At 60.5% G+C, this 55,704-nt stretch carries 52 protein-coding genes and 6 pseudogenes; 27 read left to right on the forward strand and 31 right to left on the reverse strand.

Translation table 11 applies throughout. The features are described from left to right. Positions 1-53: 53 nt before the first annotated feature. Positions 54-539 carry a hypothetical protein gene (locus tag NKH23_RS18340; RefSeq protein ID WP_352912303.1) on the reverse strand — a complete coding sequence of 162 codons (486 nt, stop codon included), beginning with the start codon at positions 537-539 and terminating at the stop codon, positions 54-56. On the opposite strand from NKH23_RS18340, the gene NKH23_RS18345 reads away from it, so the two are divergent. Beyond that, positions 501-1,037: an ABC transporter permease family protein gene (locus NKH23_RS18345; protein ID WP_352912304.1), complete on the forward strand. Its 537-nt coding sequence runs from the start codon at positions 501-503 to the stop codon at positions 1,035-1,037. The genes NKH23_RS18340 and NKH23_RS18345 overlap by 39 nt on opposite strands. 73 nt (positions 1,038-1,110) lie before the next feature. Next, entirely contained in the window at positions 1,111-1,644 is a 534-nt protein-coding gene (locus tag NKH23_RS18350; RefSeq protein ID WP_352912457.1) for a Ros/MucR family transcriptional regulator, read from the forward strand. A 60-nt stretch (positions 1,645-1,704) separates the two neighbouring features. Here NKH23_RS18350 and NKH23_RS18355 read toward each other — a convergent pair. The 5 genes and pseudogenes from NKH23_RS18355 to NKH23_RS18375 form a co-directional block, all read right to left on the reverse strand. Continuing rightward, a pseudogene (locus NKH23_RS18355) lies at positions 1,705-1,932 on the reverse strand (ArdC-like ssDNA-binding domain-containing protein); the annotation flags it as partial. Between the two features lie 339 nt (positions 1,933-2,271). Continuing rightward, on the reverse strand, positions 2,272-2,868 hold the full coding sequence (locus NKH23_RS18360; protein ID WP_352912306.1) for a mobile mystery protein B: 597 nt from the start codon (positions 2,866-2,868) through the stop codon (positions 2,272-2,274). Next, entirely contained in the window at positions 2,865-3,326 is a 462-nt protein-coding gene (locus NKH23_RS18365) for a mobile mystery protein A (RefSeq protein ID WP_353035127.1), read from the reverse strand. Before NKH23_RS18365 ends, NKH23_RS18360 begins: the two co-directional genes overlap by 4 nt. 155 nt (positions 3,327-3,481) lie before the next feature. Then, the gene (locus NKH23_RS18370) at positions 3,482-3,691 is read right to left on the reverse strand and encodes a hypothetical protein (protein ID WP_352912310.1); all 210 of its coding nucleotides are present in this window, start codon (positions 3,689-3,691) and stop codon (positions 3,482-3,484) included. Then, positions 3,681-4,097: a hypothetical protein gene (locus NKH23_RS18375; protein WP_352912311.1), complete on the reverse strand. Its 417-nt coding sequence runs from the start codon at positions 4,095-4,097 to the stop codon at positions 3,681-3,683. The genes NKH23_RS18370 and NKH23_RS18375 overlap by 11 nt, the downstream gene beginning before the upstream one ends. A gap of 1,222 nt (positions 4,098-5,319) precedes the next feature. Between NKH23_RS18375 and NKH23_RS18380 the strand changes: the two genes are divergently transcribed. After that, positions 5,320-5,511 (forward strand): DUF3606 domain-containing protein, encoded by a 192-nt coding sequence (locus NKH23_RS18380; RefSeq protein ID WP_352912313.1) that lies wholly within the window; start codon positions 5,320-5,322, stop codon positions 5,509-5,511. A gap of 347 nt (positions 5,512-5,858) precedes the next feature. Then, a complete protein-coding gene (locus tag NKH23_RS18385) occupies positions 5,859-6,065 on the forward strand; it encodes a hypothetical protein (RefSeq protein ID WP_352912314.1) in 207 nt (68 codons plus the stop codon). Positions 6,066-6,681: 616 nt separating this feature from the next. On the opposite strand, the gene NKH23_RS18390 is transcribed toward NKH23_RS18385, so the two are convergent. Both NKH23_RS18390 and NKH23_RS18395 read right to left on the reverse strand, forming a co-directional pair. Continuing rightward, positions 6,682-7,440 (reverse strand): acyl-homoserine-lactone synthase, encoded by a 759-nt coding sequence (locus NKH23_RS18390; protein ID WP_352912316.1) that lies wholly within the window; start codon positions 7,438-7,440, stop codon positions 6,682-6,684. Further along, positions 7,388-8,137 (reverse strand): autoinducer binding domain-containing protein, encoded by a 750-nt coding sequence (locus NKH23_RS18395; RefSeq protein WP_353026704.1) that lies wholly within the window; start codon positions 8,135-8,137, stop codon positions 7,388-7,390. Before NKH23_RS18395 ends, NKH23_RS18390 begins: the two co-directional genes overlap by 53 nt. Before the next feature lie 127 nt (positions 8,138-8,264). On the opposite strand from NKH23_RS18395, the gene NKH23_RS18400 reads away from it, so the two are divergent. After that, positions 8,265-8,480, forward strand: coding sequence for a helix-turn-helix domain-containing protein (locus tag NKH23_RS18400; protein ID WP_292654544.1), 216 nt, complete (start codon positions 8,265-8,267; stop codon positions 8,478-8,480). Between the two features lie 27 nt (positions 8,481-8,507). On the opposite strand, the gene NKH23_RS18405 is transcribed toward NKH23_RS18400, so the two are convergent. Next, positions 8,508-8,768, reverse strand: coding sequence for a helix-turn-helix domain-containing protein (locus tag NKH23_RS18405; RefSeq protein WP_353026706.1), 261 nt, complete (start codon positions 8,766-8,768; stop codon positions 8,508-8,510). 146 nt (positions 8,769-8,914) lie between these two features. On the opposite strand from NKH23_RS18405, the gene NKH23_RS18410 reads away from it, so the two are divergent. The 6 genes from NKH23_RS18410 to NKH23_RS18435 all read left to right on the forward strand — a co-directional run bounded on the left by NKH23_RS18410 (position 8,915) and on the right by NKH23_RS18435 (position 14,551). Next, positions 8,915-9,688: an IclR family transcriptional regulator gene (locus NKH23_RS18410; protein WP_353026708.1), complete on the forward strand. Its 774-nt coding sequence runs from the start codon at positions 8,915-8,917 to the stop codon at positions 9,686-9,688. Further along, the gene (locus tag NKH23_RS18415; RefSeq protein WP_353035130.1) at positions 9,678-10,871 is read left to right on the forward strand and encodes a M24 family metallopeptidase; all 1,194 of its coding nucleotides are present in this window, start codon (positions 9,678-9,680) and stop codon (positions 10,869-10,871) included. Before NKH23_RS18410 ends, NKH23_RS18415 begins: the two co-directional genes overlap by 11 nt. A 185-nt stretch (positions 10,872-11,056) precedes the next feature. Beyond that, complete coding sequence (locus NKH23_RS18420) at positions 11,057-12,151, forward strand: threonine synthase (RefSeq protein ID WP_502912363.1); 1,095 nt, start codon at positions 11,057-11,059, stop codon at positions 12,149-12,151. 226 nt (positions 12,152-12,377) lie between these two features. Continuing rightward, complete coding sequence (locus NKH23_RS18425; RefSeq protein ID WP_353035166.1) at positions 12,378-13,061, forward strand: substrate-binding periplasmic protein; 684 nt, start codon at positions 12,378-12,380, stop codon at positions 13,059-13,061. A 105-nt stretch (positions 13,062-13,166) separates the two neighbouring features. Beyond that, positions 13,167-13,823: an amino acid ABC transporter permease gene (locus NKH23_RS18430; protein ID WP_353035132.1), complete on the forward strand. Its 657-nt coding sequence runs from the start codon at positions 13,167-13,169 to the stop codon at positions 13,821-13,823. Beyond that, positions 13,820-14,551: an amino acid ABC transporter ATP-binding protein gene (locus NKH23_RS18435; protein WP_353035134.1), complete on the forward strand. Its 732-nt coding sequence runs from the start codon at positions 13,820-13,822 to the stop codon at positions 14,549-14,551. Before NKH23_RS18430 ends, NKH23_RS18435 begins: the two co-directional genes overlap by 4 nt. A 45-nt stretch (positions 14,552-14,596) precedes the next feature. Here the strand turns inward: NKH23_RS18435 and NKH23_RS18440 are convergent, their stop codons facing one another. Together NKH23_RS18440 and NKH23_RS18445 are read right to left on the reverse strand one after the other, a co-directional pair. Further along, positions 14,597-15,643: a pyridoxal-phosphate dependent enzyme gene (locus tag NKH23_RS18440; protein ID WP_352912334.1), complete on the reverse strand. Its 1,047-nt coding sequence runs from the start codon at positions 15,641-15,643 to the stop codon at positions 14,597-14,599. Then, positions 15,640-16,623: a GHMP family kinase ATP-binding protein gene (locus NKH23_RS18445; protein ID WP_353035136.1), complete on the reverse strand. Its 984-nt coding sequence runs from the start codon at positions 16,621-16,623 to the stop codon at positions 15,640-15,642. The genes NKH23_RS18440 and NKH23_RS18445 overlap by 4 nt, the downstream gene beginning before the upstream one ends. A gap of 346 nt (positions 16,624-16,969) precedes the next feature. Here NKH23_RS18445 and NKH23_RS18450 point away from each other — a divergent pair, with 346 nt between their 5' ends. Then, a complete protein-coding gene (locus NKH23_RS18450; protein WP_352912338.1) occupies positions 16,970-17,857 on the forward strand; it encodes a LysR family transcriptional regulator in 888 nt (295 codons plus the stop codon). A gap of 227 nt (positions 17,858-18,084) precedes the next feature. Next, positions 18,085-19,251 carry an ATP-binding protein gene (locus NKH23_RS18455; RefSeq protein WP_352912340.1) on the forward strand — a complete coding sequence of 389 codons (1,167 nt, stop codon included), beginning with the start codon at positions 18,085-18,087 and terminating at the stop codon, positions 19,249-19,251. A gap of 290 nt (positions 19,252-19,541) precedes the next feature. Here NKH23_RS18455 and NKH23_RS18460 read toward each other — a convergent pair whose 3' ends face one another. The 11 genes from NKH23_RS18460 to trbB form a co-directional block, all read right to left on the reverse strand. Then, entirely contained in the window at positions 19,542-19,769 is a 228-nt protein-coding gene (locus tag NKH23_RS18460; protein WP_352912342.1) for a DUF2274 domain-containing protein, read from the reverse strand. Next, positions 19,766-20,977, reverse strand: a complete 1,212-nt coding sequence (locus tag NKH23_RS18465) for a TraB/TrbI/VirB10 family type IV secretion system protein (protein ID WP_352912344.1) — start codon at positions 20,975-20,977, stop codon at positions 19,766-19,768. The genes NKH23_RS18460 and NKH23_RS18465 overlap by 4 nt, the downstream gene beginning before the upstream one ends. Beyond that, entirely contained in the window at positions 20,974-22,038 is a 1,065-nt protein-coding gene (gene trbG / locus NKH23_RS18470) for a P-type conjugative transfer protein TrbG (protein ID WP_352912346.1), read from the reverse strand. Before trbG ends, NKH23_RS18465 begins: the two co-directional genes overlap by 4 nt. Further along, positions 22,035-22,721, reverse strand: a complete 687-nt coding sequence (trbF, locus tag NKH23_RS18475) for a conjugal transfer protein TrbF (protein WP_352912348.1) — start codon at positions 22,719-22,721, stop codon at positions 22,035-22,037. The genes trbG and trbF overlap by 4 nt, the downstream gene beginning before the upstream one ends. After that, positions 22,718-24,088 carry a P-type conjugative transfer protein TrbL gene (trbL, locus tag NKH23_RS18480; protein WP_353035138.1) on the reverse strand — a complete coding sequence of 457 codons (1,371 nt, stop codon included), beginning with the start codon at positions 24,086-24,088 and terminating at the stop codon, positions 22,718-22,720. Before trbL ends, trbF begins: the two co-directional genes overlap by 4 nt. Further along, positions 24,085-24,453, reverse strand: coding sequence for a putative entry exclusion protein TrbK-alt (gene trbK-alt / locus NKH23_RS18485; protein WP_352912352.1), 369 nt, complete (start codon positions 24,451-24,453; stop codon positions 24,085-24,087). Before trbK-alt ends, trbL begins: the two co-directional genes overlap by 4 nt. A gap of 12 nt (positions 24,454-24,465) precedes the next feature. Further along, positions 24,466-25,215, reverse strand: a complete 750-nt coding sequence (gene trbJ / locus NKH23_RS18490; protein WP_502908418.1) for a P-type conjugative transfer protein TrbJ — start codon at positions 25,213-25,215, stop codon at positions 24,466-24,468. After that, the gene (trbE, locus tag NKH23_RS18495) at positions 25,212-27,719 is read right to left on the reverse strand and encodes a conjugal transfer protein TrbE (protein ID WP_352979306.1); all 2,508 of its coding nucleotides are present in this window, start codon (positions 27,717-27,719) and stop codon (positions 25,212-25,214) included. Before trbE ends, trbJ begins: the two co-directional genes overlap by 4 nt. A gap of 10 nt (positions 27,720-27,729) precedes the next feature. Beyond that, positions 27,730-27,993, reverse strand: coding sequence for a VirB3 family type IV secretion system protein (locus NKH23_RS18500; protein ID WP_352912354.1), 264 nt, complete (start codon positions 27,991-27,993; stop codon positions 27,730-27,732). Next, a complete protein-coding gene (locus tag NKH23_RS18505; RefSeq protein ID WP_352474837.1) occupies positions 27,993-28,256 on the reverse strand; it encodes a TrbC/VirB2 family type IV secretion system protein in 264 nt (87 codons plus the stop codon). Before NKH23_RS18505 ends, NKH23_RS18500 begins: the two co-directional genes overlap by 1 nt. 74 nt (positions 28,257-28,330) lie before the next feature. Continuing rightward, positions 28,331-29,344, reverse strand: coding sequence for a P-type conjugative transfer ATPase TrbB (gene trbB, locus NKH23_RS18510; RefSeq protein WP_352912356.1), 1,014 nt, complete (start codon positions 29,342-29,344; stop codon positions 28,331-28,333). Between the two features lie 239 nt (positions 29,345-29,583). On the opposite strand from trbB, the pseudogene NKH23_RS18515 reads away from it, so the two are divergent. After that, positions 29,584-29,700: pseudogene (locus NKH23_RS18515) on the forward strand (IS110 family transposase); the annotation flags it as partial. Between the two features lie 181 nt (positions 29,701-29,881). On the opposite strand, the gene NKH23_RS18520 reads toward NKH23_RS18515, so the two are convergent. Further along, entirely contained in the window at positions 29,882-30,922 is a 1,041-nt protein-coding gene (locus NKH23_RS18520; protein WP_353035140.1) for a GSU2403 family nucleotidyltransferase fold protein, read from the reverse strand. 309 nt (positions 30,923-31,231) lie between these two features. Between NKH23_RS18520 and NKH23_RS18525 the strand changes: the two genes are divergently transcribed. Next, positions 31,232-31,450, forward strand: coding sequence for a DUF3072 domain-containing protein (locus NKH23_RS18525; RefSeq protein WP_352912459.1), 219 nt, complete (start codon positions 31,232-31,234; stop codon positions 31,448-31,450). A gap of 203 nt (positions 31,451-31,653) precedes the next feature. On the opposite strand, the gene NKH23_RS18530 is transcribed toward NKH23_RS18525, so the two are convergent. Together NKH23_RS18530 and NKH23_RS18535 are read right to left on the reverse strand one after the other, a co-directional pair. Beyond that, positions 31,654-31,779 (reverse strand): hypothetical protein, encoded by a 126-nt coding sequence (locus NKH23_RS18530; protein WP_352912360.1) that lies wholly within the window; start codon positions 31,777-31,779, stop codon positions 31,654-31,656. Positions 31,780-32,215: 436 nt separating this feature from the next. Then, on the reverse strand, positions 32,216-32,389 hold the full coding sequence (locus tag NKH23_RS18535; protein WP_352912362.1) for a DUF2905 domain-containing protein: 174 nt from the start codon (positions 32,387-32,389) through the stop codon (positions 32,216-32,218). A 780-nt stretch (positions 32,390-33,169) separates the two neighbouring features. Here NKH23_RS18535 and NKH23_RS18540 point away from each other — a divergent pair. Continuing rightward, a complete protein-coding gene (locus tag NKH23_RS18540; RefSeq protein WP_352912364.1) occupies positions 33,170-35,422 on the forward strand; it encodes an amylo-alpha-1,6-glucosidase in 2,253 nt (750 codons plus the stop codon). A gap of 218 nt (positions 35,423-35,640) precedes the next feature. Here the strand turns inward: NKH23_RS18540 and NKH23_RS18545 are convergent, their stop codons facing one another. Then, positions 35,641-35,763 carry a hypothetical protein gene (locus NKH23_RS18545; protein ID WP_352912366.1) on the reverse strand — a complete coding sequence of 41 codons (123 nt, stop codon included), beginning with the start codon at positions 35,761-35,763 and terminating at the stop codon, positions 35,641-35,643. Between the two features lie 272 nt (positions 35,764-36,035). On the opposite strand from NKH23_RS18545, the pseudogene NKH23_RS18550 reads away from it, so the two are divergent. Both NKH23_RS18550 and NKH23_RS18555 read left to right on the forward strand, forming a co-directional pair. Continuing rightward, positions 36,036-36,919: pseudogene (locus NKH23_RS18550) on the forward strand (hypothetical protein). Between the two features lie 686 nt (positions 36,920-37,605). Then, positions 37,606-38,037 carry a hypothetical protein gene (locus NKH23_RS18555; RefSeq protein ID WP_353035142.1) on the forward strand — a complete coding sequence of 144 codons (432 nt, stop codon included), beginning with the start codon at positions 37,606-37,608 and terminating at the stop codon, positions 38,035-38,037. Between the two features lie 641 nt (positions 38,038-38,678). Here NKH23_RS18555 and NKH23_RS18560 read toward each other — a convergent pair. Continuing rightward, positions 38,679-38,855, reverse strand: a complete 177-nt coding sequence (locus NKH23_RS18560) for a hypothetical protein (protein ID WP_352912370.1) — start codon at positions 38,853-38,855, stop codon at positions 38,679-38,681. A 105-nt stretch (positions 38,856-38,960) separates the two neighbouring features. On the opposite strand from NKH23_RS18560, the gene NKH23_RS18565 reads away from it, so the two are divergent. Next, complete coding sequence (locus NKH23_RS18565) at positions 38,961-39,191, forward strand: hypothetical protein (RefSeq protein ID WP_352912372.1); 231 nt, start codon at positions 38,961-38,963, stop codon at positions 39,189-39,191. A 79-nt stretch (positions 39,192-39,270) separates the two neighbouring features. Here NKH23_RS18565 and NKH23_RS18570 read toward each other — a convergent pair whose 3' ends face one another. Continuing rightward, the gene (locus NKH23_RS18570) at positions 39,271-39,726 is read right to left on the reverse strand and encodes a CopG family transcriptional regulator (RefSeq protein ID WP_352661268.1); all 456 of its coding nucleotides are present in this window, start codon (positions 39,724-39,726) and stop codon (positions 39,271-39,273) included. Further along, positions 39,710-41,706 (reverse strand): annotated as a pseudogene (locus NKH23_RS18575) (conjugal transfer protein TraG). Before NKH23_RS18575 ends, NKH23_RS18570 begins: the two are co-directional and overlap by 17 nt. A gap of 134 nt (positions 41,707-41,840) precedes the next feature. Between NKH23_RS18575 and NKH23_RS18580 the strand changes: the two are divergent. Beyond that, the gene (locus NKH23_RS18580; RefSeq protein WP_352912460.1) at positions 41,841-42,161 is read left to right on the forward strand and encodes a hypothetical protein; all 321 of its coding nucleotides are present in this window, start codon (positions 41,841-41,843) and stop codon (positions 42,159-42,161) included. A gap of 474 nt (positions 42,162-42,635) precedes the next feature. Here NKH23_RS18580 and NKH23_RS18585 read toward each other — a convergent pair whose 3' ends face one another. After that, a complete protein-coding gene (locus NKH23_RS18585; RefSeq protein ID WP_352912375.1) occupies positions 42,636-45,497 on the reverse strand; it encodes an ATP-binding protein in 2,862 nt (953 codons plus the stop codon). 401 nt (positions 45,498-45,898) lie between these two features. Here NKH23_RS18585 and NKH23_RS18590 point away from each other — a divergent pair, with 401 nt between their 5' ends. From NKH23_RS18590 to NKH23_RS18615, 6 genes and pseudogenes are all read left to right on the forward strand, one after another. After that, the gene (locus NKH23_RS18590) at positions 45,899-46,315 is read left to right on the forward strand and encodes an organic hydroperoxide resistance protein (protein WP_352912377.1); all 417 of its coding nucleotides are present in this window, start codon (positions 45,899-45,901) and stop codon (positions 46,313-46,315) included. Positions 46,316-46,387: 72 nt separating this feature from the next. Further along, a complete protein-coding gene (locus tag NKH23_RS18595) occupies positions 46,388-47,449 on the forward strand; it encodes an alpha/beta fold hydrolase (protein ID WP_352979336.1) in 1,062 nt (353 codons plus the stop codon). A 24-nt stretch (positions 47,450-47,473) separates the two neighbouring features. Further along, positions 47,474-47,987 (forward strand): annotated as a pseudogene (locus NKH23_RS18600) (cytochrome P460 family protein). 68 nt (positions 47,988-48,055) lie between these two features. Continuing rightward, positions 48,056-48,961 carry an oxidoreductase gene (locus tag NKH23_RS18605; RefSeq protein WP_352912380.1) on the forward strand — a complete coding sequence of 302 codons (906 nt, stop codon included), beginning with the start codon at positions 48,056-48,058 and terminating at the stop codon, positions 48,959-48,961. A 38-nt stretch (positions 48,962-48,999) separates the two neighbouring features. Beyond that, a complete protein-coding gene (locus NKH23_RS18610) occupies positions 49,000-49,782 on the forward strand; it encodes an alpha/beta fold hydrolase (protein WP_502908419.1) in 783 nt (260 codons plus the stop codon). Positions 49,783-49,862: 80 nt separating this feature from the next. Continuing rightward, positions 49,863-50,287: pseudogene (locus NKH23_RS18615) on the forward strand (alcohol dehydrogenase catalytic domain-containing protein); the annotation flags it as partial. Between the two features lie 209 nt (positions 50,288-50,496). Here NKH23_RS18615 and ligD read toward each other — a convergent pair. Beyond that, entirely contained in the window at positions 50,497-52,287 is a 1,791-nt protein-coding gene (gene ligD / locus NKH23_RS18620; protein WP_352912382.1) for a DNA ligase D, read from the reverse strand. Between the two features lie 1,275 nt (positions 52,288-53,562). Between ligD and NKH23_RS18625 the strand changes: the two genes are divergently transcribed. Continuing rightward, the gene (locus NKH23_RS18625; protein WP_352912462.1) at positions 53,563-53,691 is read left to right on the forward strand and encodes a recombinase family protein; all 129 of its coding nucleotides are present in this window, start codon (positions 53,563-53,565) and stop codon (positions 53,689-53,691) included. The last annotated feature ends 2,013 nt before the right edge of the window (positions 53,692-55,704 follow it).

Here is a 55,704-nt window from a genome sequence, read left to right on the forward strand (position 1 = left end):
TTCATGCGCACGGCTCGCAACCTTCTGGGCTGATTGGCTCCTGGGCTGGCCGCCTATTTGCGCAAAAGCTCGATCTCAGGCGGGATATTAACGACGTCGCCCGATTCGTCATCGGTTCCACCAGTGACATAGCCAGGTTCGTCCGAGTATGAGAAGACTTTCGTAATGATGCCTGATTTGAGCGCTTCAGCGCTCCAGACGTTATAGAGGCCCTCCGACGTTGCCAGGCCCATCATCACGAACACGTCGCCGCTGCGGACGCCCATTTCGTCGAAATGGTCGGAAAGCATCCGCTTCAGGGCCGGATCAGGCCTCGTAGAAATTTCATCGAGGTTTCTGCGTCCCGTCGGCGTAGGCGCTCTTTTCCTGCCGTCCGTTGTTTGATGGAGGGCGATCGTGGCATTGACAGCCGCGGCGCGGACCTGCCCCCCAGCCAAGGCGAAGGGGCAAGGGGTGAAGGTGGCCTCGGTCCAGTATGCTGCTGTGGTCTTCGGGGCGTGATGGCAGGCTTCGCTGGCGCGTTCCTGTCTGTCGGCCAAGCGGCGCGTTTCGTGCCGGACGTGACCAACGGACGCGGCTGGCTGGCGATCATCATCGTCATCGCCGGTCTGTGGCGGCCCTACCCGATTTTGGTAGCGGCACTAGTGTTTTCCTTCCTCGACGCGCTGCAATTGCAAATCCAAGGCATCGGCATCGCCATTCCTTACCAATATGTGTTGATGATGCCCTATGTTGCGGCGATCCTAGCGCTGATGATCCGCCGCTCGCGAGCCAGCGCCCCCGCCATGCTGGGCGTGCTCACACACGGGAATAGGACAGTGCTGTCGCCGCCGATTGCGTCCAGCTTGTCAGCCGCTCGCGTCAGCCGAACAGCTGCTGTTGCATTGCTTCATCGAGGTCCCGAAGCCGCTGCTCCCTTCAGTCTTCTCGACCAGCAGGCTGTCGACATCGAGCCCCTCCCAAGCTTGCCTGGAGCCGATAAAGCGAAGCTTGCCGGCTTGATATTTGCGGCGAATAACGTTTGTTGGCGGAAATAACGAATTGTTTGCGTGATTGGCAATAAACAGCTCATCCATTTCAACGCGCGCCATTAGACAAGAGGAAAACTCGATGACCGTTTCTCCAGACCAAAGCGACCTGGCTGATCTCGTATCGATTACTGCCGACATCGTTTCCGCCTACGTTTCGAACAATCCCCTGCCGGTCGGCGAGTTGGCGAAGCTGATCGGGGACACCTATGTCGCTTTGCAAGGGATCGGCACGCCTGTGGCTCCGGCCGCAGTCAAACTGGAACCGGCGGTGTCGATCAAGAAATCAGTGTCACCCGATTTCATCATCTGCCTGGAAGATGGGAAGAAGTTCAAATCCCTCAAGAGGCACATCGGAGTCCATTACAATCTGACGCCCGACGCGTACCGCGAGAAATGGAGCCTGCCGTCCGACTATCCGATGGTGGCGCCGAACTACGCGGCGACCCGCTCGGCCCTAGCGAAATCAATCGGGCTTGGGCGCAAGGCGGCAGCGCCAGCAACAGCTGCGGCGGAAGAACCAAAACGAGCTGCTCGCACGGCAGCGGCGACAACAACCGCAACGGCCGTCAAGTCGCCGATGAAGAGGGCGCGCAAGGCACCCGTCAAAGCATAGAGTGCTGCACCTGATAAGAGCGTCTATGCAGTGGCGTACCTGAACTTGGAGAAGCCCCGCCAGCGCCTGTTTGAAAGTCATCCAGATCGGCGCGGAATAGCCTTTGGCCACGGCCTCGCCCCACATCAGTACATTGATTCCCTAATAGGGCATGCCGTTGGAACGTAGGAGCCGGGTAATCCACCCGGCGGCATGTTTGGCATTCCAGGGCTTGAGCCAAGGCCGCACGCCCTGCTCCAGTTCAGCCACGATGCGGCTGGTGATGCGTTCATAAACATCGGTTTTCACTGGTCTTTCTCCTAGTCTTGCGGTTGCGCATGCAACCGACTAGGCCCGCGCCAATGAGCGGGAGATTGCGGTCAAGGCCGGAAAACGCCCGGGATGGTGCGGGCCGGAGCGCAGCGACAACACGGCCGGCGTTTTCCGCCTGCAGGGCCTAGCCTTGACGGCGGTCGGGCCGCAGGCCCCAAAACGAAAGGGGTCAGCCGGCACGGCTGTCCTGCTCACTAGGTCTTGCGCGAGAGATCGTCACCGGACCAAGACCGGCGGGGCTTGGTGAGCGCGGCGAGTAGAGCCCGATCCTGCGTAGCCCCAAGCGGAGCAGGACGCGCCATGAAATTGAAAGAACTACGACCGCGCAAAAACCAGCAACGGCGCTATGTCATGATTGTCCGCCGCCCGCAGTGCCGCCACATAGCTGGTGCGCAGTTCGCCGGTATCCGCGAGTCCGCCCCCTCCCCAGCTGAATGGCTCGCCGCCGAGCCGCTCGATTAGAAGGTCGACCATCAGCCGCGCATGACGCCCGTTCCCGTTCGGAAAAGGATGAATGGCAACCAGCCGGTGATGCAGCCGCAGGGCGATTTCATCCGGCGAATACGTCCCATTCTCCACCCAATAGCGCACGTCGTCGAACAGCGCCGCCATATCGGTCTGGATGCGGTACGCATCGACCCCGATATTCCGCGCCGTCGTGCGGCAAGTCCCCGCCCACTTCCACACATCGCCGAACATGCGCTTGTGCAACGTCATGGCGACGTCGATGCTGAGAATGTCCTGCAGCTTGCGCCCGCGCCGCCCGCGCGCCCACGCCACCCCTGCCAGGATATTCTCCTGCTCGGCCTCGTTGAGATCGCCGCGATGCGTAATCCAGCTTTGCAGGAGTCCTTCGCGCTCCTCCGGCTCCAGCGGCGTCGCGTCGTCGGGTTCCGCGAAGAGGTCGCTCACGGCCCCTCCCACAGATCACGGTCTTTGACTTGGTCGCGGATATAAGCCTCGATGCGCGCTTCCATCCCGGCATCGCCGGTTTCCTGCGCTTCCAGCTTCATCGTATGGGCAACACGCGCAAGCGCGCGCGTCGCGATCTTCCGCGCTCGCGCATTGACGGCTTCCCCCAGCGAGCTGTTCGGCACGAGCGCATAGACCAGCGTGCAGTCCAGCGCCTCGGCGGCCCGCCGCAACGTGCTGAGCTGGATTGAACCGGAGGCCTCGGATTTCTCAAGCGCCTCCACCGTCTGCGGACGCACGCCGAGCCTGGCTGCAAGCTGAACGCCGCTCATGCCAAGCGCATCCCGGATCGCCCGTATCCAGCCCTTGGGAGGCGGACGCAGCCGATTTACGGGCTGCAAGTCCGCAAGCCGCTCATCCAGGCGCTCCCGCGCCCTCTTTCGTATATCCGTTTTCATATGACGGCCTGATTTTTCTATCTATAGAAATCAGCCTACAGTATGATAATTGCAATTGCAATATCAGACTGAAATATGATTTGAAGCGCGTCGGATCAGCTTATGGCCTGGTTTCTAGAAAGATCAGACGCGAAAAGCGTCACCCGTCCTATTGGTTAATCCGCAATCCCCGCCCGCTCCAAAATGGTATGAAGCCGGTCTTCCGTGGCAGTCGAAGAAGGTCGTTTTCCAGCCGGCAAAGGCTGTCCGAGGCAATCGCGCGCAACCTCGCCGCTGCCGGCCTGTCCGAAAGATTCGTCGGCAGATAAGGTATCGAGCCGAAGCCGGTGACGATTGCGGGTCTCGGCAAGCGGCTCAATCGCCATGTCTCCTCGGTAACCAGCCGGCATTGCTCGGGCGGCGGGAGATCGCCGGCCGCAGGAGGCGCGCTGACGGTGCCAAGCCTTGATCGTGCTTCCGCATCGAGACGGTCCAACACTGCCTCGTAGGCTTTAGGGGAATTGTTTCGGCGAGATCGATCGCGTTGCTGCCGTGCAGGCGATGCCGCCGCCGTTTCAGCTCCACCAGGCAGGCAGAAGCAGCATCGGCGCAAAGCCGGTCGAAGCAACCAAGCACCTCATCGGGCGTGCGGCGATAGCTCAGCACGTTGAACGTCGCGAACGCGGTAGCCGCCGCTGTCACGTCGTAGCCGGACTTGCCGTCGCGGATGCTGAGCAGGCTCGGCGGCGTGCCCGGAACCGACTGGGAATCGTCGGTGAGCTCCGAAGCCACCGGGCTATGCGTGCGACGGATAGGGCGCCGATCCGGTGGTCAGCCAATGACACCGAGGGATGGGTCAGCTACGCTGACGCGGCGGCGGACCTGATTCCGCCTGGCCGGCACCTATCCCATGCCCTCCCTCGCTCCCGATGGGTGCCGGCCATCTCCGCACAACGCGAGCGCTTCAGTTCCTCCGGAGCTTAATGGATCCCACCCTCACCGGCCGGCGCGGTCGCAGCTCGTGCAGACAAGCGCCCGACCCTGCTGAACAGTGCGTCTTTGCCGTACCGCGAGCGACAGGTAATTAGTTCCGCCACGGGGCTATGGTCCGAAACGGGGGAAGACTGAAGTCTTTGCGTCGAAGACTTAGGGCTGAAGGGCGGCAACCAAGACCTTACCGATGGATTGTATTATGCCGCCGAGCAATGTCCCTTATCGGTGGTTCGCCGGGTGCCCACTGCAAGTCCTCCATCAGGGGCACCCGATGTTGGCTTTAACAGCGGAAAGAACTGTGCCCCTTATCCAGAGCAGACAGGACGCCGATGAGGTCGCAAGCCGACCCGCAAATGACAATCAACTTCTAGCCCAACAGATTTCTCGGCTGTTGATCTCATTTCGTCGAGCGACGAGGAGGTCGCTGCCCTTGTCAGGCGAACAGAGCGCCTTGCGCTTGCCGTGACTATAGTAATGGCGATCTTCCTGATTTTTACACCGGTGGCATTCATTGCTCTGATGTAGCCCTCCTCCCAGTGCTTGGGTGCGGACCTTGCTCCCCGGCTCTCCTTGTGGGCTTGTGGGTTTTGTGGGCGCGAAACATTGCGCCAAAAACTCCCGCCCAAACAGCTTCTACAGACGTTCAAAACTGAGCCTTCAGGCTGGCCGTGCGTAGGGACCTAAGCCTGAGTTGCTGCGCGCAATGGGCCCCCACGTGTAGCCGTCCGGAACTGCGTCTGTTCGTACTCGTTGCGGTCCCTCAGGGGAGGAGCCTATGGAGAACAGTGTTCACGAAGCTCGCTGGCTGCTTGCACCGGTTTTCGCCATCTCCATCACCTTCTTGGTGGTTGGAATAGTCGCGAGCTGATGCTCGTTAGCCAGAAATGACGCTCCAAACAGTCCCCAGAAATTGCATCTGCGCAGCTAAAGTCCCTTCCTTCGCTGATAGGATCCGCCCGCCAAATCGAGGAGTGGCGGGCGGATTCTCATTTGCAGCTGCTGAGTGAGTAGGAAAACGGAAATGAACGAGAACAACAGCACCCGAGACGACGTCGACCGAGGCCGCCTGTCGGTCGATGCGTTTTATGAGGTGGAACGTTTCGCGCGGGAAAATCGCATTTCGCCAAGTCAAGTCAGCAAGCTGATTAAAAAGATCGGCAACGACCGTCAGAACCTCGCCAAGGCAGTGAAAAAGCTGCGAGATCGCCATTGAAAAACCCGCCGGCATTCCAACCGCGAGTTGAGCATTCCATATCCGGCCTTACGTTCGCTTTTTACACACCGTTGACGAGAAGATCGCCCGCCCCTCCCAAGCTGGCGAAATGCTCGTAATGCAAATAGTCGCTGCCTTCGAGAGGCAGACTCGAATCTGCCGCCCGATCCCATAGCGCTTTGCCCAACGGCGGATGTTTTGGCTGGTCATTCGGCCATCGCGCCTTTGTCGCGGCTGCAATGACGGTCCGGGCCATATTGCAGCGCTCATCACTGGTAGGAGGAACTGCGATACCCCGTTTCGCCCGACATCAGGGAGCGATATCGGCTCTCATTTATTTGGGATCCATGGACACGATGAAACCCCAGGGCCACGGGATAGCGGCCGATGTTTTGAGATCGGAAGTTGCCAATGCCAGGCAGCGCATCCACCAGACCGAGCGCGCACTTCAACGCAGTGAAGAAATGGTGGCCGAGAATTTCGCGCTGTGCAGCAGGATACGAACTGCGGTCGAGGCCGCAGACCGCTTTGTGAAGATCGCCCCCCAGCTTTGAAGGACGTCGCGCGGGTTGAAGTGGGCCGGCGAAACGCGTCTCCGGGCGAAAGCGCAATCACCTCATCGGCGCTACGCAGAGACAGATCGAAGTTGCCCTCATGAGCGCTGACGTAGACGGATGACCACAAGCAGCTTTTTCTTGCGTCGGGTCCGAGGTTGGCCCGCGGAAGAACCTTTGCTTCCAGTTCGGACGCCACGCGCCAATGTTCGTCAGGCTTTTCGTCGAAGCCGAGGCTGGCCGCCAAGACGTGATCCCAAGCCAGTCCGCACGATAACAGCGACGCGTCGGGAAATTTGGCCAGGCCCTCAAGAATTATGTCCGTCGCCTTCACCAGGCTCTCGGGCGTGAACTGCCCAAAAAAGAAATTGGAGCGAAGGAAGAAGTCGTACTCTTCAAGATCCGGTGTGTCCTTTTCCCAGACCTCCTTCTTCGATGCCAAGGCTGGTACCGCTTGCCCCGCCTGGGCGCGCGCCCGTCTTTACACCTCCGTCTTTGAATGGCTGTTATGGCGCGAGGCAGACAGCCGATTTGCACGCGATAGTGCGTCGCCGCCCTCTGCGAGTGCCAGGCAGCATGTTCGTTCGAGGCGTGACGCCCAAAAGCGGCCCCGCGGTCAGGCCAGCCGCTTGAATGGCGTTTCGGCCCAAAGTACCGGGCCGGTTATGCGATAGAATTGTCGCGTCGCGGCCAAGGCGGACGGGCCGACGTCGACCATCACGCCGATGATCGTCATGTCATCGCACTCGAACGAAGACCCAAGCTGCCTTGGGCACCAGCCGATCGATGCCAACCGGTCGAACCAGTAGTCCTCACAGACAATCGTCAGATTGCTTATGCCTCTTTGAATGCAGAATTCCAGAATTCCGCAGTAGATCACGCCGGCGGCCTGGCAGGGTCGGCCGGGCTCGCGAAAATCCCGGGCCACGAAAAACCTGGTCCACTCAAGGATATCGGGTCGGCGCGGAACGCCACCATCGGCAAGTTGCGGAAAGATTTCGCTCATCAGATGCGGTCTGAGGCTCGGCACCAGGCGGGATCCGGCAACGACACCTCTTCCCGGCTGGATGCCGAGCAGATGAATCGCCTCTGGTGTATCAAACGGGTCGATCTCGCGGCTGTTGGGGCGCCTCAGCTCGTGCCAGCCACGTTCATCGACATAGATTTCATGTCGCAGGCGGAAGTAACTGTCGAGATCCCCTCGATAGGCAAAGCTGTTTGACGCGTCGACGACATGGACCTGAATCATTGCGGTTCCTCGAGATGGAACCCCATCCGACCACGCGACGATTGCCAATGAAATACCCAGATCTGAGGATGGATCAAAGTTCGATTTCGCGCCTGCGATAAGCCTCGACGATGGCGTGCACGACATTGGCGGTGCTGAGCTTCTGCTTGATATTGCGCAGATGGGTTGTCACGGTGTTTTCCGAAATACCAAGTATTCGGGAAACCTCCCATGCGGTCTTCCCGCCGGCGACCCACTGCAGGATTTCACGCTCCCGTTGGGAAAGCTTTTGTCTCGGCCGCCTGAGCGAGCTGCCAACGAGTCGTTCGGCAGCCGAGTAGGCATGGCGCGCAAGGGCATGAACGGTGCAGCGCACCGTCGGCGCCAAATCAATTTCGCGTCCGGCAACCGTTACACAGGCCGGATCGCCAAATGTAGCCTGGATTGGGATGCAGATCCCGTCCCAAAGCCCAAACTCTTTTGCCTCATCCATCACCTTCCTGGCATTGCTGTTCGTCAGGCCGTGATGGACGTCCCTCCAAAGGAACGGCCCGATCGCACCACGGCACAAAGCAACGCAAGGGTCATGGCGATAGTGTCCGGCAGCCATGTAGTGGTCGTACCATTCCCCCGGCCAACCGTTGACAAGGATGTGTCCATCGAGCGATCCGGTGTCCTGGCGTGGCAATTCGGTGACGAGACAGGCTGCATAGCCGTGACGTTCGATGCTCTTGCGCAGTTGCCGAATGATTTCTGCGACGCTGCTTGCACGATCAATCAGCGCGGTTGCTTCAAAGATTTGCGTTAACTGGTGCTGCAAGACGCTCCCATGAACCGCCGACATTTCACGCCCCTTCAATGTACTGAGACAAAGAAAGAATAAATAAGTTAGGCCCGACCGCAACCGGCGGCATGACGTTTGACTACTATAGTAGGTGGCACTAAAGGGCGCGTTCTGACTGCCTCGCCGCATGAGGCTGAGGTCGGTTTTTGCTCGCAATCTGAGGTTGCTTCGCCAAGGTACCGGCTTGTCGCAGGAACAGCTCGCGGACCTTGCCGGCCTTGATCGCAACTATGTCGGCAAGCTGGAGCGGGAGGAGAACTCACCGACCGTCGATACCCTGGAAGTACTGGCATTGGCATTGCAGGTTGATGTGGAGCAGCTCATCCGTCGCAACGCGCCGTGATCCACCGGCCAGGAGGCCGCGGGAGGATCAGGATTTTCTGCTACGTCGCGCACGCGGCGTCTCGGCTAGGGCGCCTTTGCCCGGCCGTTTGGTCAATTCCTCGATGTCGACGCTCAATGCAGTGGCAAGCTTTGCAAGCGACAGAATTGTGGGATTGCGCCTGCCGGCCTCGAGACCACTCAGATAGGCGCGCGTGAACCCTGAACGGAACGACAGTTCCTCTTGAGAGAGGGCTTGTGCGCGCCGAATCCTCTGTACGTTCAGGCCGACAACCACCCGTAGGTCCATGAGGGCATGGTCGTCGCTGCGTACACTTTAGGACGACACACTATAGTGAACATTCGTCATTGACAGACGCCGCCATTGCTGCTTTTCTCATCATATTACGGAACGCCATTCCGAAATAAGGAACGCCAGTGACAGGAAATCTTTCGTTGGAACGTGGCCTTGCGGTTCTCAACGTCCTCAAGGAAGCGGACGAAGCGGTCGGGGTGCGCGAACTCGCCCGCAGGCTTGAGCAGAGTGCTCCAGCCGTGCAGCGAATTCTGAATACCCTGGCAGAGCAGGGCTATGTCGAGCAGCCGCCAGACTCGCGGCGCTACCGGCTCGGTCACTCTGTCCTGGCGCTAGCGCGGAAGGTCCTGGGCAGAGACCGCCTGGTTGGTTTGGCAGAAATCGAACTGCAGGTGCTGGCCGCCGAAGGTTGCTTCAACGCATTCCTCGGCATCAGGCGGGGCAATTGCGGGATTTATCTCCTGACCGTGCAAAGCAAGAGTCCGGTCGTCATTCGTTCTTCCCCTGGTGAAATTTTCCCCTTGCACTCGACCGCTTTGGGCAAGGCACTCCTGATGGAGCTGAGCGGCGAAGCAGTCATTGGTATCCTTGGACGAGGTCCGCTGGAGCAGGTTGCCGTACGCACCGTCACGGACCCACACAAGCTCGTGGCTCAGATCAGAGCGTCCGAATCTATCGGTTACACAACCTCCCTGGACGAGAACTTTACCGGGCTGATAGCGGTCGGCGCACCGCTTCGCGATGCATCGGGCATGATCATCGCGGCGATAAGCGTGGCCTACCCCCGGTCTGTGGGGCCGCATGTGGAGATCGCCGAGGTTGGAGAGGCAGTAATGGCAGCCGCGGCGCGCATCTCAGCCGGCCTCGGCTTTCCGGAAGCAAAACAGGCTCGGGATTCCCACCATGCTGCTTAACGAGGTTCGCCTGAAACAATGCATGTCGGCGGCCGGGCTTGATGCCGTTATAGCCACGACGCCGGAAAACGTGACCTATATGAGCGGCTTCTGGGCTCTGTCGCAATGGATCCGTCGTGGCCCGCAGGCCTATGTGGTGTGGCCGGCTCCTGACAAGGGCACGCCTGAAATCATCGCCAGCACCAGCACCCTTGACCTCGTTGCTGATCAGGACGTCTGGGTAACCAAGGTGCGGCGCTACGGCGACTTTTACGCCGATGTCGGTTCCTCGACTACCGTGGACCGCGCCAATGAACAACACCTCCAGCTTCGCGACCTGCCGAGGCACGGCGATGCAATTGCGGCTTTGATCGCCGCATTGGAAGAAGCCCAGCTCGGCCGTGGGCGGATCGGCATAGACGAGGCGGGGCTCGCGCCAGGATACCAGGAAACCCTCAGAGCCCATTTTCCCAATGCGTCGTTCCTACCAGCCACCGCGTTGCTTCGCGAGGTTCGTGCCGTAAAAACGGCAGATGAAATCGAACGGCTCGGCCAAGTTGCTCAGATCGCCGAACGCTCAATTCAAGCAGCACTCGCCGTTGCTCAGGAAGGCGCCACCGAAGCAGACCTGGCGCGCGCTTTTCATGTCAGGACGGTCGAGGAAGGCGCCCTGCCCGTACTGGGATGCATCGGCTTTGGCGAGCGCAGCGCGCTCATGAACGTCCAGCCGTCTGACCGCAAGTTGCGCGCTGGAGAAATCATCCGCTTCGACGTCGGTGGTCGCTTTCGGCACTACCGCGCCGACATTGCCCGCATCGCCACGCTGGGCGAGCCGCCGCCGCAGGCGCATCGGCTTCAGCAGGCACTGCTGCGCGGCGTTCAGCATGCCTGCGACATTATCCGACCCGGCCTGCCAGCAGCACAGCTCTTCGAGACGGTGGTGCGGGTGGTTCAGAGCGAAGGAATTGCCCACTACGAGCGCGATCACGTCGGCCATGGCATCGGCCTTGATGGTTATGATGCGCCGACGCTCTCGGCGCGCAGTACAGACGTCCTTGAAGAAGGAATGGTGCTGTGCGTGGAGACCCCCTACTACGAAATCGGCCGCTGGGGACTCCAGGTTGAGGACATGGTGGTTGTTCGCCAGGGCGGCGTGGAGCGGCTGACAGAGACGCACGATGCAATCACCCGGGTGCCGTTATGAGCCGCGCGGTAGGTTTTTCCTGTATTCGATGCGGCGCCTTGTTCCGGATCGATACCAAAATAGACTCACGCGGCTGCCCGATATGCTGCGCCGAAGCGCCAGCCAATCTTAAGGTCGTCTACGATCCATCCGGAGCTACATCGGCAGCGGGTGCCGCGCTGCCCTCGCTCTGGCGCTATGCCGACATGCTTCCTTGTGGGCTCAGCGATGCAATCTCCCTGGGCGAGGGCCTGACGCCGCTGCTGAGCGCCGAGAGGCTGGGAAAGCAGCTCGGCGTCCCTAAGCTTCTTATCAAGGACGAAGGCGCAAACCCTACGTGGTCCCACAAGGACCGCTTCTCGACCGTGGCGGTGTCCATGGCACGTTTGAGTGGCGCACGCGTGGTGGCGACTGCTTCGTCGGGGAACGCCGGGGCCTCACTTGCCGCCTATGCTGCACGGGCGGGCCTGAAATGCGTCGTTGTCACATTCTCAGGCACCGCCGGCGCAATGTTGGCGCAGATCCGCAAATACGGCGCCAGCGTCGTATCCCTGGCCGACAAATCCCATCGCTGGCCATTGCTTGCCGCCGGTACCGAGCGCCTCGGATGGTTTGCGACGTCGCCTTTTCACAGCCCCGTGGTTGGCAGTCATCCTGTCGGGATCGAGGGCTACAAGACCTTGGCTTACGAGATCGTCGAACAGATGCACGGAGCCGTGCCGGACTGGTGCGCCTTGCCTGTTTGCTATGGCGACGCGCTTGCCGGGCTCTGGGCGGGATTCAAGGATCTTCTCAGCCAAGGCAGGATCGATCGGCTGCCGAGACTCCTGGCGGCGGAAGTGCACGGATCCTTGGCCAAAGCGCTTGCCGGCAAGGCCGATCTGGTCGCCGAGGTTCCCGCGGGTTTCGACACGCTTGCCATCTCGATCGGCACCACACGAAGCACGTTTCAGGCGCTCAGCGCGCTGCGTGAATCTGGCGGCATAGCAATGCCGGTCGGCAACTGCGGCCTGATAGACATGCAGCAGCAGCTTGCGGCCACCGAGGGAGTGTTTGCCGAGCTTGCCTCGGTGACTCCACTTGCAGCTATTGAATCCTTGAGACGCGAGGGCACGATCGCGCGGTCGGACAGCGTCGTTGCCATCGTGACAGCGAGCGGCCTCAAGGATTTGGATCGTTCGACCAGCCCGGACCAAGCAAAACAATCGTTTCGGTCAGTTGCCGACGCGTGGAAACACCTTACCGGGGACTACGACTATTTCGCGCCCTCTCATGAACAACGTGCGGCCAAGATGTCCTGAAGAGAAGATAGAGACGATCATGAACAGATGCGACTTCTGATCGACTGATGATCTCGTCCATCACTGGACGGTATTGCGACTTCCAAAAGCTATCCACGAGAGGCAAATTCAACTCGCTTAGCGAGCGGAACCTCGATTCAAACATGATGAAAGGGGAATTTTCATGCTTCGCAAAACACTCATCGGCTGGCTCGCAGCCAGCAGTGTCGCAATGGCAACTCAGACGATGGCTGAGGAAACGCTCAGAGTCGGCGTCACGCCAACCGGAGTGCCGTTCACGTTTGTCGACACCGCAACCCGAAAGCCGACTGGCGCGATGGTCGATCTGGCAAGTGCGATTGCCGCGAACCTTGGTACGACCGCTGACTTCCAGGTAAACGCTTTTCCAGCCCTGATCCCGGCATTGACGACCGACAAGATCAATCTGATTTCCGCCAGCATGTTCATAACCGACAAGCGCAAGCAGGTGATCGATTTCAGCACGCCGGTTTACGCCTATGGCGAGGCGATGTTTGTTGCTGCCGGCGACAGCAACAACTACACGATCGAAGAGCTGAGGGGTGAGACTGTCGGCGCGCAGATCGGCTCGACCTACGCTGAGGCTCTGGAAGCACTTGGCGTCTTCGGTCAAGTCAAGCTCTACGACTCAATCGCTGACATGATGCGTGATGTGGTCCTGGGCCGCATCAAGGCCGGCTTTGGAGACGCCCCGATCGTCGCATATCAGCTTTCAAAGAACCCCGAGTTGGGTGTCCGCCTCGTCGACGGCTATCGGCCGATGAAAAAAGGCGAAGTCGCGTTAGCGGTTGCCAAGGAAAATCCACTGCTTCTCGAAAAGGTGAATGCCTCCATCGCCAAGCTGAAGGAGAGCGGCGAACTAAGTCGAATATTCGCCAAATATGGCCTCTGAAGCCATCCCGCATTGAGCTCGAAACAAGCGTCGGCTGGCAGGATCATAGGATCGCATCGAAATGACGGCCTTGACGGCCGGGAACGTGCCAAGAGGAAGCCGGCCATGACCAATTTCATCGCGCACGCAACGGAATATCTGCCGCTTCTTCTTCAAGGCGTTTGGCTGACCGTCATGATAACCCTTCTTGCGCTGTGTCTTGCGACGGCGCTCGGCCTTGTCTGGGCGTTATTGAGGACATCGGAGATACGCTGTCTCGCCGTGCCGACACGGCTTCTTGTCGACTTCGTGCGCGGCATACCACTGCTGGTGGTTCTCTTTTATATCTACTTTGTCGCGCCCGAGATCGGCATCAACCTGACTGCGCTCCAGGCCGGTACGATCGGGCTCGGCCTGGCTCACTCCTGCTATCTCGGGGAAACCTTCCGCGCGGGCATCGAGGCGGTCGACAAAGGTCAGGTCGAAGCGGCAAAATCGATCGGGATGAAGCGTGCGTTGATGATGCGCCGCGTCGTGCTGCCGCAGGCGGTCAAGATTATCCTGCCGCCTTACGCCAACAACATGATCATGCTGCTGAAGGACTCCTCGCTTGTGTCGGTGATTTCGGTTCAGGAGTTGACCATGCAGGGTAAGATGCTTGCGTCGTCCACATTCGACAACATGACAGTTTTTACCTTGGTGGCACTGCTTTACCTGTGCCTGACGGTTCCGCTGAACCTGTTGATGCGTAGAGTCGAGAGCTATCTTGGGGCGGCGGGATGATCACCTTCGAAAACGTGCACAAGTCCTTCGGCGCCCACGAAGTCCTCAAGGGGATCAACGCCGAGATCGCCAAGGGACAGGTCGTATGTTTGATCGGGCCCTCGGGTTCCGGCAAATCGACGCTTCTACGATGTGTGAACGGGCTTGAGATCTATCAGCGCGGTCGCATCAGCATCGACGGCACCGTGGTGGATGCCGCCTCGCCCCAGGTTCACTCCATCTGCACTCGCGTTTCCATGGTTTTCCAACGCTTCAACCTGTTTCCGCACCGCACCGCCCTGGAAAACGTCATGGAAGGGCCGCTCTACGTGCTGAAGGAAAATAGGAACCAGGTCCGCGAGCGGGCCATGGCATTGCTCAATCGCGTCGGCCTGGCCGACAAGACGAATGCCTATCCCGCGTCATTATCGGGCGGCCAGCAGCAGCGCGTAGCCATCGCCCGCGCCCTGGCGATGCGCCCACAGGCCATTCTTTTCGACGAGCCCACCTCCGCACTTGACCCGGAAACGGTCGGCGAGGTCCTGCAGGTCATGCGCGCGCTGGCAGACGAGAACATGACCATGCTCGTGGTTACGCACGAAATTCAGTTCGCGCGAGAGGTTTCCGATAGCGTCCTCTTTCTCGACGGCGGCCGGATCGTTGAGCAAGGCCCGGCCAAGGAGCTCCTTCGACATCCCAAACACGAACGCACTAGGGATTTTCTTCACCGGGTCATGCACCCCGTCTGACTCCTGGCCGATGTTGGTTTGTCGCCTGGCCTGGATTCGAACCTGTCACTGCGCAGGGGACAGGCCGCCCAGCCCTGCGAGGACGGCGTTTAAAGTTCTGCGGTTCCATGGGAATCTCGTCCATGCCGTCTCTTCGGCTGGACGAATTTGCGTGAGAACAGTTGGTTCAAGGGGTATCGAGATTGGCCAATCCTTCAAACCGGCGAGCCAGTCGGGGTTGTAGACAGTATCCGAATGACGATGCCCTTCATCTGGCATAATCACGACGGTGGAGGCTTCCGGATTTTGCCTGGCGAACCAGGCGGCGACCAACGCTGCGGCCCCGCTGGTCGGCCCCATGAATAGCCCGTGATCGCGAAACAGCCCATGCGCCGTTGCGTAAGCCGGCAATGCGCCCACCCAATGAATGTCGTCGATCATCTCATGACGAACATTGTCCGGCAAAACACTGTTGCCGAGCCCGCGCAGCATGCGACGTCCGACAGGCTGGCCAAAGAGCATGCTTCTGTGGGTATCGACAGCAATCATCCTGAGATCAGGAAAGAGCTCACGAAGGAAGCCTCCGGTTCCGCAAAGCGATCCCCCGGTGCCCACGCAGCCGACGAGGCAATCGATGCGGCCGAATGATCGAACAACGAGGTCGGCCAGGCGTGCGTAGGCAAGACGGTTTTCCGGACTGTCGTATTGTCGAGGCCAATACGTGCCCGGGCTATCTTGCAGGGTCTGCTGAAGATACTGGAGCCGACCGCGCTGATTGCCGTCTCCTTGAGGATCGTCGATGGCCATGACTTTGGCACCAAGTTGTTCCAGTCGCCGCCTGAGTTTCAGGTCGATGAGGCTGGAGGCCGTGACAAGTGTAAGCGCATAGCCACGAACCGCAGCCAGCATGGCGATGGCGAGGCCGAATGTGCCCGACGTCGTTTCGATGATGTGACCTTCCTGCCTGAGGCGCCCTGACGCTTCCGCCTGATCGACCATGAACCGGGCGGGGATCAGCTTCATGAGGGAAAAGCAGGCGGCGTTGAGGTTAGGTGCGAGTTGGGCAAATCGCGGCGTCTCATAAGCGCGTAAATAGTCTTGCGCCGCGCTCACTGGATTAGCCCCATTTCGGCATTAAGGGCAAACGTATGGACGCCTTGGAGGCCTGCGCCGCTCACCTCCCTTGCGAGCTCAGCAGCGCGCATGGCCGCCCTGGGTGCGTTGGCATCCAGAAGAATGCCGATCAACGTGCCGCTGTGGGCCACCTGCACACCGCACGCGTCATGCGCCCGTGCTATATCCAAAACGGTATTGAAGGATGCCTTCGGCAGATGCCTCTGACTGATACTGGCGCTGATGGTTGCGACACGTCCAAGCAGGCGGGGATCTTGTTGTCGGATTGAGCGGTTCGCCAGTCCCCGCAGAACACGGAACAGCCCGATTTCCTCACCATCGTAACGTGCCCGTGGCATGCTTAGCGTATCGAACGGCCGGGCACTGCCGTCCCTGAAACCCACCAAGAGAAGGGGCGGGAATTCGCCACCGAAATGTTCTATCGTACGGCCTTCCCGGTGGGCGAAGAGGAGAGGTTGGTCGCCGTACGCAATGGCGTCGCTTGCCCCTTCGGCGGCCACCGCCAGTCGCGCAATCGTTGACTGGCGCAGCGTGAGGCCCGCTGCAGCTGCCACCGCACGAATCGCTGCAATGACGTCTGCGGTCGAGGAACCATAGCCATGCCCTATCGTAATAGGGCTTTCGATCGTAAGTTCTCCACCTCCTTCAGCTACTCCGATATGCTCGAGCGTGAGGGCCGCCGCGCGTGCCGCTTTGGTCCGGTTTGCAGGCCGCGGTCGAATCCCAGTTTGTTCATGCGGCCAGAAAGTCGCCAGCGACTCTTGCGAAGTGAGCGGCAGGGTTACGAGTCCGCGGCAAAGCCTTCCGTTTTCCCCTTCAAAGACGCCTTGGAGGAATTCCCCATGATGGGCGTGCGCTCGTCCGACTCCTACCGCCAGAGGCAGCCTGAGAGTCTCGTTGTTGATGTTGCTCGAATTTGTCCGATGGCCGGATCTCGGCATCCCCGTCTTTGTCACCACGTCATCTCCTCACCTGGAATTGACAGATGATGCGTATGACTGATCCATGCTGTCACTCGCCAAATCTTGGTAGCGCCACTGGCAAGCGCATCATGCAAAGATATCGACAAGATCGGCCCGCCGAATAGGGCGTCCGATACTGGACTAGGCACAGAAGCACTCGTCGAGTGCGGTTGGCCATGCTGACAACCGTTCCGAAACAGTGCACCATGCACCGTGTCTTCATTATTGTTCTTGTAAGGAGAGTTGGACTGCTCACCCTGTGTCAATACTGAGATTTGGCGATAGCCCGCAGCGGCCAAAAGCGCTCAAACGCGTTTTGTCGTCAACTTGAGTTTGAGCAGAGATGCGGAGCTCCATCCAACTCGCGACCCTCAATTATGCACTTGTGGTCGCGGAGGAGGGCAGCTTTCTTCGCGCCTCGCGACGCGCAGGGATCGATCATTCCGCGCTCAGCCGGCGCATACGCGATCTGGAATACGCGGTGGGTACGAGGATATTCCATCGCCATGCTCGCGGCGTCGGCCCAACCCCGGCCGGCGAGCGCTTCCTGGAGCGTCTACGCTCCGTGCTGCTCGAGCTCGACAACACGCTCAGCCTGGCCAGGTCCGGCACCAAAGATGACCAACAAAAGCTTTCCATCGGCTCCAACGGGATCATGCTTGCCGGGCGAGCCTTGGATGCAATCATCGAGTTCGGGCAATCTCATCCCAATGTGACCGTCAGCTTGACGGAGAGTCCTTACCCTTCGCCTGAGGCTGCTCTGGGTGCCACCCAGGTCGACGTGGTCGTGACCTCCTCCTCCCGATTTACCGGCGGCGCGTTCGAATTGACGCTGTGGAAAGACACTCTGGCTGTCGTTCTTGCCTCAAATCATTCTCTCGCCAGCCGTTCAGTGATCGAGTGGCACGAGTTGCACCAAGAGACGTTGCTGGTGCGCAGGGGCGAAGCATTTCAGCTCGCCGACGCTGTTGGACGCGGCGTGCAGCTTCCTCCAATCGTCGAACATCACGTCAGTGCGGGCATCCTTTTGCGCCTTGTCGGAAACGGGCTTGGAGTCGCTCTGATCCACGACCGAGATGCCGACAGTGTTCCTCAGGATGCGGTCTGTCGTAAGCTGCGGATCGGGGGCAAACCAATCCAGATCTCCAGTTTAGCCCGTTGGCGCCCCGACAACGCCAATCCTGCCCTGCCGACCTTCATCTCATTCCTGCGAGATCGGTATTCGTGCTGACAGTCATCCGACCGGCATGACCCGAACAATCACCCGGTTTAAAGTGCATCGGGCCCTGGCAACGCTCTGCCTGTCGTCATGAATCGTGTCAGCATCAGTGCGATCGGTTTTCGGTGCCAATCCCCCAAGGCGTCCGCACGTTTAACGCGCCCCTTCCCTCTTCTCGCCTTGCACCGCTGGGTCGATTTCTCCTTGCAAAACTGGAACTATACTCCATAATTGCAAGGATGATTGAACGCCGCATCAGCACAGAACTCACTGAGATGCTGGACAGCATGCCCGCTGTGGCGCTGCTCGGGCCGCGTCAGGTCGGCAAGACAACCCTGGCGCTGGAAATAGCCGAACGGCGTCCTTCGATCTATCTCGACCTCGAATCGGACGCCGACCGCGCGCGGCTTGCCGAGCCGGAGCTTTATCTGGCCGAGCATCAGGACAAGCTGGTTATCCTGGACGAGGTTCACCGGCTACCGAACCTGTTCCAGAACCTGCGCGGGCTGATCGACCGCGGTCGGCGTGGCGGTCGCAAAGTCGGCCGCTTCCTGCTCTTAGGTTCGGCGTCGATCGATCTTATGAGGCAGTCAGGCGAGACCCTTGCCGGCCGCATTGCCTATCTCGAAATGCATCCGATCGACGGTCTCGAGGTCGGCGCTGCCGACCTTGGGCCGCTATGGGTACGCGGCGGCTTCCCCGACAGCTTTCTGGCCGCGAGTGACCGCGCCAGCCAGCGATGGCGGCTGGATTTCATCCGCACCTATCTGGAACGCGACATCCCCCTCCTCGGTCCGCGCATCCCTGCCGAGACGTTGCGTCGCTTCTGGACCATGCTGGCGCACCGTCAAGCCGGCCTGCTCAACGCTGCCGAGTTCGCCCGCGCGCTCGGCGTCGACGCCAAGACAGTCGCGTCCTATCTCGACCTGCTCGTCGATCTCCTGTTGGTTCGCCGGCTGGAACCCTGGCATGCCAATGTTGGCAAGCGCTTGGTTAAATCCCCGCGCGTCTACGTTCGCGACAGCGGCATCACCCATGCGCTGCTTGGTCTCGCCACGCAGGAAGACGTGCTTGGGCACCCAGTGGCCGGCGCCTCCTGGGAAGGCTTTGTTATCGAGACCCTCACCGCGGCCGCCCCTGCCGGCACGCTGAGCAATTTCTACCGAACAGCTGCGGGCGCGGAGATCGACCTGCTGCTCACGTTGCCGGGCCAACGCGTCTGGGCCATCGAGGTCAAGCGTAGCCTGACGCCGAAGGTGGAAAAGGGTTTTCATCAGGCCTGCGAGGATCTTGCTCCGGTGCGGCGCATCGTCGTCTTTCCCGGATCAGAGCGTTTTCCGCTCCAGCACGGCGTTGAAGCGATGCCCCTGCAAGACTTAGGCCGGGCGCTGCTTGGCCAAACATGATAGAATAGCTTTGGTATTCATCCCGTCAGGGCGGAGGCTCAAAAGGCCCCTCTCGTCCTAGGCTCGAGACGGTGGTGAAGGTCGACGGTTTGTTTGTTTAGCCTCACGATGAGGCTACACGTCTGTCAGCCCTGCTGTCTTGGTCTTCGTCTGGCCGGTTTCATAGGAATCTGACGCGACCTTGATCGCCAGCCGACAGCAATGCTGATCTTGAGCAGATGCGGGGTGGCTCTCAGTGCGGACAACCGTCAGGCCGAGCAGACAAGCATCAGGCCGATCGCTGCCTTTGATTACCCCGAGTTCGTCTGGGAACGCATTCGGCCGAATGCCCTGTCCGTTGCCATGAATCGTGCCAGCATTGGCGCGATCAGCTTTGCCGGATCTGCGATTGTCTGGCCGCTTTCACGGCCAAGCACATCGGCATAAGCGACAAGGTCGCGATGAACGGCGGCAGGCAGTTCGACCGTGATCTTGACCGGACGGTCATCGGGAATGGCGGAAAGTTTCAGCTTGGTCATGATGGATCCTTCCCGCCGTACGGCGCCAGCACCAGGTCGTGATTGACGATGACGCGAACCGGGAAACCGGGCCGCACGGTGAGCGTCGGCTGGACATTGAGCTGATTGCGCACGAGCTGCTGGCCAATATCGGAGGCCGAATCCTGCGCGCTTTCGCGGATGGCCTTGGCGATTTCGCTTTCGTCGTCGCTGGACCCAAGCGATGTCCCAATGCCCAGCAATGTCGAGAGTGCTGCGGCACGGAACATCTGGCCCCAATGATGGTCAACCTCGTCTTCAAGTCCGGAAAATCCTTCAGCGTCTGCGCCCTGCTGGCGCTCCAGCACGATTGAAGTGCCGTCCGGCATGATCAGCCGGTTCCAGACCAGCAGCACGCGCGACTGGCCGAAGGCGACCTGGCTGTCGTATTGGCCGATCAGCCGTGCACCCTGCGGGATCAGGAGGAATGAGCCCGTTGGGCTGTCGTAGACATTTTCCGTGACCTGAGCGGTGATCTCGCCAGGCAGGTCGGAGCGGATGCCGGTGATAAGGGCAGCTGGTATGACAGTGCCGGCTTGCACCACATAGGGCGAGGCCTTCTCGGCGAGCCGATTGGGACTGACGGTGCGAAGGTCTGGCTCGGCATTGACGAAGGCCAGCTTGCGATCCTGCATGTTTTGCGCGGCACCAGGATCGATCGGTGGCGGCCCGGGGGGCAGAGTCAGACCAGATTGGGTGTCCGGTTCTATGACACTGCTGCCAGCAGCCTGTCGTGCGTGCCCAGCTCTCGTGTTCGTATCGGTGAAGAGCTTCGCTACGCGTGCGGCCTCGATCTCGGCCAGTCGGCGCTGCTCCTCCGGATCGGCGCGCGGTCCACTGACGTTGGACGCCCCAACCGGCTGGCCGCGCTCCTGGGCACGCAAGATCGGCCGGCCCAAATCGCCAGGCAGCGCGGGGCCGAGTTGCGGAACACCGGCATAGTCTTTCGGCAGCTTCTGTAGCCCGTCGGCCGTTGAGCGGTTTTCGGTGGTGAAAAGCTCGGGCGGCTGTTCGGTTCCGCGCTGTCTGGTGTCGAGCGCCCAAATCAACGTGCCGAGGATCGCAGCGCTGGCAACTCCACCAACGCCTATCAGCACCTTGCGCGACAATCGCGTGACCCTGGCCGGTTCGGGCCGCAGGCGCAGTTCCGCTCGAATGTCCTGGTTGGGTGCATTTGCAGGATCGCTCATCGGAACAGCCTCGTGCTGGGCGAGGTTCGTTTGCCGTCCGTGCGCACGATGCGGACGCGCTTTTCGCTTGTTTTGTCGCCGAGCCTCAATTCAGCGGCGGCAAACAGCCGATCAACGACGTAGTAGTTCTGGCGAGCACGGTAGTTGACCAGTTCCGAGCCGCCCGACGGGCCGATGACAAAGAGCGGCGGCATTTCGCCCTGCCCTATGCCTGACGGGAACTCGATGTAGACTTTTGCACCGTCATCGAAGGCGCGAAGCGGCCGCCAGGGTGCTGTGTCGCCCTCGATGCGATAGCGGAAATTCAGCTTCTGGATGTCGACGCCGGACGCAACCGGCTGTGCGGCGGAAGCCTGCGCGTTCTGGCGCCGCAGCGCAATCAGCTGGTCCTGTGGATACTGCCAGGAGACGGAAGCCATGTAGGTGTTTTCGGTCGAACGCAGCTCGAGATGATAGGTGCGGCGGTCGCTGTTGATGACGAGATTGGTCTGGAGATCTGGCCGTGTCGGCTTCACAAGAATATGGACCTGCTGGCGCTCCCCTGCCCCGCTTTGTGTGTCGCCGATGATCCAGCGCACCGTGTCGCCGGCGGCCACAGGCCCGGAGCCGACAAGCTGTTCGCCGGGCTGCAAGGCGATGTCGGTGACCTGGCCGGGCGCGGCATAGATCTGGTAGAGCGCCCCCTCACTCCAGGGATAAAGCTGGATGGCATTGACGAACCCGTCGCGAACCGGCTGCATTCTTGCTGCCTCGTTCGCCTGGCTGATCCGCTGCTTCGGATCGGTCGGCTCCGGCTTTACCTTCGTGGCGTCGACCGGTTTCAACTGACCCGGCAGCGGAAGCGGTTTCGGCACTTCGACCACCTTCACCGGACCAGGCGGGTCGACCTTGCGCACGGCCGGCACCGCATCGTCATAGGCGATCTGCGGCGGAATGTATTTTTTCGAAGCACAGCCGGCGAGCGCCGTTGCCGACAGCAGCGCCAGGGCAAGCCTACGTGCCTTGGGCGCATTGCGCGTGGCCGGTCTCGCCGATCTCCTTGTTCGTGCCGCACACATCATGAAAGCTCCTTCGACCAGCTGATGGCGTTGACATAGACGCCGAGCGGATTGGCTTTCAGCCGATCGGCGTTGCGAGGTTGTTGAATCACGATCGTGAGGATTGCGGTCCAGCGCTCGGTGCCGGCCAGGTTGCCGTTCTCGTAGCGGCGCTCGTGCCAGGCGACGCGGAAGGAATCGGGCGAAGCACGGATGACGCTGGAAACCTCGATCGCGATCTGGAGTTTGCCCACTTTGGCAAACGGGTCGTTCAAGCGGGCGTAATCATTGAGAGAAATGGCGCCTCTGTCCGTGGTGTAATCGTAGGCGCGCAGCCAATTTTGGCGCACGATGACCGGGTCGGCCGGAATGCTTCTGACCTGCTCGATGAAGCGGGCCAGATGCCAGGCGATCTGGGGATCGGTCGGCCGATAGTCGGCAACGGCCGGGGCGACAAGCTGCGCCTCGCCAAACTTGTCGACCTGAACCACCCAGGGAACCACCGAGCCGCGCGTCGACTGCCAGATCAATGCGGATGCAAAACCGCCGGCCAGGACGAGCGAGCCGAAGGCCATCAGCCGCCAGTTCTTCGCCTGGACGCGAGCCGAGCCGATGCGCTCGTCCCAAATCTGGGCTGCACGCTGATATGGCGTCTCAGGGTGAGGCGTTTTTGCATAACGAACGAAAGGGCGTCTAAAGGGGTTCATCGGCGGTCGTCCTGATCGAGGGAAACATTCATCGAGCCGCCGCCATCATCACTCGAATGGACAGAATGGGCGGCGGCGCTGGCGCCATGGCTCATGGCTTGGCTGCGCTTCATGCGTTTTGCCCATGCGGGCGGGGCGTCGGAACTGGCCTCGGTGGTCGGCCAGTCACCGGAGGAAGCCGTGCCCGACGAGTGCTTTCCAGTCGTCGCAGTCCAAGCCGCAAAGCGACCGGGCTCATAGCTGTCGGACAGCGCCGACGCAGCGCGCGACATGGCCTGCCTCACCGGTTGAACGGCAGCTCTGGCGCCAGCCCTGGCGACACCTGCCATGCCGGCGGCGACCGAGCCTGCACCGTCTCTTCCAGATGTCGCCGCGCCAAGTTCCCAGGCGGCAGAAGTGCTGCCGGCCAGGTGTGCGCCGCCGCGTGCGGCTGCTGCCGACATACGCGCACCGGCATTGAGAGCGCCTGCTGCGCCGCTCAATCCGGCGCGAGCACCCATAGCGCCAGCCACGCCAACGCCGCCAGCGACGAGGCTCGCGCCAATAGCGGCACCTGCGCCCATTTGCGGGGCACCAGAAACCAGCCCCGTCGCAATGCCGGGACCGAAGATCGACAGCCCCATCAGCGACAGAGCGCCCAGGACGAGCGACAGCGCATCCGTGATTGTGGGCTGCTCGGCACCGAAGCCTTGGGTGAACTCGCCGAACAGGCCCGAACCGATGCCAACGATGACGGCAAGGACCAGGATCTTCACGCCGGAGGCAACGATGTTGCCGAGCACTTTTTCGGCAAGAAAGGCGGTCCGGTTGAACAGCGCAAAGGGGATCAGCACAAAGCCGGCAAGCGTCGTCAGCTTGAATTCGACCAGCGTGACGAAGATCTGGACGGCCAGAAGAAAGAACGCAATCAGTACGATCGCCCAGGCGATCATAAGCACTACGATCTGGACGAAATTCTCGAAGAACGAGACGTAGCCCATCAGCTGGCTGGCGGCCTCGAGGATCGGATTGCCGGCGTCGATGCCGACTTGCGCGACGCGGCCCGGCTGCAGCAATGCCGAGCCGGAAAGTGCCGAACCACCAGCCTTCAGGCCGAGCCCGGAAAAGCTCTCGAAGACAATGCCGGCGAGGCGGTTGAAGTTGCCGATGACGAAAGCGAAGAAGCCGATATAGAGCGTCTTCTTCACCAGCCGGTGCAGCACGTCCTCGTCAGCACCCCAAGCCCAGAACAGGCCGGCAATCGTGATGTCGATGACGATCAGCGTGGAGGTCAGGAATGCCACCTCGCCGCCGAGCAGGCCAAACCCGGAATCGATGTAGCGAGTGAAAGTCTCGAGGAAGCGGTCGATGACGCCGGTGTCGTTCATGGCGCCACCGTTTCCCGATGTAGCCGGTCTTCCGCGAGGGGCGATGTTGGCGGTTGCAGCGGCAACATTCGGCTCGGGTCTTTTTCGATCGACGGAGCCGGATTCGGCGCTACGGGACGAGATGGCTGCAGGAAGCGTCGGCGGCCTTCAGCCCAGGCTTTCCTGCAGGTGTCGTCATCAATCGCCGCCATGCCGATGTCCCGGCATCTGGCAAGTTCGACGCTTGCCGGCTCGCCGCCCGAATGTGCGGAGCGCGGGGAGGACGCGTCCTGCGAGCCGTCGCCGCGCAGCGCCATGAAGGCGGCGGTCATGGCGGCGCCAAGGGCAAGAACAGCTGTCATCCGGGCGGCGATCTTGAGATCCATGCGGTCTTCGCCTCAGTCGTGGAACATTTTTACGGGTGACGGGCTGTAGCTGCTGCCCGTCATGAAACGGCTGAACTGTTCCCGTGCCTGCTCCTGCGCGGCTGCCCTCCTCGCCTGCTCAAGGGCCTCGGCCCTGCCTTGTGCTGCCAGCATCGCGGTGAGATCGGCAACTTGCTTGGCCTGCACGGCAAGAAGCTGGTTGCCGGCCTGCGTCGCCTGCAGCACGCCGACAGCCGACTGGCTGGCGCTGACCAGCGCACTCGTCTGCCCTTGTGTCCCTGCGATGTTGTCGACTGCGACGGCGCCGGTTTTCAGCGAATGCTCGAAGGCAGACACCGAGGTCTGCCAGCGCTGGCGCGCGCCCTCGACAAGCTGCTGGCTGGAGAGTTCCGAACCGAAATTCGTGTAAGTGGAGGCAAACTGGCTCTCGATATCCTGGACGCTATAGGCCAGCTTCTCGGCCTCGCCGAGCAGGGTCTTCATCTCGGAAAAATCGCCCTCGATCTGGCCAAGCAGCGAGGTCGGCAGCGACGTGAGATTCTTCGCCTGGTTGATCAGCATCTGCGCTTCGTTTTGCAGCGAGGTGACCTGGTTGTGAATCTGCTCCAGGGCACGTGATGCCGAAAGCAGGTTTTCGGCATAGTTCCTGGGATCGAACACGATCAGCGCTGATGCTGGTGCCGATGAAAGCGCCGTGACGACGGCGATGGCGCCGGCTGCCGCCATGCGACGGATACGGCTGCCTGCAAGAATGGAATTCATGACGAAATCTCCTTGGTGGACTGGTCGATCACGTTGGTGAGACCTGGGATGAGGTCGGCCGCCCAGGAGAGACCGCGCTCCGCTAGCCAGGCCTCGAGGAAATGGTCTCGGCCTGCCTCGGTGACTATCCGGTCGATCGCGGCCTGGTCGGATTTGGACGATGTGGCGCAGAGCGCCAGCGCGATCGGACCGAGCCCCAGTTCGAACAGACGGTTGCCGCGGCGGCTTTGACAGTAATAGTCGCGCTTCGGTATCGCCCGGGCGATGATCTCGATCTGGCGATCGTTGAGGCCAAAGCGTCGGTAGATCTCGGTGATCTGCGGCTCGATGGCGCGCTCGTTCGGCAAGAACAGCCGCGTCGGGCAGCTTTCGACTATTGCCGGCGCGATTGGCGATCCGTCGATGTCGGAAAGCGACTGCGTGGCGAAGACCACGCTGGCGTTCTTCTTTCTCAGCGTCTTCAGCCATTCGCGCAGCTGGTCGGCGAAACCGCCATCGTCGAGCGCCAGCCAGCCCTCGTCGATGAGCAGCAGTGTTGGCCGGCCGTCCATCCTCTGCTCGATGCGGTGGAACAGATAGGCAAGCACGGCGGGAGCAGCACCCGTGCCGATCAGGCCCTCGGTTTCGAACGCCTGGACGGAGGCTTCGCCGAGACGCTCGTGCTCGGCATCAAGCAGCCGGCCATAAGCACCGCCGATGCAGTAGGGGCCAAGGGCCTGTTTCAGCGGCGAGGACTGCAGCAGCACGGACAGGCCAGTCACCGTTCTCTCCTGGACTGGCGCAGAAGCCAGCGATGTCAGTGCCGACCACAGATGTTCCTTGACCTGCGGCGTGATGGTCACGCCCTCGCGCAGCAGAATGTCGACAAGCCAGTCGGCCGCCCAGGCCCGCTCTGGCGTATGATGGATGCGGGCAAGCGGCTGTAGCGCCACGGTATGAACGTCGTCCGACAGATCGGACAAGGTGAGCAAGGGCAACGGATCGTCAGAGCCCTGCCCGCTTTCAGCATTGCTTCCGAGACTGTGCCAATCACCATTCATGGCGAGCATGGCAGCTCGGATTGAGCCACCGAAATCGAAGGCAAAGACCTGGCTGTTCTCGTAACGCCGGAACTGAAGCGCGATCAGCGCCAACAGGACCGACTTGCCGGCGCCCGTCGGGCCGATGACTAGGGTGTGGCCGACGTCTCCAACATGCAGGCTGAACCGGAATGGTGTGGCGCCCTCCGTCCTGGCGAAGAACAGCGGCGGCGCTCCAAGATGCTCGTCCGCGATCGGACCTGCCCAGACCGCGGAGAGCGGAATCGTGTGCGCAAGGTTGAGCGTGGAAAGCGGCGGCTGGCGAATATTGGCATAGACATGGCCAGGGATGCCGCCCAGCCAAGCTTCGACAGCATTGACGCCTTCGGCGATGCAGGTGAAGTCCCTGCCCTGAATGATCTTTTCAACCAGACGCAGCTTTTCGTCCGCAAGCGACGGATCGGCGTCCCAGACTGTCACGGTGGCGGTGACATAGGCTTCGCCGATCTGATCAGAGCCCAGGTCCTGGAGCGCCGCGTCCGCATCGGCCGCCTTGTTGGCGGCGTCAGAGTCGACGAGAACGGATGCCTCGTTGGTCATCACCTCCTTGAGGATCGCGGCGACGGATTTTCGTTTCGCGAACCACTGACGCCGTATCTTCGTCACCAACTTGGTCGCGTCGGTCTTGTCCAGCATGATCGCCCGCGTCGACCAGCGGTAGGGGAAGGCAAGCCGATTAAGATCGTCGAGAATCCCCGGGAAGGTCATCGTCGGAAACCCGGTGATGGTGAGTGTGCGCAGATGCGCATCGCCAAGCCTCGGCTCTAACCCGCCGGCCAACGGCTGATCGACAAGCAGAGCGTCGAGATGCATCGGCGTTTCTGGCACGCGAACGCGATGCCGCTTGGTCGAAATGGTTGAGTGCAGGTAACTCAGCGTCTCTCCGTCATCGAGCCAGTCAGCTTCGGGAACGAAGCCCTCGATGAGGTTGAGCAGGCGGTCGGTCCGATCGATAAAAATCTTCAGGAGCTCCCAAGGATCGACGCCCGTCTTTTCCCGGCCTTCGTAGAGCCAGCTCTCCATTCGCGACGCTTCCTCGGCCGGAGGCAGCCACACGAAGGTGAGGAAGTAGCTGCTTTCAAACAGCACACCGGAGTCTTCGAACTGTTCGCGACGCTCGATGTCGAGAAGTGCGGATGCGCAATCCGGGAACCGGCTGTCTGGGTAGCCGCCGGCAGGATTGCGCTGCGCTTCGACAAAAATTGCCCAGCCGGAGCCGAGCCGGCGAAGCGCGCCGTTGAGCCGCGCGGTCGTGCCGACCAGCTCGGCCGGCGTGGCGGAGTCCAGATCCGGCCCGCGAAAACGCGCCGTCCTTTGAAAACTGCCATCCTTGTTGAGCACCACGCCCGGCGCCACCAGTGCAGCCCACGGCAGATAGTCGACGAGGCTGGCGCCGCTCTTTCGGTATTCCGCGAGGTTCATCATGATGAGGAGCTCAACAGCCGAAATGCGAGGGATAGCGAAGGTGCCGGCGGGCCACGTCGACGAACTGCGCATCGCGCTTTGCCGCCCAGACGGCCACGAGATGCCCGACCGCCCAGATGACGAGCCCGGCGATCCACAAGCGAAGTCCCAATCCGATCGCGCCGGCCAGCGTGCCGTTGGCAATCGCGACTGCACGCGGCGCGCCGCCGAGCAGGATCGGCTCGGTGAGCGCGCGATGCACCGGCGCGAAAAAGCCACGGATCTCTTCCTCCATCAGATCAGCGCTCCGCCGCCGAAGGAGAAAAAGGACAGGAAGAACGAACTTGCCGCGAAAGCGATCGACAGCCCGAAGACGATCTGGATCAGCCGGCGAAATCCGCCCGACGTGTCGCCGAAAGCGAGCGACAGGCCGGTTACGATGATGATGATCACTGCCACGATCTTGGCGACTGGACCCTCAATCGATTCGAGAATTTGCTGAAGGGGCTCCTCCCAAGGCATGGAGGAACCGGCAGCATGGGCGGGCGCAATCGTCATGATCGCAGCGGTCGCCGCATACGACAGCTCCACGGCAAGCTTACGGAAAGTCGAGGAATTGAATCGGATCCGGGTCATTCTGAAGCTCCATAGGGCGAGTGGTGATTCACGGTCGTTGTGGTCTCGAAATTTGCTTCCAGGGTGCGGTAGTCGCCGGTGGCCGGATCGAGCCCGTCGACCAGGGCGATCTCGACGAGCCGGCGCGCTGAGCCGCGGCCAGCGAGAACTGCGATGATATCTATGGTTTCGCCAATCAGTGCGCGCGGAACCGTAACGACGGCCTCCTGCACGAGCTGCTCCAGGCGGCGCAATGCGCCAATGGCAGAATTGGCGTGGATGGTGCCGATGCCGCCGGGATGGCCGGTGCCCCAGGCCTTCAACAGATCGAGCGCTTCCGCGCCGCGTACCTCGCCGATCGGGATGCGGTCGGGCCGAAGCCGCAATGATGACTTCACCAGATCGGAAAGCGAGGCGACACCGTCCTTGGTGCGCAGCGCTACAAGATTGGGCGCAGCACACTGCAACTCGCGTGTGTCCTCGATCAGCACGACGCGCTCGGCGGTTTTAGCCACCTCCGCCAAAAGCGCGTTGACCAGCGTGGTCTTGCCGGTCGATGTGCCGCCGGCCACCAGCACGTTCTTCCGTGTCTCGACGGCAAGCTGCAGTACGTCAGCCTGGCCTTCGGTCATGATGCCGGCAGCGACATAATCTTGAAGCGTGAACACCGCGACTGCCGGCTTGCGGATGGCGAATGTTGGTGCCTTAACGACAGGCGGCAACAGACCCTCGAACCGTTCGCCCCCGGGCAGTTCAGCCGAAACGCGCGGCGAGCCCGAATGCACCTCCGCACCGACATGGTGCGCGACCAGCCTGACGATCCGTTCGCCGTCGGCCGCGATCAGGATTTCATTGCTTGCAACGAGTCCTTCGCTGAGACGATCAACCCACAGGCGACCGTCGGGATTGAGCATCACCTCGACAATGGCTGGATCGTCAAGGAAGCCTGCGATGGCCGGGCCGAGGGCGGTGCGCAGCATGCGCGCGCCGCGCGACGCCACTCCCTTGCTGGCATGATGGTTGTTCGCCATGCGGGTCCCCGTTTCTCCCCACGAACTGGTTCGTGGCGCGGTCGGGGATCATTAGAAAAGGCAGGAGTGCCGGCCTTGCAACAAGCAAAACCGGCGATCGTGGCATGACGTGCAGAGACTTGCGAAATGCGGTGCCGCGACCGCGATAGCTCAGCAACCCGGTGCCCGACTGGCCATCGCCGCTCCAGCAGAACAGCCCGCTATGTCTAGGGCGGCCACAAGCGAAGCCCGATTAGAAAATCATTGTTGGCATCGACGTTTCCAAGGATCGGCTCGACGTGCATGTTTTGCCTTCCGGCGAGACGTTCTCGGTGGAGAACGACCACGCGGGGGTGGAGGATCTGGTTCGGCGGCTGGCAGCCGCCCAATTAGTTCGATTCTGTCGGCTGAGCCTACATCAAGGGGTGTCATGCCAATTGGTCCCAAAGCAGAGGAAGCTGGCGTCTTTCGTCCCTCCGATCTGGCGCTGCTGGGCCGCGTCTTCGATCGGTTGGAAGTTGAGGGCCAATTCAGCCGGCCAACATGTAGCTCAGACATTCACAGCCGCGACGCTGGTCGCGCGAATAAATGATTAGCCTCGTCGAAAACGGCCCTTGGGAGGACCCGAAGCTCGCTTGCTTCGTAGGGGAGATGCTCGAGATACTGCGTCGTCAGCCGGCCAACCACTTGCGCTTGGGCCAGGTCGCGACGGCGCTTGATTGGCTCGCGATCCGCTCGTTTTGAGACCCAGAACTTGTGAGCGGCAAAAATACGCGGATCGGGAACCACGAGCCGTAACGGTCCGCCTTTTTCATCGATGGCGATTGCTTCGAAAGCAGGGGCACTTTCCAACCATGCCAGGCCGGCGATCTCGGCGGCCACCAATTCGTCGTCGGCCTTCCCGACAGTTTCCCGGCTCGGCTTCCACGCCGGGTTTGCAAGCGGTTTGATCAGATCCACGAGGTATCCGTCGCGGTTCACCGCGCGGAACGTGGCGGATGAACGCTCGAAAGACCGATCGACCTTACGCAAAAGGTTGATGAGCGCTCCATGTTCGACGTTGGCGCCAGACATGATCCTGAGGGACTGGCGCGAGTCCATGAGGAGATCGATATCTTGCGTCGATGTGATTCCGGGATCCACGAACACTCCGGCCGCCGCCTCATAGGCGTAGACCGCATTCGTGCCTGCAATACGAATGCCTTCCCCGAGAAGACCGGCGTCATCGATTGCTCTGATAATTCTTGCGGCGATCAGGGGAACACGTCCAAGCCGGAGCGCGCGATTGACAGCAGATTGGCGCTCCATCTGCTCCTGTCGCGCAGAGAGCGTTTCTTGGGCCGACGCGCGAGCTGCTTCCCAATCCGCCTTGAGAGCTTCGCTCGTCGGCGAGCGCCGACCCTCTGCCTTTTGGTGTCGTACGCCCGCGGCGTCGTAGTAGCTTCGCATCAGGTGGTCGATGCTGTTCACGGTGTGCCAGACGAGGGATCCCCGAAAGCTCTTCGCCTTCCTTTGGGCCTCCTTGAGCGCAATGAAGCGCTGGTCGGAATTGACTTTTTCCCGACGCTGATCGTTATTTAATTCAACAAAATCAGCCAATTCAACAGTTACCCTACGTTTAGCTCCGAGCTGTTGCAAGACACAATAGGCGGCGGAGCGGCCGATTGCAACAGCTCTCACGTGATTCCATTGCGACTGTTGAAGTAGCTGAATTAATTAAAAAATATGACGACGACGCAGCTTTTCTACGGCAGCGCAGTCCAAGCAAAGGCGCCGCTCGAACGCGGCCTTCGCTGGTTCTATTCGATCCGCAGACCGGGCCAGTGCAAACGGTCTGAGAAAGCTACCAATGTGGCGGAACAAATCATGATCATTTCTCATTGTGGTGATCATCGAGGGAGATTGATCATGGGCGACCAGCACAACCCAAAAATCGAGGCATCGGCAAATGTCGAAAAGGACCCGGAAGATTGGGTCAGCGGAGCTGACCCAATGACTCCCGCGCAAGCCTCCTATTTGAAAACTCTTGCCGAACAGGCCGACGACCCTGACGCCTACGCTGATGGCCTCAGCAAGGCGGAGGCTTCTAAACGCATTGATGCACTGCGGGAGAAGTTAGGCCTGTAGCGTCTGCTCGTGGCTTTTCGTCTCCAGCGAAGGACAGCCGACCGGGTCGGATTGGGACAGTTTCTGAATTCTGCGCGTTGCTGCCACTCGCGATCGAGACGACAAACGGCGGATGGGAGTGGCTTATACGGGCAGCAGCCCGGCATCCGCCCTAAGCTCGCCAAGACTCGCGCCCGCCGGTCCAATCCTGCTGTCGAAACAGATCAGGACGTCCCGATGAGGGCGATGGTCAGCAGAGACACAAAAAGGATAAGGGCAATCGCAGCGCCCCAGAAGAGAACTTTTTCGGTGCCGCGTTGCTCTTCCTCGCGAGATATGTCTTTCGCCATTGCATGCATCCTTTGCGAAGGTCAACGACTTAGCAACGTGCCGCGCCAACGCTGAGTTCCTGGCAGCTATCTTGCCCCTTCGGCACTGAGAGAAAGCTCTCGGAATCAAGCCTCGTGTTGTCCAACCGTCGGTTGGTGGACGTATTGCAGCTGATGCATCTAAAGTTCCCTTGATCCGCGCGCACAGGGCATGCCCGACCCCGAGCCCCCGCCCGGTGCAACAGCGCGTGATCGGCCCCGCCGCATCAAACTGTGCGGCGGGCTTTTTTTATTCACGCGATGGAACACCGGCGCGCAGGGAAAGTTCTGTCCCGGCAGCAAACTCTTTCCCTAATATTTTTGCTGCCAGATCGGATATCTCCGATCGGCCCGCGTCGTTCTTATCCTCCGGCGACGCGGGTTCGCCGTCCTCGCTATCGGCTGAGTAGTCACAGTACTAAACGACAGAATGATGCTGATCAGAATCCCGGTTCGGAGCATAAAACGTGAAGCTCTCACGTTGGATCACGATATCACTGGGCAATCTGCCCAGACCGACCCGCGACAACCAGGCCCACAATAGGCCTATGGCAACTATGATCAAACCAATGACAATCAGAGTTCTGGGCATGGCGGCATCCGGCCGGGACTATGGTGGCAGCCCGTGGCTTGTTCAATCTCATTGCTGTTTTTGCTCTCGTTGAGCCTCAATTTCTTTTGGTTCTTTCTTGTCGATCTTCGCCGTCTCATTGTCAGCATCGCCGACTGCGCGAAGCAAATTCGTCCATCTTGGCGTGCAGAGCCTGAGTATCGCGGTGCTCGGCGAGCTGGATGAACAGCGCCAATAATCCAGATCGCCAGTGTGGCAGCGCCATGCCAGCCAAGCCATTTTGGCCTGGGCACGGTCTGCAGTGTCCCAAATGCTCGGATCGGTCTCAGTCTCGTCACCAAGGCTCCTCGTTGACACTCGCCGAGAATACACCAGTTTGATCTGAAGACACTTCGAAGGTTGGCGCCCGCAAGCACCTGATGCTGGCGACTATTTTGATGAAAGACGGTCGAGGACAACTCCGGATGGACGCGTGCCGTCGAGCGACCAGATTGCAGTGTCGCCGCGCGTCGCCAGAGCGCATCCATCTTTCTCCGGCTCGCGCGTTGGAGGATGGCAGTTCGCCGGCTCGATTCCGGTGGCGAAGGGCAGATGTGCGCAATGGCCGTGGGCTCACAGCTTCGCCCACACGCTGGTGATGAATGGGTGAGGCTCGCAGCGCGTGGTTGTGGGTCGGCTGGAGGATGTGCTCGAAGCGGTCCGATTGTTCGAACTCGTCGATGACCGGGTGGTGGGTCGCCTACCTGGGACGTGATTTCGTGACGATCTGGGGCCAGGCGTTCAAGGCAGACGTCAGGTCTCGTGGCCGAAGATCGCGGCGGCGGCCGACGCTGGCTGTTCAATCTGTTCCCGTGGATGCTGATCGATCGGGTGACGGTTGAACCGATGACGCTAGAGATCACAGTCGGACCACCGCGTCTGGCGATCAACCAGGGACGCAGCTTCCTCGTCACCGAACCGGATGGCCAGATCGCCTGGCCCACGTATAACGGGTTGTATGCGTCTGACACACGCCTGATATCCAGCTGGCAGATCTTTGCCAATGGGCAACCATGGGACCTCCTCAGTTCCGGAAACATCGCCTACTTCGCCGCCAAGATCTATCTGGTCAATCAGGCGTTCGCGACCGAAACGAACCATGTGCCAGCAGGCAACCTGGGGCTGGTAATCGGCCGCGCCTTGGATGGTGGGCTGCATGAGGATTTTGAACTCGTAAACCACGGGCAAAAGCCAGTGCGCTTCAATCTGGAAGTTGCCATGCGCAGCGACTTTGCCGATCTTTTCGAAGTCAAGGCCGACGCAATCATCCGACGCGGACGTATTACCACGGAATGGTTGTCCAGAGCGGCGAGCCTTCGTACCTCCTACGCCAATCGGGACTTCAAGCGAGACGTCATCGTGAAGGTCCGCCGGACGGCCACAAAGCCCGTCTATGCCAATGGCCGGATCAGCTTCGACATCAAGCTCGAACCGGGCGCGACATGGCATGCTTGCCTTCTCTACGACTTTGGCAATGGCGAGACAATCTATCGGGCGCCGCGAGCCTGCATTGACAAATGCCTCGAGTCGAAGGCTGCAAAACGCCTCGGCGGATGGCAAGGCAGCGCCTTGAAGTTCAACTGTTCCAATGACGAATTTCACCGCTTCTACCATCAGGCGGTCGAAGACATGGCCGCGCTGCGGCTGCCGATCGAAGGCACGGACGAACTAGAATACGTGCCGGCCGCCGGACTGCCCTGGTTCATAAGCCTTTTCGGTCGCGACAGCCTGATAGTCTCGCTTCAGAATGCCCTGGTCTATCCAGATTTTTCGCGCGGCGCGTTGGACGTCTTAGGGCGATTTCAGGCCACCGAACGCGATGACTACCGCGATGCGGAACCGGGAAAGATAATGCATGAGCTGCGCACCGGCGAACTCGCTCATTTCAATTTGATCCCCCATACGCCCTATTACGGCACGGCCGATGCCACGCCTCTGTATCTTATCGTGCTCCACAACACCTGGCGTTGCACCGGTGACGCCAGCCTGCTCGAGCGACATATCGCAACGGCCGAGAAGTGCCTGGATTGGATTGACCGGTATGGGGATCGTGACGGCGACGGTTTCCAGGAATACGAAACCCGCTCGGCTGCCGGGTACGAGAACCAGAGCTGGAAAGACGCCGGTGACGCCGTGGTTTATCCTGATGGCACCCTGGTGAAGGGACCCAAGGCGCTTTGCGAATTGCAGGGCTATGTCTATGATGCTTGGCAGCGCATGGCTGAAATCTTCGATGCCAGAGGCGATGGCGATCGTGCCGGGCAGCTTCGCCTCAAAGCCAAGAGCTTGTTCGATAGATTCAACCAGGTCTTCTGGGACGAGGCGTCCGGCTTCTACGCATTCGCGTTGGATGGCGACAAGAAGCCGGTGCTGAGCGTCGCTTCCAACCCTGGTCACTGTCTTTGGTCGGGAATAGTCCCACCCGAACGAGCCGTCAGGGTGGTGCATAGGCTGACGAGGCCGGATATGTGGAGTGGTTGGGGGGTCCGGACACTTTCGGCCGATCACCCGGCCTACAATCCACATTCCTATCAACGCGGCTCTGTATGGCCGCATGACAACGGGTTGATCGCGCTCGGCTTCCGGCGCTATGGCTTTTTCGCGGAAGCCTGTCGCCTCTCTCGCGACGTGAGCAGCGCCGCAATCTACTTCATGCAACATCGAATGCCAGAGCTGTTCGCCGGATTGCCGCGAACGCCCACGACTTTCCCCGTGCAGTATAAGGGGGCGAACGTTCCGCAGGCATGGGCGGCCGGATCCTGCTTTTCGCTTCTGCAGGCGATCATCGGCTTCCAGCCCGACGCTCCAAATGGCAAGCTGTACATCGATCCCAGGCTGCCCGACTGGATAGAGGAACTCACCTTGAACGACTTGCGCCTGGGCAAAAATCGCCTCGAACTCCATTTATGGCGCGTCGGCGCCGAGACCCGTTGGCAAGTGCGCGACGGCGATCCTTCACTGGTGGAAGCGCGAAGTTGTGCCACCGGGCCGAACTTGCGCTTGGCCTGCGTATGAGGTGAGCTCCGGCGGAGCCATCTGCCCTATTTTCAGGACCTACGGGTAGAAACGGCCGCGCATCTGCTCAAGACGAGCAACATGAACCCGGACCAGATCGCTGCCACGCCGTTTGCGTTGAAGGTTGCGATGGTGGTCATTCGTCACCTCAAGCCGATCCGCTCGATTGCACCCGCGGATTGCCGTGACAAAGCTCCCTTCCCCCGCCTTGGAAGTGCTTAGCTGTCGTCCTTATAAGACTTGGCGGCTTCATCGATCTTACGCCAATCGTTTCCGTGGCGCCGCACAAGCTCCCGCGCCTGGGCTGGCGATATACCTTGCGTTTCGACGATGTGGTTCACTTCCGTCTCCTCGCCTTTCATGGGATGCGAACGAGGGCTCGTTGGCCGTCTGGCCGTTGGGTTTTTTGCATCTCGTCTGGGCATGAATGGACCTCTCCTGGAGCAGAATAAACGGTTCGGCGCGGCGAAGGTTTCGCCGCGCTAGCTCGTTGAGCAGTTTCACCGATCGCCTCATCGGCTCCCCTTGCGGCTCTGACTATACGTTCTGGTGTTCTTGGACCCAAATGAGCTGCACCGCGTTGTTTGCGAGCAGTGCTGTGCTTCGCAATCTGATGGAAAACTCCCACGCCCCTGCTGCACCGCAGCCCGCTCCTGGTGCCGAAGCGCACTTTCCGTACGATAGAGCGGCGGTAGAGCGGTTTCGACAGGCATTCCCGCGCGCCAGGTGGAGCGACGAGCGCAGAAGCTGGTTCGTACCGGGAAAGACCGCCGCGCGGCGCATCCAGCGCTGGCTTGCGCAAGAGGCGGATCTACGAGTAGCACATGATGACAGCAAGGGACGGGACGCCTTCGCCTTCGATCCCCTGTCGAGCCGGTATCTGGAAGTCGCGGATGACCTGCGCATCCGCACGCCATATTCGCGGACGGTTCTCGAGGAACTGCGAGCCGTTCCATGGGCGAGCTGGGACGACGAACTGCGGGCCTGGAGGGTGCCTTTCCGTTCCTACGAGGAATTGAGGCGCCATTGGCCAAGCATCGAAAGGGCCGCACGCCGCGCGGAACCGGAGGAGAGGAAACGGCGACGGGAAGCGTCCAAAGACTCCGAGGAATATAAAGCCGCCAGATTGCGGTATGCCGAACGCAGGCGACGTCGCTATCCACTGCCCCTGACGATTTACCCCAGCTTGGCCGTGCCGTGGCAACGGAGCAATACGGCATCGTGGTCTTCACCGAGATTTCGGGTGAACTCGTCGACGCCTCGGAGCTAGCAGCGTTCTATCCGCATTTGATCGAGGCGAACGTCGACCATGTCTGGGGCAGATGGCGTTCGGCGACGTTAGCTGAATTGATTAGAACATGGCCCGCTCGGCGTACTGCCGGGTTAACGGAACGGCAGCGAGGCTGGTGGCAACCAACGCTGCCCGAGCTCAGGGTCGCTCGCCAAAAAGCTCGAAGCCTGGCGCGAAGAAGGGCAAGGCTTGTGCCATCGTTCTAGCCTTTCCGGCTCGCCGCTCCAACGTCTTTCCCGGTTGCCCCCGGCAATTGAAATGTCACCCCGATCGGAGCCTTCCATGTGCAACGATTGCGAACAACATATGGCCTGGCTGAACATTGCTGGATGATGACGTCGCTGACCGTGAAGTTCCCGACGCATGAAACAGAACTGACCTGCGCGTAGGCGCACGACACCAGCATCGATGATCTGGCTCCAATAGCCGCGTGGCAGGTAAAGGCATCGACCGGCTTCTATGACGTTTGGAATCCCACCGGCCGGACCTAACGGTGGGCCGGTGGTCAACTTCCGCTCCGAGGGAGCCGTCAGTTTGGTAACAGCAGACGGTACCTGCTTCGGCGTCGGCGTTCCTCGAATTTACCGGAACGACGTACCTGAAGGCGAAAGATCCATTTCCGCTCCAGGGTCGGCGTTTATGGCCATCGCTGGACCGAGAAGAGTCCGCCGCTCCGCTAACACGTGGCTGGGCGGGCGCGCCAAGGTCATCGCTGCATCTCAAACCATTTCTGCAGAATTTGACGCACACAAGGCCAATCCAAGGCCAACTTGGTGTGCATACCAGCTTGGAATTGTGCGGAACCGTACGAAGTCGATTGCAAGCAACCAACCCGGTTGGCCGGGCATTAATTTAGCAAAGCGTGAATTAGGAAAGCATCGGGAGGAAGACCATGCTGCACGTTAACATGCCTCGCGAATTTGAGGTCGGCGATGAGGTTGCGCTGACAGGTATCGTCATCACGATTCTCCCCAGCGGGCGCGCCAGGGTGAGCATTCCTTCGTATGACCATCCTTACACGATTGATCCACCGCCCAAAGTCCGGGCCGGCGACCGAGTGGTTCTTGTTGGGGACGTTACCCGCATCGATCGCGCGGGGAACAAACTCACTGTGCGGATTGACTGCGGCGGGGTGATCACGGTCGACAAGTCGGCGATCACTCGGCTGAGAAAGCACCGCCGGACTTCAGCGGGTTGCCGCTCCGGCGATACAATGGCCGGTGTGCGCCTAGGGGAAATGCAAGCGCCTTTGAACAGCCTAAGGGTGCGGCGCTGTCCAGCCGGAATATGGGCGGACGAAGGGATAAATGGGCTCGACTGCTAGGGCACGAGTTCACCTAGTGCGTCGCTGGCGTCTTCGGATTACTAGTGAAGCAAGTCAGATCTGGCCCTATCGCGACCTGACACCCAGCGTTCGCGCATTCGCGATCGTCGCTCTCGGCAACAGGCGGCGCGCCCGTCCGGGACGCGTCGCTTGTGTGCGCTGTGAAAGGAGACGCCCAGCACATTTCGTGTGAAGGCAACGCGGGCATCCCGCTCAACGGTAACCTTTCTTTAGAATGACCGCCTGGTCGCCGGTCGGCGAGTTCAACCGCGATGGGCTCCGGCTCGTACCCATTATGGAGATCACATGTTCGTCCCGGCCCCGATGCCGGCAATAGGTCTGCTTCGAAGCGTCGTGACGGAACTGGGCGACATGGTTGCGGTGGAATAAGCGTCCTCGCCCTGGCTTAACAACCCGGTCGGGCCGCGTCACATCGATAACAACCACAACGGCAATCAAGTCGTCGCTGAAAGCCCGCAAGGTATCTGTCACGACATTGCGTTCCGGCGAAGCTCCGCCCTCGCGACGGGGATTCGTTGTAAGCCGATCAGACCGTAATGCCAGCCAGAAGAGCGAGAACTAGCCTCGGTGTTCGTCTCGACCAGGATCGACCTTCGTCGACGGTCGTCGGTAACCGCCGCCTACGAGTCGAGGTCGTAGGGCTCGTGGCCCAGCTCGTTGTGATGAAGCGCCTCTGCCATACACCTGATGTCGAACGCCTGGCCGCACGCCGGGCAGACGACGAAATACTCCTCCTCCCGAAGTGGCGATGCATCGTGGTTTTGGGGGATGACGATGTCATTGTATTCGTCGGGCATTGGGTCCTCCGGCAACGCCGCCCGCCATGCTGGAACGCCTGCCGGCAGGATTTGTTTCAAAGTTATTGCGCCTGAGAAGAAGCCCTGGGCATCGGTTGTGGCTCGATGTCCGGTTTCGACAGCGATGCTGTCAATAAGCCTTCTTTGTCACCGGGCAGTTCAAACCGATTTTCATCTGCAATCTTTGGTTACGGCCCGGGCAAGAACCGTTTCGGCGCGCGCGAGGCTCGAAATTTCACCAAGCATGCGCGGTCATCTGAACTCAAATCCGGCAACGCACACCGCCTGCCTGAGATCGACTATGGAGACGAATGCCGAGGCCCGCCACTCCGATGAAAGGTGATCTGATGGGTATCAGCTGCGCAAAATGGCTCCCCAATCGGGCACCTGTTGAAGCGCCTGTCTTGCCGGCAGCTCATCCAGTCGCTGGCGGCGCTGGCGGGACATCGTCGGCTATCTCCTGCCTCAGCCTTGGGCCTTTACTGAGCCGGCGACCGAGCGCATCGACGAAATTGTCGTAGCGCTGCAAGCCCTTGGCGCGCGCCTCCGCTTGCGCGGATTCCGGCAAGGCTGGAGTCGAGTTGAGCCAAAAACGGACGAACAATGCTAGCGTCTCAATAGCAATTCCGACGTCTCGCTCGACCCGCTGCACGCGTCGATCGATCTGGTCGAGGCGGCGAGTTATCGCGGCTTGCTTTCGTTCTTCGGCGTCCGGCGACAGGAACGACGCGAGCGCAGCCTCGGCGACCAGTGACAGCGAGACCTCGCGCCGCCCAGCGTAATCTGCCAGCGCCCTCATTACGTCAGGGTCGAGATAGGCAGACAGACGTCTTTTCTTGGCGTTCTTCATGCGCTCAAAGCTCAATGCCATCATTGGGGTCAAGGGCGGCCTGGCGTGCAGCGCGCCTCATAGCCTGATCGACACTGCGACGACGCAGAGCGTCATCGTCGGGCTCGTCACGGTCGAGGTCGAACTCATCGTCGCGCCGTTCCGTTCGCTCCGGCGCGATGTCTTCGTGTTCGGGAAGCTCGGGCTGGCGGCGAATGCCGCCATTGGCCGGATCCTCGTCCTGCTGATCCCTGGCAGGCCCCAGCTCGCGAGATTTCCCTTCCGGCTCAGCAAAAAGTGTCGTGTCGGTCCAGTCGTCAGAGCGAGCGTTTTGCGTTGTCCCTCCGGTCCTTGGTGGCGGCAAGACACGCTCGGCAAGACGCGGGTCGGCAAAGTAGCGTGCCTTCTTCGCACGGATTGGGAACTGGCCCGAGATCATGATGATCGCATCGGTCGGCGGCAGCTGCATGATCTCGCCCGGCGTCATCAGTGCACGCGCCGTTTCCTGCCGCGACACCATTAGATGCCCGAGCCAGGGCGACAATCTGTGCCCCGCATAGTTTTTCATGGCGCGCAACTCGGTCGCGGTCCCCAGAGAGTCTGAGATGCGCTTGGCTGTCCTCTCGTCATTGGTGGCGAAGCTCACCCGCACATGACAATTGTCGAGGACAGAATTGTTCGGTCCGTAGGCCTTTTCGATCTGATTGAGCGATTGTGCGATCAGGAACGACTTGATGCCGTAGCCGGCCATGAAGGCCAGCGCGCTTTCGAAGAAATCGAGCCTGCCAAGCGCGGGAAACTCGTCCAGCATCATCAAAAGACTCCGCCGGTGATCCTTCGCGTGAAGATCTTCGGTGAGCCTGCGGCCGATCTGGTTAAGTACAAGTCGGATCAGCGGCTTTGTGCGACTGATGTCCGATGGCGGCACGACCAGATAAAGCGTCGTCGGCCGTGCCTCCTCGACAAGGTCTGCGATCCGCCAGTCACAGCATGACGTCACCTTGGCCACAACTGGATCGCGGTAGAGGCCCAGAAAACTCATGGCCGTCGAGAGCACGCCGGAACGCTCGTTCTCGGACTTGTTGAGCAGTTCCCGTGCAGCCGACGCCACCACGGGATGCGGGCCTGCATCACCCAAATGCCGCGTCAGCATCATGGCGCGCAGCGTTGTCTCGATTGGCCGCTGTGGATCGGAAAGGAAATTCGCCACGCCGGCGAGGGTCTTGTCTTTCTCCGCATAGAGCACGTGCAGTATGGCGCCGACCAGCAGCGCAGGCTGGTCTTCTCCCAGTGGTTGCGGCGTTCCAATGTGCCTTCTGGGTCGACCAGAACATCCGCCACGTTCTGCACATCTCGAACTTCCCACTCGCCCCGTCGCACCTCCAGCAGAGGATTGTAGGCTGCGGATTCAGCATTGGTCGGGTCGAACAGAAGCACTTGGCCGAACCGGGCCCGCCATCCGGCCGTCAGTTCCCAGTTTTCGCCTTTGATGTCGTGGACGATTGCCGAACCCGGCCAGGTCAGTAGTGATGGCACGACCAGGCCGACGCCTTTGCCGCTTCGGGTCGGTGCGAAACATAGCACGTGTTCCGGACCGTCATGACGCAGATAGTGTCGGTCCAACATACCCAGCACCACCCCATCCTGACCGATCATCCCAGCGGCCTTGATTTCGTCTCGCGTCGCCCAGCGCGCCGAGCCGTAGGTCGTGGTGTCCTTTGCCTCGCGCGCCCGCCACAGCGACATCCCGATCGCTGCGGCGATCGCCATGAGGCTGCCGCTCGCCGCAATCGCCGCGCCCTCCAAGAAGACCTTCGGCGCGTAGGCGTCGTAGAAAAACCACCACCAGAAAAAGGCTGGCGGCGGATAAACGGGCTGTCCAGCCAGTTCGAACCACGGTGGACCGAGTTGGCTTTGAAAGCCGAGCCGCCCTGCCGTCCACTGCGTCGCCCCCCAAGTTGTCGCGACGATGATCAGAAAGGCGGTGAGGATCTGGCCCCATAAAACCTTGCTTGCCGGCATCCGTCGTTTCCCCAAATGGATGATCGGAAACAACCGAAAAGCTCGAATTCCTAAATCCGCAAGACAAAAGGAGCTGTCGAAGCAGCAGGGCGTATCCGGACGTGAAAAGACTTGCCCGATGCGGTCTCGAATGGATGTCGAGCCAGCGCGACCAGGATTTGTTCATCGCCTCGCTGACCGTTGCTGAAATCCGCTGCGGGATTCTGGAGGAGCCGCGGGGCAACATGCCTCGACCGCCGGGAATGATCTCGGCGTTCTCTGTCGACGCACAGCCGCCGCCTTGGCTTGCCGGAGACCTTCAAAGCGCCGGCGACCGCCTCACTGCCCTCCTCGTCTCGACGCAAGTGTTCGTTCGAATGATGCTTTTCCGTGGCCTTGAGCGCAAGTTTTTGGCAGCCAGCACAGGACCTCCTCTTACGCTCGCTGGTCGTCAAGGCCCAGCGGCCTCTAGCTGACAGTTCCCCCCGCAGCCAAGCCGCTGGGCCCCCTCGGCGGGGGATGGGGCATTTGAGACCAAGTAGCGCTTACCGCTGCAGTGCGAAGGCGCCTGACAGATGACCGCGTCAGCCCCTCCATCCCGAGCTACGATTTCCCGCATTCAATCGGGCACAGCAAATCCAAGGTCAAGCGAGGCCAGCAAATCAACTCGAGGCGAAGTCACCAGGGTAGATGAAACAGCTTCAAGGTCGAGGCCGATGTGTGCACAGCCGCTCAATCGGCTCCAATTCGCCAAAGGGATCGAGCGTGCCTTTGGTGATAATCCCAAGTACGACGCCAGCGCCGGTCAACTGCGTCAGAGCGGCGTACTTTCAACTTCATCTTGGCCGTGTCCGGACTCGAGATCGATCTGACAGGTGGACCTTGGGCAGCCCTTATGTCCGCTGTCATGAGGCGGACTGGCAGGGTTGGTTAGCGAAGGCTCAAGTCGACTAGCTCAGCCTCGCCAGCAGGAGTGCGGCTGACTGCAGGTCTGCTGTCTCCAAGCCCTCCCCAAATCGCGCGAAAATTGGCTCGAGAAGTGCTCGGGCGCCCTCGCGTTGTCCGCGAGCGGCCAACAGGGAAGCAAGGTCGACAGCGGTCCGCAACTCCCATGCACGCGCGCCCTGACGATTGCTGAGTTCCAACGATCGCCGAAAACACAATTCTACTTCTTCGTCGGAGTCAGCTCGCAAAGCCGCGAGAACATGACTGCCTTTCACCCGCAACAGCTCCGGCATATAGCAAAGATCGCCGTTTGCCTCGACCTGCCGGATCGTCTCATCGATCAGTGACAGCGCTTCCGCGGATCGGCCGGTTGAGGCGAGGCCCTGAATGAACGCTACGTTGAGCGGCGTGGTGAGCAATTCGTATGGCGCGGCGTGAAGCTCGGCAAGACAGCTTCGAAGGCTTTCGACACCGCTGCTTGCGTTGCCTCGACGAATGGCCAGCTCCCCCTTGAAGCCGCGCCCAAGCGCAAGATAGGGGCCGAGGGAATGAAATTCGGCGCGCGAGGAAAGACGATCGATCTGTTCCTCCGCGTTCTCCAGGTCGCCAACCCAGAGGAACACGGAAATTGCCCAGACAAGTGCAATGGAGAGCGTCAGCGGATGGTTCAGGACTTCCGCATCCTTGATCGTCAGGAGCGCGCGCTCCCGAGCCCGATCCGGATGGCCTTGCAGCCAGAGTGTCCTTGCCAGAATCGCGCTGGCTAAAATCCTGCCGTCGAAACCGAGATAGTTCGTCGTGGTCCGGTCGGAGCGCGGCCCGTATCGCAACGCCGCTTCAACCGCCATTTGGGCACGATCGAGCTCTCCGCTGAGGTGAAGCGAAATCCCCATCAGGGAATGCGCCAATGTGGTTGAGACAGAGTCCTCAAGGGTTCCGGCGATGACGGAACAGCGCTCGGCATAGTGCAGCGCAGACGTGAACTCTCCCCTACGCAGGTGGAACATCTGCAGCGGGCCAAGAATCTGAAGCTGATCGAGCGCGTCGCCACGCCTGTCGGCAATGGCAAGGCTTCTGTTCAAAGCCACGCGCGCCGCATCCTTTCCGCCACGCGTGAACATCAGGGACACCCCCAGGGCGGCCTGAAGACGCATCTCCTCCAAGCCGCCGCCCGTAGTGTCGTCGAGGGCAAGGACCGCCTGCGCCGTCCAGCGATGGCATTCGGCGAGCAAAGACATCGACAGAAAAACCGGAGCCGCCGCGGCAGCCAGGCGGACGCCGACTTCAGTGTTTCCGTCGGGCCCGAAGCACCAGTCCAGAGCCGTTCGCACATTGGCCAAGCCCGCTAGGTGAAGCGACCGTTGCACGGCGCTCGACAAAGTCGGCCACTCGGCTCGCGTCTCCTCCAGCCAGCGCAGGTAGTGGGCCGCATGACGTTCGGCGAGGCTCTCGAGTTCCGCATCGTCGACGTCGAGCTGAAGGGCGTAAGCCCGCGTCGTATCGAGGAGCCGGTAACGCATCGTCGCTCCGGCGGGTCTTGCCGCTACCATCGACTTGGCAATGAGGCTGTCGATGGTGCCAAACACGAGAGCGTCATCGATGGTCGCGCTCGTCACGACGTCCAGGACGGCATCAATCGAAAAATGACCAACGAAAACGGCGAGCCGACGAAGCAAATGGCGCTCGAGCTCGGATAGCAGTCCGTAGCTCCAGTCCAACGTGGCCTGGAGGGTCTTCTGCCTGGGCGGCGCGCTACGCTGTCCCGGCCACAACAGCGTCAGCCGCTCGTCGAGAAGTTCGGCGGTTTTCTGCAGGCCGTAACTCGCAACCCTTCCTGCTGCGAGTTCGATCGCGAGCGGCACGCCGTCGAGCTTGCGGCAGATAGAGGCCACGATGGCGGCGTCCGCATCCTGGAGGTCAAGGCGCGCTCCGCTCGCTGCGGCGCGTTCCAGGAACAGCTGGGTTGCAGGGAAGCTCTGCGCCACAGATGGGGCGAGGTCCTGATCGTCCGGCGCGCATAGAAGCGGCTCCAGCTTGTAGATGTACTCGCCTTCGACTTGAAGAGGCTCTCGGCTCGTTGCCAGCAGGTGGGCCTGCGGTGCAGTGGCGAAGATGCGGGCGGCCAGATCTGCCGCCGCGTCGATGACGTGCTCGCAAGTGTCAAGGATCAGGAGGATTCGCTTGTCCGCCAGATAGGCGACCAGACCGGATGTCGGGTCGTCGGACTGAAGAGGCAGCCCCAACGTCGAGGCTACGGTCGCAGCAACCAGGTTGGAATCACTCAGCGCCCCGAGATCGACGAAATGTACGGCACCCGCGAATGCTTCGATTAGGTCATGGCCCACCGCCACGGCAACAGTGGTCTTGCCGACCCCACCCGTGCCTACGACCGTAACGAAGCGCGTGCCGGCCAGTCGCGTTGAAAGTGCGATAGTATCATCGGTCCGGCCGACCATCCGGATCAGGCGACTTGGCAGGTTGGCTTGCGGATAGCTGACGACGACCTCGCTTTGCACGCTGTTTTGACCATCCACTCGCGAGACGGGGGCCACGAAGCAGTAGCCTCGCCCCGTCAGAGTGGCGATGTAGCGTGCCCCGTCTCTGCCGTCGCCCAACGCCTTTCTGAGGTTGGCGATGTGAAACCGCAGACTGCCTTCTTCGACAGTGACGTCGGGCCAGACCTGGGCCAGCAGATCCTTCTTGCTGACGATCTGGTTGGGGCGCGCAGCCAAGGCTGCCAGTATATCGAAAGAGCGCGTGCCGAGATCGACAGGCACGCCTTGCCGCAGCAGGAGCCGCTCACCCGCCGCCAGCGTAAAGTGACCAAACGATATCCTGTCGCTCGTCGGCGCGGCTGGCGATATCATGGCATCATTCTTCGTGTTTCCTGATGGCTTAGGCAAATCTCGGGTCCAGGTCCAAGACCTGTGTCGCAGAAACTCCGATTTCGTCGAGCGACGATTTGAGGCAGGGCATGATACTGGCCCAGCCCTAGTTCCAAGACGTGCGGTCACTGGCGAGCGCTAACACCGCATCATAGTGCATAACGGGTGCTCCAGGCGATCCTTCTCTATGTGTCGAAGCAGCAAGAACTTCCGCTGACCAGCCCAGGGAGAATGATGATGCCTGCACTGTAGTTATCGCTCGTGCCGCGCGACTCGCTTCGGACGCAAGCCCTTACCGTGTGCTTGCGCTCTCGTGGATAGCGAAGCCACGCGCAATTTTCCATCGATTTTCCTAGTGCCCTTTTGCAAGGAACACAGACATCATGAGCCAGTCTGAAAAGCTGTTGTATACCGCCAAAATCCGCACCACTGGCGGCAGGGATGGCACGTCGCGCAGTTCCGACGGTCGACTGGACATCAGGCTTTCCACGCCCGGCGGCCCAGGCGGGGGCACCAATCCGGAACAGCTGCTTGCGACCGGCTGGTCAGCCTGCTTCGAGGGAGCGATGGCAATCGCCGCCCGCAAGATGAACATTATCCTGCCGGCTGGCCTCGCAATCGATGCGGAGGTGGATCTGAACGTTGCCGACGGCGCCTTCTTTCTCGGTGCGCGGCTCAATGTGAGCGTGCCCGGGCTCGACCGCGATGTTGCCCAGGCTGTTGTGGATGCGGCGCATCAGACCTGCCCCTACTCGAAAGCTACGCGCGGCAACATCGAAGTCGCAATCACCTTGGTCTAGCCCATCGATCACATTGATCGATCAAGCGTGACCACTCTCAGCAAAATGTCATTACGACAAGGCGGTGCACAAATGAACGCAGTCAGAACCCCGGAAAAAATCGACCATCATCGTCGTCATCTCTTCGGCATGGCTGCCGCGACGGTCGCCGCAGCGCAGCTCGGCGCGATCGGTATTGCGGGAGCGCAGGGCAGCGGGACGGAAACGACCGCTTCCCGCCCGGTTAAGCCGCGGACCTCGTTCTCCCCACTGAAGCAGATCGACGCGGGCCCGCTGAACGTCGGATATGCCGACGACGGTCCTGCGCATGGACCCCCGGTCATCCTTCTGCACGGATGGCCCTATGACATCTACAGCTATGTCGACGTCGCGCCACTGCTTGCAGACGCTGGGTACCGGGTTATCGTGCCATATCTGCGCGGCTACGGCACGACCCGGTTCCTGTCGGACGCAACGCCCAGGAACGGCCAGCAAGCGGCGCTTGCGTCCGACATCGTTGCCTTGATGAATGCGCTGAACATCCAAAAAGCGGTGGTCGCAGGCTATGATTGGGGCGCGCGAACGACCAACATCATCGCCGCGCTCTGGCCTGAGCGCTGCAAGGCCATGGTTTCCGTCAGCGGCTATCTCATCGGCAGTCAGGAGTTGAACCGGATGCCGCTGCCGCCGAAGGCCGAGTTGCAATGGTGGTATCAATATTACTTCGCCACCGAACGGGGACGGGCGGGTTATGAGAAGTACACCCAGGATTTCGCCCGCCTGATCTGGGAGCTTGCCTCGCCGAAATGGGCCTTCGACGACGCCACCTTCGAACGGTCCGCTGCCGCATTCGACAATCCCGACCACGTCGCCATTTCGATCCACAACTATCGTTGGCGACTCGGTCTGGCACCGGGCGAGCCAGAATATGATGCTTTGGAAAAGAAGCTTGCAGCGTTGCCGACGATCGGTGTGCCGACGATCACGATGGAAGGCGACGCAAATGGCGCCCCGCATCCCGATCCGGCGGCCTACGCCAAGAAGTTCTCCGGCAAGTACGAACACCGACTGATCTCAGGTGGTATTGGCCACAACCTGCCGCAGGAGGCACCGCAGGCCTTTGCGCAGGCGGTCATCGATGTCGGCAAGTTCTGACGATCCATGAAGCGGAGCTTTCCGATGAAACCTCATTATCTCCTGCCATGTTTGGGTGCGATCCTTGCGTCATACGGCTTCGTGGTGTTGGCCGGTTCGAATGTGGGTGCGAATCCGCAGGCTGCATCTCCGATCTATGGCGTCACCATCCCCGAGGGATATCGGCAATGGGAACTGGTCGCGCCGGCTGAGGAAGCAGAGCCCCTCAACGAGCTTAGGGCGGTCCTCGGCAACCCCGTGGCGATCAACGCATACCGCGAGGGAACACCTGCCGTTCCCTGATGGGACCGTTCTGGCAAAGCTCGCCTGGAAACACGTCCAATCGTCCGAATTCGAATCCGCCTCCGTTCCTGGCGCGGCTACGACGGTTCAGACAATGGTCAAGGACTCGAAGAAATATGCCACCACCGGTAGATGGGGCTTCGGCAGATTTGTCGATGGCAAGCCGGCTGACGAGGCCCAGCATCAAACCTGCTTTGCCTGTCATGCGGCGCGGGTCCAGGGCAATGACTACGTCTTCACGCGCTACGCGCCCTAACCGGCTCACTGGGAGTCTTTGTGTGAACGCCCTGCAGGGTAGGTAACCCTATCGAAGGAGAAAGTGCCATGTCGCAAAGATGGCTTGTCACGGGAAGTTCGCGAGGCATCGGCCGTGCCCTCTCGGAAGCGGTCCTCGACGCCGGTCATCGTGTGGTCGCGACCGCACGAGAGCCCGCGCATTTGGCTGACCTCACGGAGCGCTACGGTGATGCCGTCCGAACGGTTGCGCTCGACGTTACGGACCCGGCTGCGGCACAGGCAGCCGTCCGCGTGGCCCTGGACAGCTTCGGTGGCCTCGACGTCCTCGTCAACAATGCCGGCTATGGCAACGTCAACTCAGTAGAGGATACGCACCTGGACGATTTCCGCAGGGAGATCGAAACGAATCTGTTCGGGACGATCATCGTGACCAAGGCGGTCATCCCAGTCATGCGCGAACAGCGCGCTGGCCACATCATCCAGTTCTCGTCGGTCGGCGGACGCGTGGGCGCGCCAGGTCGCGCACCCTATTCGGCCGCCAAGTGGGGCGTTGAGGGTTTTTCCGAAGCGCTCTCGCTGGAAATGGCGCTGATCGGCGTCAAGGTCACCGTCATCGAACCCGGAGGCTTCCGGACCGACTTCGCGGGCTCCTCGACCTCGCTGCGGGAGGGCCGGCCCGAATATGACTCGGTCGTCGGCGCAACCGCCAGGCTGCAACGGGCATACAACAACCATCAGCCCGGCGACCCGGCGCGGGCCGCGCAGGTGATTCTCGAGATCGCCGCGATGAACCGCCCGCCGCTGCGCCTACTGCTCGGTAGCGACGCCGTAAAGGTCATCGAGCAGGCCGATCTCGCGAAACTGGAAGAACTCGAGAGGTGGCGCGGGCTGAGCATCTCAACGGACTTTCCGCAACAGGTCCGTTCCATCTCGGGTTCGGCCGAGGGACACTCTGAAACGCCCCCGCTTTTGGCCTTGCGTCCATCGCGATGAAATAACTACTCCGACCAAAACCATCGAAAGAATAGATGATGAAAAGATTGCTGGCAGGATTGACGATCGCCATGGCCTTATCGGGCAACACCTACGCGCAGGCCGAAAAGCCCGCCCCCGTTAAGCCCACTGTCGTCCTGGTTCATGGCGCGTTTGCTGACGCATCGAGTTGGAACGGCGTCGTCAAAATCCTCGAGAAGGACGGCTTTTCCGTAGTGGCCGCCGCCAATCCCTTGCGGGGTGTTGCCAATGACGCCGCGTATATTTCCGATATCCTTTCAAGCATTGGGTCGCCTGTCGTCTTGGTGGGGCATTCCTATGGCGGTTCGGTCATCAGCGAAGCCGTCAACGACAACACCAACGTCAAGGCACTGGTCTATGTGGCGGCGTTTGCACCGGATGCCGGCGAAACGGCTGCAGGGCTGGCGGGCAAGTTTCCCGGCAGCACGCTCGGTCCCACCCTCGCTCCGCCGGTTCCGCTTTCAGGCGGCGGCAAGGATCTCTATATCCAGCAGGACAAGTTTCGCGATCAATTCGCAGCAGACGTTCCCGTTGCCGAGGCGAAGCTGATGGCCGCGACGCAGCGACCCATCACGGAAGCGGCGCTGAAGGAGCCCCAGACCGCGCCGGCCTGGAAGAAGATACCCGCGTTGTTCATCTATGGGGACAAAGACAGGAATATCCCTCCGCAGGCTTCCGCATTCATGGCTGCACGAGCGCACTCGCGAGAAACCGTCGTAGTCGAGGGGGCCTCACACGTGGTGATGGTTTCAAATCCCGAACCCGTCGCGAGGCTGATTGAGAGGGCGGCCGTGCACTAGCTGGCCGTGCCTTGCAGTGAGGCGGCGCCTTCGATCTTGCCAAGTTCTGGCTTGTTCCGTCAACAACAGGAAATGTTGAAATGAAGGCAGTCGTAATGACCCGCAGGGCGGGCCAGAGGTGATGGAATTTGTCGAACGGCCGGAACCTGTACCGGGTCGCGGCCAGGTGCTGGTCGAGATCGCTGCAGCGGGCGTGAACTTCATGCTTATCGGCGTGCGACACGGCCTAGCGTGGACAGAGAGGCTCGACCCGAAGATTCTAGGCGTGGAAGGTGCCGGGCGCGTCGTGTCAGTTGGTGACGAAGCTGGGAACGTCCGAGTTGGGGACCGTGTTGCGTGGGTCTACGCGGCAGGGAGCTATGCAGAGCGGGCGGCCATACCGGCCGATGCTCTCGTGCCGATTCCCGACGAAATCGACGACCGCACCGCGGCGGCTGTGATGATGCAGGGACTTACTGCCAGCCATTTCGCGACGGATTTCTATCCCGTACAGCCCGCCGACATAACGGACGGGACCGCAAAGGCTCGTATTCCGTGATCACGGAGTTACTGAATTTCCAGACCCATTATTATTCCCGGTGGCGGACCCCAACCCGCTGGGCCGGCGTCTACTAGGCATCTACCCAACTGCCCCAATGACGCCGGCCACTTGCCGCGGCCGCAGTGACGCCGGCGGTTAAGGCCTTCGCGCATGGGACTAACACTTCGCGATTGCTATTGGTTTTTCCGCGTGGTCCAGGAGGCCTTCGCCGGCCGAAATGGGCTCTCCAACGTAAACGCGTCTGGCAAAATTCCCTTTTCGACCTGCGTCCATGTGACTGGAGCGGCTATCGGAAAGCTTGAACGGGCTCGAGGCGAGTAAGCGCCGACAGCTGTGTTGCCGCGGCCATTGCGGAGGTAATCCAGAAACATGCGCCCACAACGAGCCGACGGCGCAGCCGACAAAAGATAGCGATCGGGATGCTTGCTGACCAAGTGCTGCGCCAGCTTTCGGGCATACTGCCGGGCGGCGTCGTGGGTGATCACGGCCTGCAGAGGCGCCATCACATGCAGGCCCTTGCCGCCTGTCACCTTCGGCCAGCTATCGAGTCCTTCCGAACGCAGCATGTCCCGGACCTTCAGAGCCGTCTCGACGATCATCTCCCATTCGACCCCTTCGCCAGGATCCAGATCGATGACAACCCGGTCGGCATGCTCGATATCATCGACGGTGGCGTTCCAGGGATGCAACTCGACAGCGCCTATTTCCACCAAGCCAAGCAGGCCATCAAGATCATCGACCCACAGCCTCACGCCTTCTCCACCCTCGCGCTTCTGAACACGCAGTTGGTGCACGGTATCCGGAATGTCGGGCAATCTGCCCTTATGATAGAAGGTGACCCCGTGCGAGTGGCGAACCAGCTTGAGCGGGCGCCGGCCGAGGTGGACAAGCGCCTTTTTCGCCACCTTCGTCCAATAGCTCATCAGCTCCTCTTTCGACGGCACCAAGGCGTCGGGCAGCAGTTGCAGAATGTTCTCGCGAGGGACGCCGAAACTTTCACTGGACGGCCGCGTCTTGCGAACCAACGGCGTGTGGGCTGGTAAGCTCAGATCATCCCGCAGCCCTTTGAACACGGCTTCGCGAAGCAGCCCGTCATCGGTAATCCCGCTGTATTGGACTTCGGCCTCGACGGTCGGCTGTACCCAAGTCGCCTTGGGTTTGTCTATCGGTTCGGCAAGCGGAGATTTGTCAACGATTAGCGGGTCCAAGCGCTCGCGGACTTCGCGTGCGTCGCTAAGGCTGTAGCCGCTCTGCGCCTTGCCGGCATAGTAGACGCGATTGCCATCTCGGCGGCCGAGGTAAAGCGAGGCAATCCTGCGGGGCCTGGCGCCCAGTTTTTCAACGAAGGCAACAATCGGAAAATTGTCGCTCTTAATGCATTTGAGCTTGAGCCAGCTCTCCTGCCGGCCGGAGCGGTAAGGCGAATCCGCGCGTTTCGAGACAATTCCCTCAAGGCCCATTTCGCACGCGTGCGCAAACACAGTCGGGCCGTCACCTTCCAGATGATCGACATAGACGAGCGCTGGGGGCGCGTCTTTCAACAGACTTTGCAATGCCCGCTTGCGTTCGAGGAGCGGAGCGTCACGCAGGTCTTGGCCGTTGAGCTGGAGGAGGTCGAAGGCGTGGAAGACCAGCTTGGTCGACGCGGCCTTTCCAAGTTCCCGCCGTAGCGCCTGGAAATCCGGACGCCCGGTGGTGCCGAACACTGTCGCTTCGCCATCGATGATTGCCAGCTTCGCTTTTAGTTCAGCCGCAGCGCGGACGATCGGGAGGTATCTGTCGGTCCAGTTGTAGCCGTTTCGTGTGAAGGCCTGCACCCGCCCCAAATGAATGATCAGCTGTGTGCGGTAGCCATCATACTTGATTTCGTGAATCCATCCGCTTCCCTTAGGTGGCTTATCGACCAGCGTGGGCATTTGGAATTCAATGAAGGACAGCCGGCCAACGCCAAGCTCGGTAAGCATGCACCCCTCACTCCAGACACTACAATTCGATTCAATATCGCTGGTTCGAATCGGTTCCGAAACAAAGCGTAGGTCGGGGCGCAGTTCGCAACCTCTCCATAATTGGCGATCTCTTGACGACCGCCGAGACCTACGGCAATGATCGCGCCCGCCTGCAGGACCGTGACGGCAATTGCCACCTCGTCGCCGAGTTTTTGCCGTCGGTCTCTCTCGAAATCCTTGTCGCGATATCCGCTCGGATCACTGGATCCTCCGGCAGGTCGCTCGGAAGCCATTCAGGGAGATTGTCGCCATCGTTCTTGTCCATGGCACCAACAATGCTTTCTGCCTTATTTACGTTCCAGATTTCTAATGTACTATTTTACGAGGGGTTTCGCTCACCGCGTCAATGTCAAATAAGCGTCGAATAAGCCCGCCCCCTCCGGGAGAGGACGCGGCCGGGCCGATCGGTGAGAGACTTGCTGCGTTAAGATGAACCGCCGCGCCGGTCGGGTGTTACAGCAGTAAAAAGTCCCGCCGCACATGCCAGGACGGCGGGACCCGATCAAGCGACTTGCACCAGGCAGGGGGGATGCGGGGGGTGGGCTTGCCCGGTTGCGCGCGGACCGTCAGGGACCATAGGCGCATCAGTTGCAATGCGTCCACCAATCAACGGTTGGATCACTAGACTAGCTTCGCCCATCGCAACGATTTCGGGAACTGGTCAGATCATCCCGGGTCGCTATCGTCAGCATCCGAATGAAAGGAACGCAAGGCCGCCGATGACGTCCTACAAGTCACGCTGCGAGCTGATCCTCGTGGGCATCCGCGAAACGAGCAAGGAGCGCCAGGGGCGGTCATTAAAGCGATCGGGGCGAGCGGCGGAGCCGAGCCGAAATGGACATTTGGCTTCCCCCAAACCACTGCCTCACCAAGCCGTCTTTCCGAATATTCTACGGACAATCTCGTCTTCATTCGCATCAAAGCAGCGGCCGTGACTGAGAAACACCCGCCGCGGTTGCCACGACTGGAGTTTGCCTATTACTGCCCGTGCTTTCTGCCGATGCAGGAGAATTGGCAGCCGCATGCCAAGGAAGGTCCGCCCGTGCGGGTGAGCCATCCCCGTCAGCTTCGTCACCGTGCGCCAAGGCTCATCGATCATGTCCAATTCGAGATTGATGATCGTGTCTGTAAGAATCAGTCGGCAAGATCCGCAAGGCTCAGAAAGCCGCTGCAGAGCGCCGTACGGCCATTGCCGACGGCTTCGCATCCAACGTCCTGCCTATTATCAGACAAATTCAGGCAACGGGCGCATCCATGCGGAAAACGGCCGCCGGCCTCAATGCGCGGGGTATCCCGACGGCTCGCGGTGGCACATGGGCAGCAACGCAGATCAGCGATACTTTGAAGCGTAGCGTGGTCTGAAGGCGCAACCGAGGGCATAGACGTGCTGCTACATCAAACAAGCGCAGGAAAAATCCCTCAGTGGACGGCGTTCCTATTTGCGGCGAGCTTCTATAGTGCCCACGACTGTTAGTAGTTTCATTGGAGCCACGAGCCTCAGCTCCGTCGGGAAGTCCTCCAGTCGCTTCAATCGTACGACGGGTAAAATACAAAACGGCCGTCACTGGCACGGTTGCTGGCCACAGCGATCCGGGGATGACCGATCTGTCGGTGGCCGAATTTCCTTCCAACTGACGGTTGGTGGACGCGTTGCAGATGATGAGCCTAAAGTCCCTGACGGTCTGCGTGCACCGGGCAAGCCCACCCCCCGCATCCCCCAGCTTGGCAAGTCACTTGATCGGGTCCCGCCGTCACGGGGCATGTGCGGCGGGACTTTTTTGTGGTCCTGGTGAACACTCGTCTGCGATTCACGATTTGATCAAGCAGCAGCGTGCCCTCCGGTCAGAGGCACGCAAAAAGATAGGACTGCGACGCTTGGCCACTTGGACATAGATGAGAGAGACCAGCGCACGTCAGATGCTGCACGGTCATTAATCGATGTCGAGCGCGCGGCCCGAGACGCAAAGACGGCTCGGCTCCGGGAGCAGCGGCTGAAGGCTGAGAAAACACCCTCCTTGGAAACACGCGATGGAACAGCTTCGCAGTGAAATGGCTGTTTTGGCGGACCCCGGCTTTTGGGTAGCGCTGGCGGTCGTTCTGGTTCCCTACGGGGCCGGCGTTGCCCTGCTTCTGTGGGTAGCTAGTCCCCCGGCTCTGCAATAGGGCGGCTAAAGGGTTTCATCTTCCCTCAATCGCTTCAATCGATGACGCCGCATAGCGGTTCGTTAGGCCTGTTTGAGGCCGTGATGGGACTGTCTCCAATGTTTATCGACCGTCTTCGAAGCGCTCGGTAGGCGGGCAGGCATGCATCATCTCCCAATGGGTGTCGCCCTCGCCATTTCGCTTGCATTCGGTTTAGTCGTGACGGCAATTGCCGCGAAGGATCAGTCGGAAGGCTGCGGCACGCGATGCTCATCCGTCCTTGGCGATGTTCCCATGAGGGGCACGCGACACGATGTGGAGGCGGGACCGAACATCGGGCACACCGAGCCCTAAACTGAGGGCCGTAGCATCCCCTCCTCCTTCGCAGCCTCGAAGGCCATACGTGCCTCTTCTGGTGCCCGCCAATGCCTCTGTGCAGAGCTGCACAGCCTTCTTACACTTGGGTCTCTTCTTGGTCAGATGGATTTCTGAGCCGTCGGGAAATGCCAGTGGATTCTACGTGTCATTGTCCGCTATTGACAGCCGAAGGGCATCGGCAACTTCGACTATGGCGTCTCTTATCTCTTGGTCTGTCGCGACCAAATGAGGTGCCGCCTCCCGAACCCGGCGTAACGCGACAGAAATCGATATTGTGTCCTCCCAGTCAGCCCTGTTGAGGACTGCATCAATTGCCTGCTCCAAAACTGGATTGATCCTTGCAACGCCCATCCAACCCCCCGGTTGTAAGGGTTCGATGATACTACCGTGGTCTTAAGGATCAATTCGATGTACGAAAGCGAACGGAAGGGGTCGGAAGGCTGTCCCCGCTCTTGTAGTGCCGGAATAATCACAGCGAGGCAAACATGCACCGCCAAGTTTCACTGAGGGCGACGGTTGGTCCACTTCAGGAGTTCCTTAACTCCTGCCACTGCGTTGTTGACGTGGTACGTCACATTGGGACCTTCAGTCCTGACGTACACCGGAGGGGAGAACCAATGGTTTGCCATGAGGGGAACTTAGGGCGGCAGGATCAGGCTGCCCACACAGTCGCAGCGCCACACGCATTTAGTGAACAAATGCAGCCCTCCCCGGTCAAGGACTCGCAGCGGTCGATCCGTCTCGGTGCAGCCACTGTCGGGGTCCGTCGCCATCCCTTCGAGGCGGCGGACCTCCGACTAGAGTGGAAACTAGAACGTCGGCCCGATCTCCCTAGTGAGATCAACAGCCACTTCA

Origin of the sequence: Mesorhizobium sp. M1328, from assembly GCF_040318075.1 — a bacterium.
Classification (GTDB): domain Bacteria; phylum Pseudomonadota; class Alphaproteobacteria; order Rhizobiales; family Rhizobiaceae; genus Mesorhizobium.

What these genes read in the sequence shown, in the direction of transcription:
- NKH23_RS18345 (WP_352912304.1), top strand. Translation starts at nt 501, where the DNA reads ATGGCAGGCTTCGCTGGCGCGTTCCTGTCTGTCGGCCAAGCGGCGCGT.
- NKH23_RS18350 (WP_352912457.1), top strand. Translation starts at nt 1,111, where the DNA reads ATGACCGTTTCTCCAGACCAAAGCGACCTGGCTGATCTCGTATCGATT.
- NKH23_RS18365 (WP_353035127.1), bottom strand. Translation starts at nt 3,326, where the DNA reads ATGAAAACGGATATACGAAAGAGGGCGCGGGAGCGCCTGGATGAGCGG.
- NKH23_RS18370 (WP_352912310.1), bottom strand. Translation starts at nt 3,691, where the DNA reads ATGGCGATTGAGCCGCTTGCCGAGACCCGCAATCGTCACCGGCTTCGG.
- NKH23_RS18380 (WP_352912313.1), top strand. Translation starts at nt 5,320, where the DNA reads ATGAACGAGAACAACAGCACCCGAGACGACGTCGACCGAGGCCGCCTG.
- NKH23_RS18385 (WP_352912314.1), top strand. Translation starts at nt 5,859, where the DNA reads ATGGACACGATGAAACCCCAGGGCCACGGGATAGCGGCCGATGTTTTG.
- NKH23_RS18390 (WP_352912316.1), bottom strand. Translation starts at nt 7,440, where the DNA reads ATGTCGTGCACGCCATCGTCGAGGCTTATCGCAGGCGCGAAATCGAAC.
- NKH23_RS18395 (WP_353026704.1), bottom strand. Translation starts at nt 8,137, where the DNA reads ATGTCGGCGGTTCATGGGAGCGTCTTGCAGCACCAGTTAACGCAAATC.
- NKH23_RS18400 (WP_292654544.1), top strand. Translation starts at nt 8,265, where the DNA reads ATGAGGCTGAGGTCGGTTTTTGCTCGCAATCTGAGGTTGCTTCGCCAA.
- NKH23_RS18405 (WP_353026706.1), bottom strand. Translation starts at nt 8,768, where the DNA reads ATGGACCTACGGGTGGTTGTCGGCCTGAACGTACAGAGGATTCGGCGC.
- NKH23_RS18415 (WP_353035130.1), top strand. Translation starts at nt 9,678, where the DNA reads ATGCTGCTTAACGAGGTTCGCCTGAAACAATGCATGTCGGCGGCCGGG.
- NKH23_RS18420 (WP_502912363.1), top strand. Translation starts at nt 11,057, where the DNA reads ATGCTTCCTTGTGGGCTCAGCGATGCAATCTCCCTGGGCGAGGGCCTG.
- NKH23_RS18425 (WP_353035166.1), top strand. Translation starts at nt 12,378, where the DNA reads ATGGCTGAGGAAACGCTCAGAGTCGGCGTCACGCCAACCGGAGTGCCG.
- NKH23_RS18430 (WP_353035132.1), top strand. Translation starts at nt 13,167, where the DNA reads ATGACCAATTTCATCGCGCACGCAACGGAATATCTGCCGCTTCTTCTT.
- NKH23_RS18435 (WP_353035134.1), top strand. Translation starts at nt 13,820, where the DNA reads ATGATCACCTTCGAAAACGTGCACAAGTCCTTCGGCGCCCACGAAGTC.
- NKH23_RS18450 (WP_352912338.1), top strand. Translation starts at nt 16,970, where the DNA reads ATGCGGAGCTCCATCCAACTCGCGACCCTCAATTATGCACTTGTGGTC.
- NKH23_RS18455 (WP_352912340.1), top strand. Translation starts at nt 18,085, where the DNA reads ATGATTGAACGCCGCATCAGCACAGAACTCACTGAGATGCTGGACAGC.
- NKH23_RS18460 (WP_352912342.1), bottom strand. Translation starts at nt 19,769, where the DNA reads ATGACCAAGCTGAAACTTTCCGCCATTCCCGATGACCGTCCGGTCAAG.
- NKH23_RS18465 (WP_352912344.1), bottom strand. Translation starts at nt 20,977, where the DNA reads ATGAGCGATCCTGCAAATGCACCCAACCAGGACATTCGAGCGGAACTG.
- trbG (WP_352912346.1), bottom strand. Translation starts at nt 22,038, where the DNA reads ATGATGTGTGCGGCACGAACAAGGAGATCGGCGAGACCGGCCACGCGC.
- trbF (WP_352912348.1), bottom strand. Translation starts at nt 22,721, where the DNA reads ATGAACCCCTTTAGACGCCCTTTCGTTCGTTATGCAAAAACGCCTCAC.
- trbL (WP_353035138.1), bottom strand. Translation starts at nt 24,088, where the DNA reads ATGAACGACACCGGCGTCATCGACCGCTTCCTCGAGACTTTCACTCGC.
- trbK-alt (WP_352912352.1), bottom strand. Translation starts at nt 24,453, where the DNA reads ATGGATCTCAAGATCGCCGCCCGGATGACAGCTGTTCTTGCCCTTGGC.
- trbJ (WP_502908418.1), bottom strand. Translation starts at nt 25,215, where the DNA reads ATGAATTCCATTCTTGCAGGCAGCCGTATCCGTCGCATGGCGGCAGCC.
- trbE (WP_352979306.1), bottom strand. Translation starts at nt 27,719, where the DNA reads ATGATGAACCTCGCGGAATACCGAAAGAGCGGCGCCAGCCTCGTCGAC.
- NKH23_RS18500 (WP_352912354.1), bottom strand. Translation starts at nt 27,993, where the DNA reads ATGGAGGAAGAGATCCGTGGCTTTTTCGCGCCGGTGCATCGCGCGCTC.
- NKH23_RS18505 (WP_352474837.1), bottom strand. Translation starts at nt 28,256, where the DNA reads ATGACGATTGCGCCCGCCCATGCTGCCGGTTCCTCCATGCCTTGGGAG.
- trbB (WP_352912356.1), bottom strand. Translation starts at nt 29,344, where the DNA reads ATGGCGAACAACCATCATGCCAGCAAGGGAGTGGCGTCGCGCGGCGCG.
- NKH23_RS18525 (WP_352912459.1), top strand. Translation starts at nt 31,232, where the DNA reads ATGGGCGACCAGCACAACCCAAAAATCGAGGCATCGGCAAATGTCGAA.
- NKH23_RS18530 (WP_352912360.1), bottom strand. Translation starts at nt 31,779, where the DNA reads ATGGCGAAAGACATATCTCGCGAGGAAGAGCAACGCGGCACCGAAAAA.
- NKH23_RS18535 (WP_352912362.1), bottom strand. Translation starts at nt 32,389, where the DNA reads ATGCCCAGAACTCTGATTGTCATTGGTTTGATCATAGTTGCCATAGGC.
- NKH23_RS18555 (WP_353035142.1), top strand. Translation starts at nt 37,606, where the DNA reads ATGCTGCACGTTAACATGCCTCGCGAATTTGAGGTCGGCGATGAGGTT.
- NKH23_RS18560 (WP_352912370.1), bottom strand. Translation starts at nt 38,855, where the DNA reads ATGCCCGACGAATACAATGACATCGTCATCCCCCAAAACCACGATGCA.
- NKH23_RS18565 (WP_352912372.1), top strand. Translation starts at nt 38,961, where the DNA reads ATGTCCGGTTTCGACAGCGATGCTGTCAATAAGCCTTCTTTGTCACCG.
- NKH23_RS18570 (WP_352661268.1), bottom strand. Translation starts at nt 39,726, where the DNA reads ATGGCATTGAGCTTTGAGCGCATGAAGAACGCCAAGAAAAGACGTCTG.
- NKH23_RS18580 (WP_352912460.1), top strand. Translation starts at nt 41,841, where the DNA reads ATGTCGAGCCAGCGCGACCAGGATTTGTTCATCGCCTCGCTGACCGTT.
- NKH23_RS18585 (WP_352912375.1), bottom strand. Translation starts at nt 45,497, where the DNA reads ATGATATCGCCAGCCGCGCCGACGAGCGACAGGATATCGTTTGGTCAC.
- NKH23_RS18590 (WP_352912377.1), top strand. Translation starts at nt 45,899, where the DNA reads ATGAGCCAGTCTGAAAAGCTGTTGTATACCGCCAAAATCCGCACCACT.
- NKH23_RS18595 (WP_352979336.1), top strand. Translation starts at nt 46,388, where the DNA reads ATGAACGCAGTCAGAACCCCGGAAAAAATCGACCATCATCGTCGTCAT.
- NKH23_RS18605 (WP_352912380.1), top strand. Translation starts at nt 48,056, where the DNA reads ATGTCGCAAAGATGGCTTGTCACGGGAAGTTCGCGAGGCATCGGCCGT.
- NKH23_RS18610 (WP_502908419.1), top strand. Translation starts at nt 49,000, where the DNA reads ATGAAAAGATTGCTGGCAGGATTGACGATCGCCATGGCCTTATCGGGC.
- ligD (WP_352912382.1), bottom strand. Translation starts at nt 52,287, where the DNA reads ATGCTTACCGAGCTTGGCGTTGGCCGGCTGTCCTTCATTGAATTCCAA.